Source organism: Aurantimonas sp. C2-5-R2, from assembly GCF_036549495.1.
Taxonomy (GTDB): Bacteria; Pseudomonadota; Alphaproteobacteria; order Rhizobiales; family Rhizobiaceae; genus Aurantimonas; species Aurantimonas coralicida_A.
The window spans coordinates 111,326-158,223 of the sequence record NZ_JAZHLJ010000005.1; the positions used below are offsets into that span (position 1 = coordinate 111,326).

The following is a 46,898-nucleotide window of genomic DNA, read 5'->3' on the forward strand; positions in this document are numbered from 1 at the left end:
GCCGCAGCCGCGGGGGCTCCAAAATGCCGAAGCCCGACGATCGCGATTTCGAAGCTTTCGTCCTCGCCAACACGGCAGTGCTCTGCCCGCCGCATGTGCCGGAAATCCGGCTGCGGCTGGCTGACGAGGCGCATGATCTCTGGCTGAAGACCGAAGATGAGCTGCAGGCGATCGGTCTGCCGCCGCCCTTCTGGGCGTTTGCCTGGGCCGGCGGACAGGCGGTCGCCCGCTTCGTCCTCGATCACCCGGAGCGGGTCGCCGGGCGCCGGGTCGTCGACTTCGCCACCGGTTCCGGCCTCGTCGCCATCGCCGTCGCCAAGGCCGGCGCGGCCAACGTCACGGCGATCGACGTCGATCCGTTCTGCCGGACCGCCGTTCGGCTCAACGCCGCGCTCAACGGTGTCGACATCACATTCGACGACAGCGACCCCATCGGCAACCCGCTCGACGCGGACATCCTGCTCGCAGGAGACGTCTTCTTCGACGCCGCCATGGCCGCCGCCGTGGCGCCCTGGTTCGATCGCCTCGTCCGCGACGGCCGAACCGTCCTCGTCGGCGATCCGGGCCGTCGCTACCTGCCGGCCGATCGCGTCGAAGAGCTCGCCCGTTACGAAGTGCCGGTCACCCGCGCGTTGGAAGACGCGGAGGTCAAGCGCACCACCGTCTGGCGGTGGCGCGCGGACTGACGAAACAGGCGCCGTCCGCCGACGCCGCGCCCTTCCCCTCGTCCTGAGGTGCGAGCGAAGCGAGCCTCGGAGGAAGTCGACAGTCACCGGTCTCGCGCTCACCGCGTGACGACCAATCGCGTCCCCGGCCCCAGCAGTGGCGCGAGCCGCAGCATGTCCTTCGGCGCCACCGCGACGCAGCCTTCGGTCGGCGGGAAGCCTTCCCTGGCGATGTGGAGAAAGATCGCGCTGCCGCGATAGCGGGCGCGGGCGCTGATATTCCAGTCGAGCACCACGACGAAATCGTAGAGCCGATCGGCCCGGGCGAGGCTTTCGGCGCTTGCGGAAAACGGCGAGCGAACATGGCGATTATAGGCGGGATGGATCGGCGCATCGCACCACAGATCGACCCCCGATCGCACACCGCGAATCGGCAATCGCGCCGCCGGCCGCGCCATCCGGCCTTGCCGATGCCAGGCCGACAGCAGCCGCATCGAGGCCACGGGGGTGGCGCCGTCGCCCTCGCGTTTGAAGATCGTCGTGCCGGTCCGGCCCAGCGCGCAGGGAATGCGCAGGGAGCCGGCCGCGAGAAGGCCGCGCGTACCCGATCCGGGGGCTCGGCGCACCATGATCACGCTATTTTTTCCCACCATTTGCCTTTTTTTCCTGACTTTCCTTGCAATCGGCCCATTTGTCGTCACGAATTGTTACAAGCTCGGATGTGCGCCGCTCCTTCTTGCGGCCATCCTTGAGACAAGAACCGAACGGCTGAATCGCATGACCGCACGCAGCATCCTCATCGTCGACGACGACGACGACCTCCGGCAGACCCTCGCCGAGCAGCTTTCGCTGCATGAGGAGTTCGCCGTCCTGCAAGAGCCCACAGCGACGAAAGGAATCAATACGGCCAGAGCCGGATTGATCGATCTCGTGGTCATGGATGTCGGTCTGCCCGACATGGACGGACGCGAGGCCGTCAAGGTTCTGCGCAAGGGCGGCTTCAAGGCGCCGATCATCATCCTGACCGGCCAGGACACCGATTCCGACACGATTCTCGGGCTCGAAGCCGGCGCCAACGATTATGTCATCAAGCCCTTCCGTTTCGCGGTGCTGCTCGCCCGTATCCGCGCGCAATTGCGCCAGCACGAACAGAGCGAGGATGCCACCTTCCAGGTCGGTCCTTACGTTTTCAAGCCTAGCCAGAAACTGCTGCTCGACGAGAAGGGCGGCAAGATCCGCCTGACCGAGAAGGAGACGGCGATCATCCGCTATCTCTATCGCGCCGACCGCCGGGTCATCACGCGGGACGTCCTCCTGGAGGAGGTCTGGGGCTACAATTCGGGCGTCACCACCCATACGCTCGAAACCCATGTCTATCGCCTGCGCCAGAAGATCGAGCCCGATCCGTCAAACGCGCGGATACTGGTCACGGAGTCCGGCGGCTACAAGCTGGTCCCCTGAGCGGATGCAGCGAGCTCGCAATGCCCCTCGTTTCTTCTTGTGCCGGGTCGAGGGGCATCGCCTCGCGCTATAGACTTGCGGTTTCGTTTCGCTTCCTCTCTACCCTTCATTGAAAGGCTCCGTTAACGGTGCCGGAGGAACAGCCGAGTGATCACGGCCAACCCGACCGCCGGGAAAATCCGTGCATCGGACGCCGGATCAAGGCTATCACGGCCGCGACGCAGGTTGGGGAAACGGTACTTCGACGAGATGAGCCTTGAAAGCGACATCGCGATCCTTAGAAACGTGCCGCTGTTCGAAGGCTTGGCGAGCGACCAATTGCGTCTCCTCGCCTTCGGCGCCGAACGCCGGCGCCTCGCCGCAGGGGAAATCGTTTTTCGCCAGGATGCGCAAGCGGATGCCGGTTTCGTCGTCGCCTCCGGCACCGTCGTGCTCGCTCGGCAAGCGGGGAACCAACAGAAAGTCGTCGGGGTGTATGGACCGGGGACGCTGCTCGGCGAACTCGCATTGATCACCGCGACCACCCGGCCTGCCAACGCCAAGGCCGAGACCGATTGCGAACTGCTCAGGATAACCCGGTCGCTGTTTCGCCGCATGCTGGAGGAATACCCCGAATACGCCGTCGGCCTGCATGAACAGCTGAAAATTCAGTTCGCCGAGATGACCCGGCAGATCCTCGCGCTCGAGGACCGCTTCTCCGGATAAAGTCGCTGACCATGCGAGATGATCGCCCGCCGCTGCATGGCGGAGCGATTGTCACAAGGTGAAGGTCGCGGTCACCGGGACATGGTCCGACGGGCGCTCCCAGCCTCTCGCCTCGCTGAGCACATCGATGTCTGACAACGCCGGCGCGAGATCGGCCGACCCCCAGACATGGTCAAGCCGCCGGCCGCGGTTTGACGTCGCCCAGTCCTTGGCGCGATAGCTCCACCAGGTGAACACCGTCTCCTCCATCGGGATGTGGTGGCGCATCAGGTCGACCCATTTGCCGTCGTCCCGCGCCCTGAGCAGCGCCTCGCACTCGACCGGCGTGTGCGACACCACCTTCAAAAGCTGCTTGTGCGACCACACGTCGGTCTCGAACGGCGCGATGTTGAGATCGCCGACAAGCAACGACGAGACGTCCGGCTCCGCCTCGGCGCCGATCAGCCGCATCTCCTCGATGAAATCGAGCTTGTGACGGAATTTCGGATTGATCGCCGGGTCCGGCTCGTCGCCGCCGGCGGGGACGTAGAAATTATGCACCCGGACGCGGCGCTCCCCGACCCTCAGCCGTGTCGACAGGTGCCTCGCGTCGCCGATGGCGCAGAAATCCTGCCGGACGATGTCGTCGAAAGGCTGTCTCGATACGGTCGCGACGCCGTGATAGCCTTTCTGCCCGTGGATCGCGATATGCGGGTAGCCGAGCGCCCGAAACGCCTTTTCGGGAAACTGGTCGTTCGCGCATTTGGTTTCCTGCAGGCACAAGACGTCCGGCGCGGTCTCCTTCAGAAAGCGCTCCACCAGCGGCATGCGCAGCCGCACGGAGTTGATGTTCCAGGTGGCGATCTTGAAGGACATGGGCGCTGGTTTCCGGCTTGAAGGACGGAACGGGCATATGGGGCCGGTCGCCGGCTCGCAAGCCTTGCCAGCCGCGATTTGCCGCACTTGATGCGCGAAGCCGTTTCGCAAGCGGCCCGATCCATGACCGCAGCTCTCCCCGTGGGCCGCAGCGAGCCTGGGGCCGCAGGTGTTTCCAGACCAGACAAGCCGCGGTGGAATTTGACGGTCGAGACGACCCGGTCATACGGTTGCCACAGAACTGCAGACAATAATCTGGCCTTACTGAAAGCGGACCGCGTTATGCCCATGTTCACCCGTAGCTTCGGCCGGCGCTGTTCGAACCGCCGCTTCGGCTGGACTGCGTCTGGAAGAATAGGTTTGCTAATTCTCTTCCTGTCCCTGAGAGTCCGTTTCGAAACTCACTGCGGCGGGTTCAAAGGCCCCTCGGATGGTCGCTCCGCAATGACATGATACCCGATTTCCGCGGGTTTGGGCGTCCCGGGTGAACCATGGAGGCTGGTCTTGGCAGGGTTTCGAAACGGCCTCTAAATGCGGAGCGGATTGCAGAAGCAGCCCCGTCACCGATTCCGGACCGTCCCACCTCGGCGCTACGCCCGGACATGCATGTGGCGTCGGGAGGTATTTCTTCGAAAACAGCGTCCGACTTTGCGACCCGACAACGCTTTGCCTTGACTCCCGCGAACCCGGATCGGCCGTTCACGTCGAGGACCTGCGTCGAGGCGCTGACGCGCCTGCGAGAGGTGGCCAAGGGAAGCCCGCTGATCGACCCCCAGGAAAACCAGGCCGTGCCGATGAAGGCGATCGACCAAGCGATTGCCGTTTGCTCGAAGGAAGTCCGCCGAAAACGTAGTTAGTATATTGCGCACTGCACGCAACGAAAAATACATTTTAATAGACATTCAAACAAATTGGGAATATTCCTTTAGGGCATCATACCCAACGTGCTTGATGATTGGAGGGACCTCCGATGGCGACTATTATTGGGTTGATCCGCTCACGCGGTGACTGGCGCCTTGACCCCGTCATCACTGTCGGAGACGGCGGCACGGCCGTTCGTCAGATCTATCCCAACGGCCGTCCTCTTTCGAGAGTGACCCTTCACGTTGCGGTGGGCGATTAGAATGAAAACGAAACCGACAATCATAATTTCAATATATTTCATAGCAATACTTGTGAGGACGAGTTCGGGCCAATCTTACAGCCAAAGTACGGATATTATAACCATGGCCAAATCGCCTCCCATGAGTTCTGACAGCGCAAGCCCAACGACACAGGCTGCACCCGCCCGGGACGGCAACATCGCCATCCGTGAAGAATTTGACATGGCGGTCGAGCAAGGCACAGCGGAAGCCTATGATCTGTTTATAAAGCGCCATCCAGATCATCCTCTAACAGTGGAAGCGCGAAGGCGGCTGAATATTATGAATAATGGCAATGCGAACCGTTCGATTTTGGGAATAATATTACGTGGCAAAGAAATCAAAGGATCAGATAGAGAGAAGCAATGAGTGGGACGGGGCATACAACCAAATCTGTCACATCAACAACCGACCAGACTATTAATGGTGTGTTGAGCGGCGTTGCGTGGGGTGACGCCACAATTTATTATTCGTTCCCGACAACCAGCGGCGAATACGCATATACCGGTGAGCCTGATACCATCGGCGGAATTTCGTCGATGCAATGGACGGCAGCAAACAGAGCGTTGAATACAAATGGTTACGCCGGGGAAAATGCGGCGCAGGACGGCTTCTCCGTGGAGGGGTTCACCAATCTGAACGTCGCTTATACCACAGACACCGGCGCGCATATCCGGCTTGCGGAATCAGATGATCCATCGACCGCTTGGGCTTATTATCCTGGTACCTACGAGCAGGCCGGCGATGTCTGGTTTGGAAGGTCCTATAATTATCGCTCGCCAGAAGCCGGAAACTATTCCTGGCATACGATGTATCACGAGATCGGCCATGCGCTGGGGCTGAAGCACGGTCAAGAGACCAACGTTTACGGCCCGCTGCCAGCGGCCGAGGACTCGATGGAATATTCCATCATGACCTATCGGTCCTATGTCGGCGACCCCTTGGTTGGAGGCTATTCCAACGAGACTTGGGGATTTGCGCAAAGCTACATGATCGCCGATATCGCGGCGCTGCAGCAAATGTATGGGGCCGATTTCACCACCAATAGCAGCGACACGGTCTATAAATGGAACCCGACTTCGGGGGATACGCTGGTCAATGGTGCGGTTGGCATTGACGCGGGCAGCAACCGGATTTTCGCCACCGTCTGGGACGGCGGCGGCATCGACACCTACGATCTCAGCAGCTACTCGGACAATCTTACGCTCGATCTGACGCCGGGCGGGCACTCCTATTTCAGCAACGTACAAATCGCCTACTTGGGTGATGGCAACTATTCGCGCGGCAACATCTTCAATGCATTGCAGTATCAGGGCGATGTTCGTTCGCTGATCGAAAACGCCATCGGCGGTTCCGGAAACGACACTATTACAGGCAATCAAGCCAACAACACGCTGCAAGACGGCGGCGGCAACGACACGCTCAACGGCGGCGGCGGCGGCGGCGTCGACAATATCTATGGCGGCGGCGGCACCGACCAGCTATTCGGCGGCGACGACAACGACAATCTGGACGGCGGGGCCGGCGCCGATCATATGGAAGGCGGTCTCGGCTTCGACTTCGCCTATTACAGCCAGGCCACCGCAGGCGTGCGCGCCGATCTCTCGAATGCGGTCTCAGGCCTCGGCGAGGCGGCCGGCGACACGTTCAATTTCGTCGACGGCATCATCGGCAGCCAATTCGCCGACACGCTGTTCGGGCGATCAGTGGAGCAATATCCTCTACGGCTTGGCGGGCGCTGACAATCTCTACGGCCGCGACGGCTTCCTGGATTATCTCTACGGCGGCGATGGAAATGATAATCTCGAGGGCGGCAACGGCGCCGATTATCTCGATGGCGGCGCCGGGTTTAATTCGGTCTACTACACGTCCAGCACGGCGGTGCGGGTCGACATCTCCAATGTCACTGCGAGCACCGGCGGCGAGGCCCAGGGCGATACGTTCAACCTGATCAACAACATCGTCGCCAGCCAGTTCTCCGACATTCTCTATGGCGACATGTGGAGCAACGTCATTTACGGGCTCGGTGGCAACGATGTCATCGATGGCGGCGGCCTCAACGACGTCATCTATGGCGGCGACGGCGCCGACTGGTTCATCTTCACGCCCGGCGCCGGCTCCGACACGCTGGCCGATTTCGCCGACAATTCTGACCGGATCGACCTGCGCAGCTTCGGCTTTTCCAGCGCCAACGCCGCGCTTGCCTTCGCCACCGATACCGGGACCGGCGTGCGCTTCGACTTCACCGACGGCTCGCAGCTCAATGTCTATAATGTCGCCAATGTCTCTGACCTGCAGAACGACATCATCTTCGCCTGAGCGGAAGGGGGCGTAGGATACAGAACGGGCCGCCCCCAAAGGCGGCCCCGGTGACGGAAGACGAATGAAACGGCGCCTTAGTTGCCGGTCTGACCCTGGGCGATCGCCGTATAGGGAATTTTAAAGGCGGAATCCTTGATATCGCCGCCCTTCTTGACGTTGTAGATCATCACCGTGGTGTCCTTGCCCTGCTGGTCGCGGATCGTCCACTGCTTGAGCTCATTGGATTTCGGGTCGAACATCATGGTGATGCGCGAATTGCCGAACACCGATTTGTCGCCCATGACAATGGTGGTGAGATCGGGCTCTTCCTTGACGTTCTGGATATTTGCCGCCGAAAGGTCGATTCGCCGGTTGAGCAACAGCTTCAGCGGGGTCTTCGACAGGGGATAGACATCCCACGTATTCAGCTTCTTGTTGTTGACCGCGACGTTGGAGCCGTCGGAAATTACCCGGAGCGGCGTTCCCGAATAATCGAAGCGGACCTTGCCGGGCCGTTCGATGTAGAATTTGCCCTCGGTCTGCCGGCCGTTCGGATCAAACTGCATGAAGGTGCCATGCATTGAGGGAATGCCGGAGAAATGGTCGGCGATTTTCTGAGCCGCGGCGCTCGACTGGGCCGCCGCTGGGCCTGCCGAGAGCGGCGCAAGGGCCGCTGCCGCGATGAATGCCGAGGCCACGCCGCGAACGAGTGCCGCGCGGAAGGATCGGTGGTGTGTGTCGTTTTTCGCCATGGTGGTGGAGGCTTCCCTTATTCCGAAGTCTGCCCTTCGTGTCGCCGAACCAGATAGGGCGCGACGCGGATTTCGTCTCGCCCCTTCATGTCGGGTCGTATCATTCGACCCGCAATAGGGCGCCCCAATGGCGAAAACCTAACCATTTCGTCATCGATCACATGCGGTCGTCTTCCGTCGGCACGAGGATCTCGCGCTTGCCGGCGTGGTTTGCCGCGCCGACGATCCCTTCCCGCTCCATCCGCTCGATGATCGAGGCGGCGCGGTTGTAGCCGATCGACAGGCGTCTCTGGACATAGGAGGTCGAGGCCTTGCCGTCGCGTAACACGATCGCCACCGCCTGATCGTAGAGGTCGGCGCCTTCATCGACCTCCCCGCCGCCACCGGACGACCCGGAGTCGCCGTCCTCATCCTCGTCCTCCAGGATCGAGTCGAGATAATCCGGCACGCCCTGGCTTTTCAGATGCGCGACGATCTGCTCGACCTCGCTGTCATCGACGAACGGGCCGTGGACGCGCTGGATGCGGCCGCCACCGGCCATGAACAGCATGTCACCCATGCCCAACAGCTGCTCGGCGCCCTGCTCCTGCAGGATGGTGCGGCTATCGATCTTCGAGGTCACCTGGAAGGAGATGCGGGTCGGGAAGTTCGCCTTGATCGTGCCGGTGATGACATCGACCGAGGGCCGCTGCGTCGCCATCACCACATGGATGCCGGCGGCGCGGGCCATTTGCGCCAAACGCTGCACGGTGCCTTCGATGTCCTTGCCGGCGACCATCATCAGGTCGGCCATCTCGTCGATGATGACGACGATGTAGGGCAGCGGCTCGAGATCGAATTCCTCGGTCTCGAAGATCGGCTCGCCGGTCTCGCGGTCGAAGCCGGTCTGGACGGTGCGCGAGATCGTCTCGTCCTTCTCCAGCGCGCTTTTCACGCGGGCGTTGAAGCCGTCGATGTTCCTGACGCCCACCTTCGACATCTTGCGGTAGCGGTCCTCCATTTCGCGGACCGTCCATTTCAGCGCGACGACCGCCTTTTTAGGATCGGTCACCACCGGGGCGAGCAGGTGCGGAATGCCGTCATAGACCGACAGCTCCAGCATCTTCGGATCGATCATGATCATCCGGCATTCCTGCGGCGTCAGCCGGTAGAGCAGCGACAGGATCATCGTGTTGATCGACACCGACTTGCCGGAGCCGGTGGTGCCGGCGACGAGAAGATGCGGCATCTTGGCGAGATCGGCGATCACCGGCTCCCCGCCGATGGTCTTGCCGAGGGCGAGCGCCAGCTTGCTCTTGTTCTGGGTGAACGTCTCCGAGCCGATCATCTCGCGGAAATAGACGGTCTCGCGGCGCTGGTTCGGCAGTTCGATGCCGATGGCGTTCTTGCCGGGAATGACGGCGACGCGCGCGGCGATGGCGCTCATCGAGCGGGCGATGTCGTCGGCGAGGCCGATCACCCGTGACGACTTGATGCCCGGTGCCGGTTCGAGTTCGTAGAGCGTCACCACGGGACCGGGGCGCACCTCGATGATCTCGCCCTTGACGCCGAAATCCTCCAGCACGCCTTCGAGCAGACGGGCGTTCTCCTGCAGCGCTTCCGGCGACAGGGTAGAATCGCGGCTACGCGGCTTCGGCGGCGTCAGGAAATCGATGGAGGGCAGTTCGAAGCGGACGGGATCGGCGACCGTCGTCGCCGGCTTCAGGGCGACGGCCCGGCCCGAGCCGCCGCGCAGCCGCTGTTGCTCGGCGGTGACGGTTGCCTGCGGTACGACGCGCACGCCCGGATCGACCGATTGGTGCGGCGCCGCCTGACTGGATCGCGCTTGGCGTCCCGGCGCCGGACGACCGGATGCCCCAGCCGGGCCGTTCGGAAGCTCCTCCTTCGCGGTCTTGCGGCCGGGAAAGGCGACGATGTTGCCGGACAAGAGCCCACGCCAGCCGCCGCCCTCTTCGGGGATCGGCGCCGCGTTGGGCGACACCCGGTCACCGGGACGGACGATCATGGCGTCGTCATCGCTAAAGTCGCCATCCGCGAAATTGCGCTCTTCGCTATTATCCGTTTCGTCCCAAGGCATTGCGGAGCCAGCGTCGAGTTCCGCGCGCCCATCATCGGCATCCGCCTCGTAATAGTTTTCCATGTGCTCGGGCTGGGACACGCGGATCGAGCGGCGGTCGCCGTGCCCTTGCGCCGGGTAGGGGGAGAAATCCTCGTCCTCGGCCCGCCAGTCGGCGAAGCCGTCGCCGAATTCCTTCGACGCGCGGGCTTCGCGGCGGGCGGCGAGACGCCGGCCGATGGCGGATTTCGCCGAATAGGCGGTATGAGCCAATGCTCCGAAAAACAGCGCCAGGCGGCCTTCCCCCTCGCCGTCATCCTCGTCGTCCGCTTCGACCACCGAGGCCTTGCGACGGCGGCTTGTGACCGGTGCCGGACGGCGTCGATCGATCACCCCGGCGCCGTTGAGGAAGAGCCAGGTCGCCGGCGCGGCGATCATCAACGCAAGCACGATCGCGAGGAAGCCTTGCGGATATGCCCCGGTGGCCAGCGCCGGAAATTTCAACACGAGGTCGCCGGCGACGCCGCCAAGGCCGATCGGCAGGGGCCAGCCCGCTGGCGCCGGCAGACAGCCGAGAGCGGCCGCGGCCAATACGGTCCCGGCAACGGCATACCAGGCGCGGCGCCAGATGTGGTCGATCGTGTGGCCGGACATCAAAATCAGTCCCCAGATTGCTGGGAGAACCACAAGGAGCGCTGCGGCAAGGCCGAAAATCTGCATGGCGAGGTCGGCGACGATAGCGCCGGAGGGGCCTGCCCAGTTCTCCACCATGTTCTGATTGGACTGGCTGAGCGAGGGGTCGCTCACACTCCAGGTCGCGAAGGCGACGCCGAGATAGCCCGCCAACGCGATGAGCACGGCGCCGGCGCCGATTTCGCCCTGCCGCCGAAGGAATGTCGTTTCGCTGCCGCCTGGCGCCGTGGTTGCCATCTGACCCTGCCTGTCTTGTCCAACGCGGATCGTGCCTTCGAGCCGGCCCGCTGCTTGCGGCCAGATTAGGGAGCCGAGGTTAAGACCCGTTTAAGCTTAAGACCGGCTTACGATCGGCGCGCGAATCCGGAAGTCGAAACGCCGCCCGATCTTGCCATCGCGAAATCGTCCGCCACTCTTATCAATGATCGAATAAGGAGACGGGACGAATGGACATTCGGCACGAGGCAGACGGCAGCAAGGGCCGATTTACGACCGGCGAAGGCGACAGCGAAATGACCTATGTCAGGGTCGGCGAGACCCTCGTCATCTTCGATCACACTTTCGTTCCAGACCGATATCGTGGCCAGGGATTGGCGGGGAAACTGCTCGCCGCCGGGGTCGATTGGGCCCGCGCGTCGAATTTGAAGGTGATTCCGCAATGCCCCTTCGCCCGGACCGAATTCGATCGCAAGCCGGAATATCGCGACGTTCTGAAGGAGTGAACCCTCCGCCACCGCCTTGTCGCAAACCCGGTGATCGAACCCTTCTCTTGAAAACGAAAGAGGCAGGCGCTGACCGCCTGCCTCTCATCATGTGGTGGGACGAAGTTGTCCGTTCAGGAGTGGTAGGCCGCCTCGCCATGATAGACGAGATCGAGGCCTTCGCGCTCCTGCTCCAGCGTCGGGCGCAGGTCGACGACGAGATCGACGATCTTGAAGAGGATCGCCGAGACCACGCCACCCCAGACCAGCGTGACCAGCACACCAACGATCTGGGCCCAGACCTGGGCCCCCATCGACACGCCATCGGCCAAACCGACGCCGCCCAGCGACGAGGCGGTGAAGATGCCCGTGCCAACCGCGCCGATGATGCCGCCGATGCCATGGATGCCAAAGACGTCGAGGCTGTCGTCATACTGGAACTTGTTCTTCACCACCGAGACGAAGAAGTAGCAGCCGGCGCTGGCAAGCCCGCCGAGGACGATCGCGCCGACCGGCCCGATCGTGCCACAGGCCGGCGTGACCGCGACCAACCCGGCAACTATGCCGGAGGCCCCGCCCAGCATGGAGGCCTTACCGCGCATCATGGTTTCGATAACGCACCAGGTGAGCAGCGCACCGGCCGTGGCGGTGAACGTGTTGATCATGGCCAGCACCGCGCCCGCGGTCGATTCCAGATTAGAACCGGCGTTGAAGCCGAACCAGCCGACCCACAGGATCGAGGCGCCGACCATGGTCAGCGTCATAGAGTGCGGGGCCATCATGTCCTTGCCGAGGCCGGTTCGCTTGCCGGCAAAGAGGCACCCCATCAACGCGGCGATGCCGGCGTTGATGTGCACAACGGTGCCGCCCGCAAAGTCGAGCGCGCCTACGCCGCCGGACAGGACGCCGTTGAAGATCAGGCCAGAACCGTCCCAGACCATATGCGCGATCGGGAAGTAGGCGAAGGTCAGCCACAGCACGGTGAACAGCACCACCGCGGAGAACTTGATGCGTTCGGCGAAGGCGCCGACGATCAGCGCCGGGGTGATCATCGCGAAGGTCATCTGGAAGGCGATGAACAGATATTCGGGCAAGGCCACGCCATCGGTGAAGGTCGCCGCCGTCGAATCGACCGTCACGCCGGCGAGGAACAGCTTGCCGAGACCGCCCCAATAGGGGCTGGTGCCGCCGCCGAAGGCGAAGGAATAGCCCCACACGACCCAGACGATGATGGCGACGCCGGAGATCACGGTGCACTGCATCAGCACCGACAGCATGTTCTTGGCTCGCACCAGGCCGCCATAGAACAGGGCGAGGCCGGGCATGAGCATGAACAGGACGATCAGTGTGGCCGTCATCATCCAGGCGACATCGCCCTTGTCGACCGTGGGAGCTACGGCCTCGGTCGCCGCGGCGGCCGCATCGGCGGCCGGCGCGGCGGCATCCTGGGCGAAGGCCGCCGTGGCGGCGAGCCCGGCCAGCAGGGAGCCGGCAAATAGGAGTTTCTTGATATTCATGGGTGGTCGGTCCCCTTAGAGTGCGTTCGCGTCGACTTCGCCCGTCCGAATGCGGACGGCCTGGTCGATGCCGAAGACGAAGATTTTGCCGTCGCCGATCTGGCCGGTCTTGGCGGCGGCCTGAATCGCCTCGACCGCCGGCTCGACCATGTCGAGCGCAACGGCGATCTCGATCTTCAGCTTGGGCAGGAAGCTCACCGCGTATTCGGTGCCGCGATAGATTTCGGTATGGCCTTTCTGACGGCCATATCCCTTCACCTCGGTGACGGTGAGGCCCTGGATGCCGATGCCGGTCAGCGCCTCGCGCACTTCGTCCAGCTTGAATGGCTTGATGATCGCCATCACGATTTTCATGTTCACCTCGAACCTTGGACGGCCGCGGGAGCGCCGCCGTGTTGAGCATCACTCGCCGGAGCAGCATGCCCGCGACGATGACTGACCTTCAGGAATCAAGGTTTGTGCCAAACGGAAGCCGCGCCACCGTTCGGTCTTATTTTGCAGTGCGAAACGGCGGCTTCCACCGGCGTTGCCCGCCGGTTGGACGGGCTCAGCGCCGCTTAAAAGCGTGGCAAAAACCGCAAATCTGGCTGAAAATTAGGCAGACGGGGCGCGCCGGGGGCGGATCAGCCCTTCCTGTGCCACCGATGCGACCAGCGTTCCGTCGCGGGCGAACAGCGAGCCACGGGTGAGACCCCGCGCGCCTGACGAGGACGGGCTGTCCTGCGCATAGAGCATCCAGTCGGAGACCTTGACCGGACGGTGGAACCACATGGCATGATCGAGGCTGGCCGCCTGGATGCGTTCGTCGAACACCGACAACCCATGCGCGAACAGCGAGGTGTCGAGGAGGGTCATATCGGAGAGGTAGGCAAGAACCGCCGCGTTCAGGTTGCGATCGTCGCCGATCGGGCTAGCGCAGCGGACCCAGACCTGTTGCACCGGCTCCAGCTTGTCGCGGGTCAGATAATGGTCGAAGGAGACCGGCCGGAACTCGATCGGCCGGGGCCGCAGCCAATAGCGGCGCACCGGCTCAGGCGCCCGTTTCAGGATCGTTTCCTTGAGATCGTCGCCATGCGGGAGATCGTCGGGACCGGGAACGTCCGGCATCGTCACCTGGTGGTCGTGCCCGTCCTCGTCCCTCTGGAAGGAGGCCGACAGCGAGAAGATCGCGTGGCCATGCTGGATCGCGACGACGCGCCGGGTGGTGAAGGAGCCGCCATCGCGAATCCGGTCGACATCGTAGATGATCGGCGCTGCGGGGTCGCCCGGACGCATGAAATAGGAATGCAGCGAATGACAATGGCGGTCGGCGGGGACGGTACGTTGGGTGGCGACCAGCGCCTGGGCGATCACCTGGCCGCCGAAAACCCGCTGCCAGCTCTGATCCGGACTGATGCCACGAAACAGATTTTCTTCGATGCGTTCGAGATCGAGGATATGGAGGAGCTTTTCAACGGCCTCGGTCATCCTAATCTACTCCCCAGTCGCGGGGAGCCACGCACCCCTTCGCCTTTCGCGGCGTTGCACCAATATACCGGGCGTGGTCAACCGGTTTTAGCGATCCGCACCGACCGCGCCGCACGAGGGGCGCGAGCAAGGAGACTTCGATGTCCGACACCAGAGCCGCGACGACAGCCGCCGAGCAGGCCGACATCGTCATCGCCGGAGCCGGCTATGTCGGCCTGACGACGGCGGTGGCGATCGCCGACGCCGCGCCGCATCTCAAGATCGTCCTGGTCGACGCCACGCCTGAAGGGGTCTGGAAGAAGGATGGCCGCGCCTCCGCCGTGGCAGCCGCCGCCGTGCGGATGCTGGAGCGGCTTGGCATCTGGGAAAAGGTCAAGGACGAGACGCAGCCGATCACCGAGATGATCGTCACCGATTCACGCACCTCCGACCCCGTCCGTCCGGTGTTTCTCACCTTCGGGGGCGAGGCCAAGCCGGGCGAGCCGTTTGCGCACATGCTGCCGAACACCGCCCTCAACGGCGCCCTGCGCGAGCGCGCGAAAGCGCTCGGCATCGACATCCGGCAAGGCATGGCCGTGTCGGGCATCGACCGGCAGATGGCGGCGATCCGCGTCGCCCTCACCGGCGGCGGAACGGTCGACGCGCGGTTGCTGATTGCCTGTGACGGTGTCCGCTCGACGATCCGCGACATGGCCGGCATCCACACCGTCCACTGGGATTATGGCCAATCCGGCATCGTCGCCACCGTCGCCCACGAGCGCCCGCACGAAGGCCGGGCGGAGGAGCATTTCCTGCCCTCCGGGCCGTTCGCCATCCTGCCGCTCAAAGGCAACCGGTCTTCACTCGTCTGGACCGAGCCGACCCGCGAGGCCGAGCGTCTGGTCAACGCCGACGAGATGCTGTTCGATCACGAACTCGAACAGCGCTTCGGCCACAAGCTCGGCGCGCTGACCGTCGAGGGCGGCCGCCGTGCGTTTCCGTTGGGACTCACGCTGGCGCGCGATTTCGTGAAGCCGCGGATCGCGCTCGCGGGCGATGCCGCCCACGGCATCCACCCGATTGCCGGCCAGGGCCTCAATCTCGGCTTCAAGGACGCTGCGGCGCTGGCCGAGACGATCGTCGAGGCAGACCGTCTTGGCCTCGATATCGGAGCGCTCGACGTTTTGGAGACCTATCAGCGCTGGCGGCGCTTCGACACCGTCCAGATGGGCATCACCACCGATGTCTTGAACCGCCTGTTTTCCAACGACAACCCGTTGCTGCGGGCGGCCCGCAGCTTCGGACTGTCGCTGGTCGACCGCGCCCCGCCGCTGAAGGACTTCTTCATCGGCCAGGCCGCCGGCCTGTCGCGCGGGCCATCGCCGCGTCTTCTCAAGGGCGAGGCGATCTGAGGCCGCCCGGCCGCGCGTCCCAGACCAATCTGGAACGATCCTGTCGCTAAGTACGTCCGGGGCAGGAAATTCTTTCTCCTTGCACTGCGACAAGGCAATCGACGCCGCCGCTGACCGGCGCGATTCGGCTTATCTATCATCGACCGAACACTGGCCCGGCCCATTGGCCCGCATGGACCAGCGACAAGGGAGATGACAATGGCGAAGGACCACCGCGCCGGATCGAAGGTCCGGGGTGACAAGCTCCCGGCGATCCTGATGGCGAACGACCTCCTCGACGGCGACGTGGTGTTCCTCGCCGATAAAGGCTGGACGCTCGACCCGTCCAAGGCCCGCGTCGCCTTCGACGCCGAAACCGCCGAGGCGATGGACGCCGAAGGCAAGACGGCCTTCGCCGCAAATGTCGTGGTTGACCCCTATCTCGTGCCGGTCGATCTCAAAGGCACCGGCCTTCCGGTCGCCCGGCATTTCCGCGACGCGATGCGCCAGAAGGGTCCGTCCATTCACCCGGAGATGGGCAAGCAAGCCGACTACCCGACGCCCGCCTGAACGCTGGACGAGAGGCGACAGGCCAAAGCGCCCGGCGCCGTCAACAGCACCATCAAAGGATACGATCATGTATCGCTACGACGAATTCGACGAGCGCTTCGTGCGCGAGCGGGTCGCCCAGTTCCGCAGCCAGGTGGAGCGGCGTCTCAACGGCTCGCTCTCCGAGGACGAGTTCAAGCCGCTGCGGCTCAAGAACGGGCTCTATCTGCAGCTTCACGCCTACATGCTGCGCATCGCGGTGCCCTACGGCACGCTGAACGCGCGCCAGTTGCGCCAACTCGCGCACATCGCCGACACCTACGACAAGGGCTATGGCCACTTCACCACGCGCCAGAACCTGCAATTCCATTGGCCGAAGCTGAAGGACGTTCCGGACATCCTGGATCTGCTCGCCGACGTCGAGATGCACTGCATCCAGACCTCCGGTAACTGCATTCGTAATGTGACCGCCGACCAGTTCGCCGGCGTCGCCGCCGACGAGGTCGAGGACCCGCGGCCAACCGGTGAACTCATTCGCCAGTGGTCGAGCCTGCATCCGGAGTTCGGCTGGCTGCCGCGCAAGTTCAAGATCGCCGTGACCGGCGCCGAGCACGACCGCGCGGCGATCAAGACGCATGACATCGGCCTGAAGATCAAGCGGCACCCCGAGACCGGGGAGATCGGCTACGAAATCGTGGTCGGTGGCGGCCTCGGTCGCACGCCGATGATCGGCAAGCTGATCCGGGAGTTCCTGCCGAAGGACGAGCTGCTCGCCTATCTGGAAGCCGTCATGCGCGTCTACAACTCGGAAGGTCGGCGCGACAACAAGTTCAAGGCGCGGGTGAAGATCCTCGTCCACGAGACCGGCGAGGAGGAATTCCGCCGCCGCGTCGAGGCGGAATTCGCCAAGCTCGACGGGCCGTCGATCAACGCGCCGGACGAAGAAGTCGCACGGATTGCGGCTTATTTCGCAGCCCCCGCCTATGAGGATCTGCCACAGGACTCCACGACTCTCGCGGCGGCGCGGGCAAGCGACCCCGGCCTCGCCCGGTTCGTCGAGCAGAACGGCTTTGCCCATCGCCAGCCTGGCTACATCGCCCTGACGGTGTCGCTCAAGGCCATCGGCGAGGTGCCCGGCGACATAAGCGCCGACCAGATGCGCGCCTTTGCCGATATCGCCGAGCGCTATTCCTTCGGCGAGTTGCGCGTGACCCATGGCCAGAACCTGGTGCTGCCGCATGTGAAACAGGACGATTTGCCGGCGGTTTACGCCGCGCTGAAGGCGGAAAGGCTGCATACCGCCAACGCCGGGCTGGTCACCGACATCATCGCCTGCCCCGGCCTCGACTATTGCGCGCTCGCCACGGCGAAATCGATCCCGATCGCGCAGGGTATTGCCAAGACCTTTGCGGACGAGGCGCACCAGCTGGAAATCGGCCCGCTGCCAATCAAGATTTCCGGCTGCATCAATGCCTGCGGCCACCACCATGTCGGCGCGATCGGCATTCTCGGGCTCGAAAAGGCCGGCAAGGAAAACTACCAGATCACTGTCGGGGGCGACGCCACCGAAAACGCCGCTCTGGGCGAACGGCTTGGCCCCGGCATCGACGCCGAGGACGTGCCGGGCGCGATCGAATCGATCGTCGAAACCTATCTCGGCCAGCGGCAGGACGGCGAGGAATTCATCGAAACCGTGCGCCGCGCGGGTATCGAGCCGTTCAAGGCCGGCTTTACCGCCTATGTCGCCGGCCGGGAAAGCCTTCGAAAGGACGCCGCATGACGCTGATCGCCGCCACCGGCGCGAAGCCGGACGCCTACACCCGCGTCGACACCGCCGAGGTCGCCACGAAAAGCGAGGGCCCGGTGATCATGCCGCTGGCCCTGGCCGACGCGGTGCTCGCTGTCTTGCCGGAGTTGCGCTTCGGCCTGTCGGTGCCCAACAGCGCGACGATCGAGGAGATCGCCCCGCATCTCGACGCGGCCGACCTCATCGCCGTGGAGTTTCCGGCGTTTTCCGACGGCCGCGGCCTGTCGCTGGCCAAGCGGCTGCGCCGGGCTGGCTTCGACGGCACGCTGCGCGCGTCCGGGCCGCTGATCGCCGACCAGTTCGCCGAGGCGCTGGCCTGCGGCTTCGATGAGATCGAACTGCCCGAAACGATGGCGAACCGGCAGCCGGTTCAACAGTGGATGGCGGCCAAGGACATCGTCACACGGCACTACCAGACCGGCTATGGCGAAGAGCGCAGCATCCTCCAGAAGCGGCTCGCCGCCCGGAGGGCCTGACGCCATGTGCGCGGAGCGTAGACATCTCGCGGGGGAGCTGAATATCAGCTTCGCGGCGCTGACCCCGCTCGAGCGCCTGCAGGCGCTGGTGGATCGCGCCGGCGGACCGGTGGTGTTCACGACGAGCCTTGGCATCGAGGACCAGATGATCACCCATCTGATCTTTTCGAGTGACCTGCCGATACTGGTGAAAACGCTCGACACCGGCCGGCTGTTTCCCGAGACCTACGCGCTCTGGCGCGAGACCGAGGAGAAATACGGCCGCCGCATCAAGGCGCTGTACCCGCAAGCCGACGCGCTCGAGGCGCTGGTGAACGACCAGGGCATTGATGGATTCTACTACGCGCCGGAATTCCGCAAGAACTGCTGCGGCGTGCGCAAGGTCGAGCCGCTGGCGCGCGCGCTTGCCGGCGCCGCCGGCTGGGTCACGGGCCTTCGCCGCGACCAGTCGGCCAACCGCTCGGATATGGACTTCGTCTCCTTCGACGGCGCCCGCGGTCTGATCAAGGCCAACCCGATCTTCGACTGGACCCGCGACGCGATCGTGGCGTTCACGGCCGAACAGGGCGTTCCGGTCAACGCGCTGCACGCGAAGAACTTCCTGTCGATCGGCTGCGCCCCCTGCACCCGCGCGATCCGCCCAGGCGAGCCGGAACGGGCCGGCCGCTGGTGGTGGGAGGAAGAGACCAAGCGCGAATGCGGCCTGCATGTCGATGACGCTGGCCGCCCCGTCCGCAACGACGCCCATCGTCCCGCCAGCGCGGACGCAGCCTTCGAGAGACTGCCGCAATGAAACAGCTGACCCATCTGCAGCGGCTCGAAGCCGAGTCGATCTTCATCCTGCGCGAGGTCGCCGCGACGGCCGAAAATCCGGTGATGCTGTATTCGGTCGGCAAGGATTCGGCGGTGATGCTCCATCTCGCCATGAAGGCCTTCGCGCCCGGCAAGCCGCCCTTCCCGCTCCTGCATGTCGATACGACCTGGAAGTTCCGCGAGATGATCGAATTCCGCGACCGCCGCGCCAAGGATCTCGGACTCGACCTCATCGTCCATATCAACCAGGAGGGCGTGCGCGCCGGCATCAACCCGTTCGATTCAGGCAGCCGCGTCCATACCGACGTGATGAAGACGGAAGGCTTGAAGCAGGCGCTCGACAAATACCGCTTCGACGCGGCCTTTGGCGGCGCGCGCCGCGACGAGGAGAAGAGCCGTGCCAAGGAGCGGATCTTCTCGCTGCGCTCGGCCGAGCATCGCTGGGACGCCAAGAACCAGCGACCGGAGCCCTGGCGGCTGTTCAACACCCGCAAGAAGAAGGGCGAGAGCTTCCGCGTCTTCCCACTGTCGAATTGGACCGAGCAGGATGTGTGGGACTACATCGCGCTGGAAAACATCCCCGTCGTACCGCTGTATTTCGCCGCCCCCCGACCCATCGTGAGACGGGACGGCGCGCTGATCATGCGCGACGACGAGCGGATGGCGCTGAAGCCCGGCGAGACGATCGAGACCATGATGGTCCGCTTCCGCACGCTCGGCTGCTACCCGCTGACCGGAGCGGTGGCGTCGGAGGCAGCGACGCTTGCCGACATCATCGCCGAAATGCGCGGATCGCGCACCTCGGAGCGCCAGGGCCGGGTCATCGACCAGGATTCCGGCGCCTCGATGGAAGAAAAGAAGCAGGAAGGCTATTTCTGACATGACCAGCATCCTGCAACAGCGCCCCGCCGCCGAGGATACCGATGCGGTTCCTCGTCCTGCGAAGCTCGCTCTCGTCGATCCACAGGCCGGCGCGCGGCCGTTGGCGGTACCGGCCGCCTCGCTCTTACGCTTCATCACCTGCGGCTCGGTCGACGACGGCAAGTCGACGCTGATCGGCCGGCTGCTCTACGAGACCAACGCCGTCTTCGACGACCAGCTCGAGGCGTTGCAACGCGATTCGAAGAAATTCGGCACGACCGGCGAGGATCTCGATTTCGCGCTGCTCGTCGACGGGCTGTCCGCCGAGCGCGAACAGGGCATCACCATCGACGTCGCCTACCGGTATTTTTCCACCGGCCACCGCGCCTTCATCATCGCGGACACGCCCGGCCACGAGCAATACACCCGCAACATGGCGACCGGCGCCAGCCAGGCCGAACTCGCGGTGATCCTCGTCGACGCGCGCAAGGGCATCCTGCCGCAGACGCGGCGCCATTCCTTCATCACTTCGCTGGTCGGCATCAAGAGCGTCGTCATCGCCATCAACAAGATGGATCTCGTCGACTTCGCCGAGGACCGGTACCAGGCGATCAAGCGCGACTATGAGGCGATCCTGCCGGCGCTCGGCTTCACCGACGTCTCCTTCGTGCCCGTGTCGGCGAAGAATGGCGACAACATCGCGGGGCGCTCGCCCAACATGCCGTGGTACCGGGGCGAGACGCTGCTTGAGCGGCTGGAATCCGTCACGCCGGAGACCTTCGACACCGGATCGGCGCCGTTCCGGATGCCGGTGCAGTGGGTCAACCGGCCCGATCTCGATTTCCGGGGCTTCGCCGGCACCATCGCCAGCGGCAGCATCGCGGCCGGCGACCCGGTCGTCGTCCTGCCGGGCCGGCGCGAAACCCGTGTGAAAGCCGTCTGGGATCCCGACGGCGAGGTGCTGTCGGCCGCGGCCGGCGAGGCCGTCACCTTGACCCTCACCGACGAAGTCGACGTTTCGCGCGGCGATGTCCTGGCAAGGCCGGACGATTCGCTGGCGGCGGTGAAATCCGTCACCGCCGAGATTCTCTGGATGGTCGACCGGCCACTGCTGCCCGGCGGACGGCTTGTCGCCAAACTCGGCACCGCTTCGACGCCGGCGAGCGTGCGGGCCCTCGAGGCCGCGATCGACATCCATTCGTTCGAGCCGAAGTCGGCGAACGTCCTGTTGATGAACGAGATCGGCCGCGTGACGATCGCCTTCGACCGTCCCTTGGTCGCGACGACTTACGCGGCCAGCCGCGAACTTGGCTCCTTCATCCTGATCGACCCGTTGACCAACGAGACGATGGCGCTCGGCGTCGTGCGGACGGTCAAGGACGACAAACAGCCGTCGCAATCCTCGGCGAAGCCGGGCTCGACGCTGGACACTCTCAAGGCACTTTGGCTCGGCGAGACGACAAGCCCAGCCCATCGCTGGTCGGTGGTGCGGTTCCGGGCAGCGGCAGCGATCCTCGTCGGCTTTCTCGGGTTTTTGTTCGAGCTTGCCCCGGTACTGGCGGCTGTCCTGGCACTGCTCGACTTCGCCCTGCGGCCATTGCTGCGGGTTGCCTTCGGCGCCCATCAACGCCATCCGGCTGCCGAGAAAGGCGTCGCGACGGTGGGCGACGGCGCGGGCATTTGACCGACAAGCAGCCAAAGCCATGGGCGCCGCGGCTCCGGGCACCGTGGCGCGGGCGCTTGCCGCTGACCGAGCTTGTTCTCCTGGCGTTATCCCTCGTCGCGTGCCTGACCCTGACGGTCGGCATCTTGGGTTGACCGCCGGCGGCCGGCCGCAATCGTCAGGACAACGTGGCGATGGCTTGGCCGGCTTGTCCGAAATCACCTTCCAATGATCATCGCGCGAACGTGAACAGACCACGAAGCAGCGAGAGCCTCTCTCCATCGACGGAGCGCCAAAAACGGTGTCCCGCCGCCCCTCGGAAAGATGGAGAGTTCCGATGAAAGCACTGCTACTGACAGCCGCGACCCTGATGCTCGGCGTTCATATCGCCGCGGCTCAGACAGAAACCCCGGCAGAGGGCGAGATGCCGATGGCGTCAAGCTGCGCCGAGACGCTGCCTCAGATCCGGGCGTTGGTCGACCAGGCCGAACAATCGGGGATCGATACCGAAACGGCGAAGGGGTACGTCGCCGCCGCCGAGAATGCGCAAGCGGCGAACGACGACGATGGCTGCATCCGCGCCCTTCAGCTGGCGCAGAGCGAGGTTCTTTCGAATGCCGATGCCCAGCCCGACGCGGCGGCGCAATAGATCACGATGAAATCGGAGGGCCGGGCGCGATGCCCGGCCTTCTTTCTTTGACACCGGGCTGTCCATCTCAGTCGAGCTCTCTCGCCTCGGAGGGGAGCATGATCGGGATGCCTTCGCGAACCGGATAGGCGAGCTTCGCCGCCTTCGACACGAGTTCGTTGTTCTCGCGATCGTAGACGAGGGACGTCTTGGTCAGGGGACACACCAGAAGCTCGAGCAGCTTCGGATCGGGCCGTCCCATTTCGCGCCGTTGGTTCATCTGTTCCGTCTTTCACTTCGCGGTCGTCGGCTCCGGCAAACGCGCGGTGACCGTACCGCCCTATTGCAGCGTGTGCGAGGAGCCGTCGTCGCCGCCATCGCGCGCCAAGGCGATCTCGGTGATGGCGACCAGAGTCTCGGCCCGCGTCTTCAGGTCGGGGGCCTCGAGCAGCGCCTGTTTCTCGGCCGCGCCGTAGGGCGACATCATGCAGAGCGCGTTGACCAAGGTCTCGTTGGAGGCGCGGGTGACGCTTTCCCAATCCGCCTCGAGCTGATTGGCCTCCAGATATTGCTTGAAGGTGCCCAGCAACGAGTCGCGATCGACCTCGCCGGCTCCCTGCCCCAGATCGAGATCACCGAGAAAGGCCGCCGCCCGGCACGAGCGATACGGCGCCCGATCGGATAACTCCTCCAGCACCCGGAATCGCACGACACCGTGCAGACTGATGATGTAGCGCCCGTCGCCGGACTCATTGAGCGATGTGATCCGGCCGAGGCAGCCGACCTTGCAAAACTCCGGCTCGCCATCGCTTCGGCGCCGCCCGTCGAGCGCCGGCTGGATCATGCCAATGATCCGCCCCCCGGCCATGGCGTCGTCGACCATCTGCAGGTAGCGCGGCTCGAAAACGTTGAGCGGCAGCTGCCCGCCCGGCAGGAGCAGCGCGCCCGCCAGAGGAAAGAGCGGGACGACGCTCGGGAGGTCCGATGCGTTCCGATAGTTGAAATTTCCGGCGTGAACCAAACCATGTCTCCGTTGCCGAGACCGAATTTGGAACGCGAACACGCGATCTCAAGGGATGCGGCAACAAGCAGCGGCCGAACCGGCTAGAAGGCGGCCGCGGCGCGGGCTTATCGCCCCTTCCGCGCCCGCCTGGACGATCAGGTGAAGAGCAGCGAGGACAGCTTGCGCCGGGCCTCCTTCGTCGCCGGATCGGTCGGCCCCCAGGCCTCGAAGAATTCGAGAAGCTTTTTGCGCGCGGCGTCATCCTCGAAGGTACGATCGCGGCCGATGATCTCCAGGAGATGTCCGGCGGCCGTCGCCCGCTCGCCCTTTGCCTGGGCAATCAGCGCCAGATCGTAGCGGGCCTGGTGATCGTCCGGGTCGCACTCGATCCGGGCCTGCAGCGCCACCGGATCGCCCAGTTCCGAAATCTCCTCGGCAAGCTTCAGCTTGGTGCGGATGGCAGCGAGCGCTGGATCCTCAGGCTTGCCGGCATCCTCGGCCGCATATCCATCGACCAAGGCCTTTGCCCGCGCCGTGTCGCCGGCCGCCAGATAGCATTCGCCCAATCCCGCGGTCGCGGCGGCGTGATTGGGCTCGTGCTGGAGAACCGCGCCGAAGAGCTGCGCGGCTCCGCCCGCGTCACCGTCGGCGAGCAGTTGCCTGGCCTGTTCGAGCGCCTGGGCGACCGGATCGTCCGCGCCGCCGCCCTTGCCCTTCGGCAGGCGGTCGATGAAAGCCTTGACCTCGCTCTCCGGCAGCGCGCCCATGAAGCCGTCGACCGGCTGGCCGTCGACGAAGGCAAACACCGCCGGGATCGACTGGACCCCCAGCTGGCCGGCGATGGCGGGATGGTCGTCGATGTTCATCTTGACCAGCTTGACCTTACCGCCGGCCGCCTTCACCGCCCGCTCGATGATCGGGGTCAATTGCTTGCAGGGGCCGCACCAAGGGGCCCAGAAATCGACGATCACGGGTTGGCGCCGCGACTCCTGGATCACGTCGGCCGAGAAGTTCGCGGTCGTTGTGTCCTTGACCAGATCGGCTTGCGCGGCGCCACCGCCCAAATCCGCAAAACCTTCCAGACCCGGCGAGGCCGGCGCAGCAGGCGCCTGCGGCTGGGCATTGCCCACCGTCTGGCCTGCCGGCCCGCTCGTCTGCGCGCCGTAACCGCTGAAGGAATTACCGTAGGGATTGTCGCTCATGCCGCCTGCCCGTCGTCGTCTGCCGGTGCTTCGAGGCCGATGACGAGCGGCTCGTGCCCGGTGGATTGGAAAAACGCCATCAGCGCCGATGTGGCGATGGTCGTCGTCGCCGCATTCGTCATCGGATGGCAGTTCACCATATCGTGCGCCAGGAGCCCTTCATCAAGCACAACACGGACCTGGCCCCCGGTATCGTTGATGACGCCGAACGCGGTGACCGAGCCCGGCTCGACGCCGAGCAGCGCGCGCATCTGGTCGCCGCTGGCAAAGGACAGCCGCCCGGATGCGCCGATCCGCTTGTGCAGCCCCTTCAGATCGACGGCGCGGGTCTCCTCCGCCACGACCAGAAAGATCCGCCCCTTCTTGTCCTTGAGAAACAGGTTCTTGGTGTGACCGCCGGGGATCGTGCCGCGTAGCGCCTGGCTCTCTTCCACGGAATGAAGCGGCGGATGCTCGACCGTCTTTGTCTGAATTCCGAGTCCGGCAAGGTGGTGGATGAGGTCGTCGCGTGTCTTCATGGGAGTGAGAGCTCTCCGTCCTGCTGATCTTTCCCGCCTCCAGAGCGAGGCTTCGGCGGTTCGGCTCCTGATAGTATCGATGCGCAGCGAATGCGACCATTCGCTGGAAACGTCATTGATCGACATCAAGACGGCCCGCCCGCCCAGCCGGTACAAAGACATGAACAGACATCGCCGATGAAAAGGAGGTCGCCATGTTCAAGAAAATCATGGTCCCGGTCGATTTGGGTCATACGGACCGACTGGAAAAGGCGTTGATGATCGCCGCCGATCTTGCGCAACTCTATGGCAGCGCGGTCCACTATGTGGGCGTGACGACGTCTGGGCCGGGCTCGGTCGCGCATACGCCCGAGGAATACACCAGAAAGCTCGAAGCCTTCGGCAAAGCGCAAGCCGAGAAGTACAGCCTGCCGCAGGAGACGACGGCGACCTATGTCAGCCATGACCCGACCGTTGATCTGGATCGAACGCTGTTGAGAGCCGTGGAGGCAAGCGGCGCCGATCTGGTGGTCGTCGCCTCGCATGTGCCGGGGCTCCCCGAGCACATCTTCGCATCCAACGCCGGCTATATCGCCGCCCATGCCAAGACGTCGGTCATGGTTGTACGCTGATACCCGGCTGACGACCGCGAACCGCTATTCCGCCGGAACCGCTTCGGCTTCTTCAGGCGCAAAATCGCGGGCCTCGCGCGGGCGATCGACGAACTGGTCGGCGAGCGCCGCGCCGCCGACCATCGAAAGCAGTGCCAGAAGCGCCGATACCGCCAGGACAGCGCCGCCGGTAAAGCCCGCGCCAATGGTGCAGCCGACCGCGAGGATGCCGCCGAAACCCATCAGTACGGAGCCGACGGTGTAGCGCAAAATCGAGGGCGTGCCCGGCTCGGAGAATGTCTGGATGCGAAACTGCCGAAACAACAGCGCCGCGATCAAGGCGCCGAACAGCGCGCCGGCGAGAACGCCCTGATCCAGACCGGCGAACGCGTCCGCGTCGGTAGCCAGCGCCGCGGTAGTGGCCAGCGGCCGGATGAACGAGAGGCTTTCGGCCTGGATCGGCTCGAACACCTGCTGCGAGAGCATGTAGGTGAAATACCAGCCGGCGACGATCGTCGCGCCGACGCCGACGCCGCCCGCCAGGCGCCAGATGGACGCCCGCGACGCCAGAGCGAGGCCGACCGCGGCAGCCGCCAAGGTTACGCCGATGATCACCCCGGCTGCCTGCCCCAGGCCCAGATGGGCAAGGACATCGTTGCCGCCGATCGCCGCCGTGCTCCACAGCCCGCCGGCGCTGTCGCGCAGCGGCACCAGAACGCCGCTGTAGGTGGCGAGACCGACAATGGCGATGACGACCGACGAATAGAGCGCCCGCAGATTGCCCGTGGCCGACAAGACCAGCAATCGCGACACGCAGCCGCGCGCCAGGATCATGCCGATGCCGAACAAGACGCCGCCGATGATGGCGCCGGACAGGCTTTGGGCGGTGGCGAAGAAGCGGGTCTCGACGACGTTCACGACATCGAGCGTCAAAAGGATCTGGACGCCGAGCACCGCAGCCGCGAAGCCAGCCGTCCAGGTTGCCAGCGCGGCGAGGTCGCGTCTGCGGGTTAGATCGAGAACCGCCGAGCGCGTGCAGAACGCGCTGCGCTGCATGAAGAAGCCGAACAAGGCGCCGATCACGGCGCCGCCGGCGAGGGCGGTCTGATTCTCGCCGATCAGATCGATCAAGGGGACGAAGTCCATCGCAGTGTATCCCGAATTGCGTGCTCCCAGAACATATGCGGGAGACGCGATCTATTCAGGCTACGGGAATGCGTTCGGGCCAGCGTGCGGGGATGGTTTTCCCACGCAGGCCGGTTTTATTGGATTCTCGTTCCGCCACGCGCGGCGGGGCGCCGGCGTCACTCCCGGTTGGAGACGGCCGCCTCACCGAAGGTCGCCATGCCGGAATGACATTCCGCCGCCGCCTTGACGATGCCGGCAGCGATCGCCGCGCCGGTGCCTTCGCCGAGCCGCATGCCGAGGGCCAGGAGCGGCACCTTGCCCATCGCTTCCACCGCGCGAATATGGCCCGGCTCGGCCGATACATGGCCAAACAGGCAATGGTCGAGGGCCTTGGGGTCCATGGCGTAAAGGATCGCCGCGGCGGCGGTCGAGACGAAGCCGTCGACGATGACTGGCACCTTTTGCATGCGCGCGGCCAGAATCGCGCCGGCCATCGCGGCGATCTCGCGCCCGCCGAGACGCCGCAGCACCTCCAGCGGGTCGGCGAGATGCCCCTTGTGATGCTCCAGCGCCGCGGCGACGACCCGCGCCTTTTTATCGACACCGGTCGCGTCATGGCCGGCGCCGGGGCCGGTCCAGTCGCTCGGGTCCCCGCCGAACAGCGCCGCGAAGATCGCCGCGGCGATAGTGGTGTTGCCGATGCCCATCTCGCCGATGCACAGAAGATCGGGCTCGCCGGCCAGCACCTCCATTCCGAAGGCCATGGTGGCCGCACACGTCCGCTCGTCCATCGCCGCGGCTTCCGTGATGTCCTCGGTCGGCAGTTCGAGGGCGAGATCGAAGACCTTGAGGCCGAGGTCGTAGGCGGCGCAAATCTGGTTGATGGCCGCTCCGCCGGCGGCGAAATTCGCGACCATCTGCGCCGTCACCTCGGCCGGAAAGGGCGAGACCCCTTGCCTGGTCACGCCGTGGTTGCCGGCAAAGACCGCGACCAGCGGCCGGCGCACCGCCGGCTGACGGCCTTGCCAGGCGGCGAGCCATTCCGAGATATCCTCGAGCCTGCCGAGCGCGCCCGCCGGCTTGGTCAATTGCCCTTCGCGCTCGCGTTTCACCCGGACCGCTGCCTCGTCGGGACCGGGCATCCGGCGGACGAGATCACGAATATCGTCGAAAGGCAGCCCGGTTGTGGACATCGCTCGCTCCTCGGGGTTTGCTCCGGCGAGCGACGACGGAATGTCGGCGGCGCCGTTACGAATTGGCTGTAGCGGGCATGGCGCAGCGACGCGCAAGGAGCAAGTCCGCAATGAGGGAATTCACCGCTTCTACGATGCGATCGCTGGCCTTTCTGACCCGGCTTCCGCCGGCACGCCGCGCCTTTACCGGCACGCATCCACTCGGCGAGGACGTCCATGCATTTCCGCTGGCCGGGCTGATCGCGGCGCTCCCGGCGGCGCTGATTCTGTTTCTCGGGCCGGCGGTCGGCCTGTCGGCGCTCGTGGTCGCGTCGCTGGCGGTCGCGGCGATGGTCTTCGTCACCGGCGCGCTGCACGAGGACGGGCTCGGCGATGCCGCCGACGGACTCGGCGGCCACCATGAGCGGGAGCGCGCGCTGGCGATCATGAAGGACAGCCGGGTCGGCAGCTATGGCGCTCTCGCCCTCGTCCTGTCGGTCGCGCTGCGGATCGCGCTTCTGGCCGAACTGGTCGAAGCCGGTCCCGCCGGAGCGGCGCTCGCCCTGCTCGGTGTCGCGGCGGCAAGCCGCGGCGCAATGGCTTGGCTGTGGGCGTCGCTGCCCTCGGCCTCGGTCGGCGGCACCGCGGATCGGATGGGCCGGCCGGACCGGAGAAACGGCCGCGCTGCCCTGTTGATCGGCGATGGCCTCTTTCTCGTCGCCGGCATCCTCGCCGTCGGCTTTGGCCCGACGTTCGCCGGTTTTCTCCTCGGTGGGCTGGTGCTGTTATGGTTTCGCGGCTTCATCGAGCGCCGGCTCGGTGGCCAGACCGGCGACTGCCTTGGCGCTTCGCAGCAGCTCGTGGAAATCGCCGCGCTGCTTGGCCTTGCGCTGGGCAGCGGGTGAGCGCCGCCGGTCTATAGCGCCACCGCGAGGAACAGCAGCGCGGCGAACGCCAAAAGCAGATTCGCGGCGGTCCGGAACACTCCGATCGCAGCGGCGATGTCGGCCGGCCCCGCCCAGCGCCGGCCCGCCGGATTGAGCATCGGCGCCTCGACTTCGAGATTGCCGTAGCGGCGCGGGCCGCCGAGCGACAGGCCGAGGGCGGCGGCTATTGCCGCCTCCGGCCAACCGGCATTGGGCGAGCGATGCAAAGGCGCATCGCGTCGCGCGGTGGCCAGGGCGGCGCGGACTTCCGCCATGCGTCGGTGGTGGATTCCCGCAGCCAGCGCGATCAGCAGCGCCGTCAGCCGGGCCGCCGGCCAGTTCATCCCATCGTCGAGCTTCGCGGACGCCCAACCGAAGGCGCGATAACGGTCGTTCAGATGGCCGATCATCGAATCTGCGGTGTTGATGGCCTTGTAGGCAAGCAGGCCCGGAAGCCCCAGAACCAAATACCAGAGAAACGGTGCGACGACGCCGTCGGAGGCATTTTCCGCCAGGCTCTCGATCGCCGCACGGCAGATCCCGGCCTCATCCAGCGCTTCAGGATCGCGGCCGACGATCATCGCGACGGCGCGGCGCCCTGATTCCAAACCCTTTTCGCCGAGCGCGCGTTCGACTGCGCGGACATGATCGACGAGGCTTTTTTGAGCCAGGAAAACGGCGAGCACGAGTGCCTCGAACAGCCCGCCCAAAAGACCCAAGCTGGCGAAGACCGTCGACAAGAGAAGGCCCGCGAGCAAAGCACCGCCGACGAGCAAGCCGGCGGCGATGACGCCGTTGCGCCACCGCGCCGATTCCTCGAGCCTTGGCCGGTTGAGGATCTGGTCGAGCCGGTCGATCACCCACCCGAACAGCACCACCGGATGCGGCACCCGACGCCAGAGCCAATCCGGGTCGCCGACAAGGCGGTCGACGGCCGTCCCCAGAAACAGGATCGCAAAGCGCGACATCATCCTTCGCCGCCGATCTCGTCGAGCGCTTCCGTCAGAGCCGCCCGCAGCCGCGCGGCATCGTCGGGGCCGGCCGGATTGCCGATCCGCAGCCAGTCGGGCCGCTCGGCGAAGGGCCGCGTCAGGATGCGCCGACGGCAGAGCGCTTCGAACAGCGCGCCGGCCCGTTCGTGGCGGATCGTCGCGAACAGGGCGGTTCGCCCGACCAGCGGCGTCCGACGGTTCAGCACCGCCTCGAAAAGCATTTCGGCTTGCCGGCGAATACGCTGGCGAGTGGCCCGGATCGCATGACCGTCGCCGAGCAGCGCCTCGGCGCAAACCAGAGCGGGCCCGGACACCGCCCACGACCCGAGCCGCTCTGACAATCGCCCGGCAAGGTCCGGCGTGGTCAGCGCGAAGCCGAGGCGAAGCCCGGCGAGGCCGAAGAACTTGCCGAAGGAGCGATGGATCAAAAGGCCAGGCCGGCCGGCTTCCGAGGCCAGACTCATGTCGGGCGTCGCGTCCATGAAGGCTTCGTCGACCACGAGGAGACCGCCGCGCGCCGCCATTCGCTCGTGAAGCTCGAACAACTCCGCTCGCGAGAAAACCCGCCCGTCCGGGTTGTTCGGATTGACGACGACGGCGACAGTCACGGTGTCGGCTATGATGTCGTCCGACCGGTCGATCCCCGCCACCTCATGCCCCGCCGCGGCGAAAGCGCCCCGATGCTCGGCATAAGTCGGCTCGACGATCGCGACCTCGGTCGGCGGCAGGAGGAACGGCAGCAGCGAGATCAGCGCTTGCGAGCCCGGCGCGGCGACGATTCCGGCATCGGCTGGCGCGCCATAAGCCCGGCGCGCCGCGTCGAGCGCCGCCCGCTCCAGGCTGGATTCCGGCAAGCGTGAGAATGCTTCGGGCGGAAAATCCGGCAGCTCCGCCGCGACCGGATTGATGCCGGTGGACAAATCCAGCCAGTCCTCGCGACGGCCGCCATGACGGGCGATCGCGGCATCGAGGGCGCCGCCATGGCGAAGGGTGGTGGCGTCCGGCCGCATCAGGATTCCCTGTCGATGACGTGGAGAAAGGAGCCGCTGACACGGCCCCGGCGAAGGCCGTGACGGCCGAGATCGAGGCCGCGCGCGTCCGTCGCCCGAAACAGCGCCTCACCCGGCCCTTCGGCTACGATCGACGCATAGTGGAACTCATGCGCCCGCAACGGACCAGCCCAAGGCGCGCCATCGACCGGCTCAAGCCTGCGATAGCCGAGATGCAGCTTGCGCCGGGCGAAGCTCGTTTCTAACGGCAGCAGGCCGAGCATCGGATGAGGCGTGCCGTCGGCGTCGGTGAGGGTCTCGCCGAGCACCATATAGCCGCCGCACTCGCCGTAGATCGCCACACCGCGCTCCGCCGCCGCTCGTGTCCCTGCCAGGAAAACGGAGGCCGCCGCAAGACGCCCGGCATGGAGCTCCGGATAGCCGCCCGGCAGATAGATCGCGTCGGCCGCCGGGTCTGGGGCCTCGTCGGCGAGCGGCGAGAAGAACGATAGCGCGGCGCCGGCCTCGCGCCAGCCGGCAAGAAGATGCGGATAGGCAAAGGCGAAGGCCTCGTCCCGCGCCACGGCGATCGTCTGGCCGAGCGGGGCGAGTGGCGCGGCGAGGGCCCGGGGAGCGGCCACCGCCGCTTCCGGGCCTGTGCCGGCGAGCGCCGCCAGCGCAAACAGGTCGCAGCCTTGCGTGATCCAGTCCGCCGCGCGCTCGACAAAGGCGTCGAGGTCGCCGTGCTCGCCGGCCTGGACGAGCCCCAGATGGCGCTCCGGCAGCGCGAGATCGGGCTGGCGTGGAAGCACGCCGAGAACCGGAATGGCCAACGGCACCAGCGCCTCGCGCAACAGGCTTTCATGCCGGTCGGACCCGACGCGGTTGAGGACGAGGCCGGCGATCGCGAGGTCGGCGCGATGGGTCGCAAAACCCCGGACGAGCGCGGCGACCGAATGGGACTGTTTGGCGCAGTCGACGACGAGGACGATCTTGAGATCCAGCATCGCCGCCAGATCTGCGGCCGAGCCGCTGCCGTCCGCCGCGCCATCGAACAGCCCCATCATCGCCTCGACGACGAAGGCCTCGCCTTGCTGACGTGCCTCGTCGGCAAGGCTGGCGATCAATGCCGGGCGCATTGCCCAGGGATCGAGATTGACGCAAGGGCCGCCGCTCGCCGCAGCGTGGAACGCCGGGTCGATATAGTCGGGACCGGCCTTCGCCGAGCCGACAGTGACGCCCGAGCGCCGCAGCGCGCGCAGCAGCCCCAGCGTCACCGTCGTCTTGCCGGCGCCCGAATGCGGCGCCGCGATCATGAGCCCCATCATCGTCGGGCCTCCGGCTTCCCGTCACGACGGGCGACGCCTATAAGCCGGGCATGGGTTTCAATCTCGGCGACGACAGGGCGGAAGGACGCGGCGACGGCAAGCCGGCCGGCGAATTGCGCCGCGGCTGGACGACGGGCGCCTGCGCCACCGCCGCGACCAAGGCGGCGCTTTCCGCGCTCTTGACCGGGGAGTTTCCCGATCCGGTGGAGATCGTCCTGCCGAAGGGCGAGATGCCGGCCTTCGCGCTCAATCGGACGGGGCTTGAAGCCGGCCGGGCGATGGCGGCGATCGTCAAGGACGCGGGCGACGATCCGGACGTGACGCATCTCGCCGAGATCGTCGCGACTGTCCATTTCGGCGCGCAGGGTTCCGGCATCGTCTTTTCGGCCGGCCCCGGCGTCGGCACGGTGACCCGCGCCGGGCTGCCGATTCCACCCGGCGAGCCGGCGATCAACCCGGTGCCGCGCCGCATGATCGAGGCCGTGGTCGAAGACCTCTGCACCCATCACGGCCGCGCGGCCGACGTCGCCGTCGAAATTTCCGTCACCGATGGCGAGGCGCTGGCGCGGCAGACCTGGAACCCCCGCCTCGGCATCCTTGGCGGGCTGTCGATCCTCGGCACTACCGGCATCGTCCACCCGTTCTCCTGCTCGGCCTGGATCCATTCGATCCATAGCGGTGTCGACGTGGCGCGCGCGGCCGGACTCACCCATGTGGTCGGCGCCACCGGGTCGGCCAGCGAGGATGCCGCGCGGGTGCTTTATCCGGAGCTGTCCGACATGGCCTGGCTGGACATGGGCGACTTCGCCGGCGGCCTGCTCAAATATCTGCGCGCCCATCCGGTCGATCGGGTGACCATCGCCGGCGGCTTCGCCAAGCTGACCAAACTGGCGCAGGGCGCGATGGACCTTCACTCCGGCCGCAGCCAGGTGGATTTTGCCTTTCTCGCCGACATCGCGGGGGATCTTTCGCCGGATAAGGCCGAGACGCTGCGTCCAAGGATCCTTGCCGCCAACACCGCCAAGGCGGCGCTTGAGCTTTGCGCCGACGAGGGGATCGACTTGTCCGCCGCCATCGCCGAGCGCGCGCGGCAAAGCGCCACCGGTATCCTGCGCGACGCGCCGGTTACGCCGCATATCATCGTGGTCGATCGGGAGGGCACGGTCCTTGCCCGCACCGACTGAGACCATCCTCATCCTCGGCGGCACCGCCGAGGCCAACCAGCTGGTTAGCCGGATTCGCATCATGCGACCGGCTGCAAGGATCGTGCTGTCGCTCGCCGGCCGAACCGCGACGCCGATGCTCCCCGACGGCTGCGCGGTTCGCGTTGGAGGCTTTGGCGGTGCGGATGGTCTCGCGGCGTTTCTCGCCCAGGAAGGTATCACCCATCTCGTCGACGCGACGCATCCCTTCGCCGCCGGCATCTCGCGCAACGCGGCGCGGGCGGCCGAAGTCGCGGACGTTCCGCGTGTCGCGCTGGTCCGTCCCGCCTGGGAGCCGCAAGCCGGCGACCGCTGGACCCGCGTCGCCTGCCTCGGCGACGCCTGCGATGCTTTGCCGGCAAAGGCGCGGCCGCTTCTGGCGCTGGGCCGGCAGCATCTGACGCCCTTCGCGCGCCGGTCCGATCTCGACCTCGTGGTGCGGATGATCGATCCGCCGGAGCCGCCGCTGCCATTTCCGGCCGAGATCGTGCTGGGCCGGCCTTCGCCGGACGCCGACGAGGAGGCGGAATTGCTCCAGCGGCTCGGCGTCACCCATCTCGTCTGCCGCAATTCCGGCGGCGCGGCCTCATACGCCAAGGTCGAAGCCGCGCGACGGCTCGGCCTGCCGGTGATCATGATCGCGCGGCCGCCCAGCGCTCCGCCGCCGGTCGCCGGTTCCATCAACGAAGTGCTGACCCTCCTCGGCATACCCCTCTCCGCCTAGATCACGAGGCGAGCGTCTTGCGCTTCGGCCGCAGCACATGGACGTGGCCGGCGTCGTAAAGCTTGGAATCGATGAAATCCTCGGCGCCCAGCGCCCGGCCGACGAAGATCAGCGCAGTGCGCGTCAGCTTCGCCGCGCGCGCCTTTTTGTGAATGTCGCCGAGCGTGCCATGGATGAAGGCCTCATCCGGCCAGCCGACCCGGTAGGCGATGACCGCCGGACAGTCCGCGCCATAGGCCGGCAGCGGCACGAGCTCGCGCTGGATATGCGGAATGTTGCGCACCGACAGATGGATCGCCAGCGTCGCGCCGCTCTGGCCGAGGGTCGACAGTTCCTCGCCTTCCGGCATCTTCGACGATTTCATCGCGGTGCGGGTGAGGATCACCGTCTGGCAGATCTCCGGGACCGTCAGTTCTTTCTGCAGCGCTGCCGCGGCGGCGGCGAAGGCCGGCACGCCCGGCGTCACGTCGTAAGGGATGGCGAGCGCATCCAGCCGGCGCATCTGCTCGGCGATCGCGCCGTAGAGCGACGGATCGCCGGAATGCACCCGCGCGACGTCCTTGCCGGCGTCGTGGGCCGCCCGCATCTCCGCAATGATCTCGTCGAGCGTCATCGGGGCGGTATCGAGCACCCGCGCGCCCTCGGGCGCCGCCTTGACGACCTCCTCCGGCACCAGCGAGCCGGCATAGAGGCAGACCGGGCAAGCCTCGATCAGCCGCAGGCCGCGAACGGTGATTAGGTCCGGCGCGCCGGGTCCTGCGCCGATAAAGTGGACGGTCATGCAGCCTCTTCGATGGATAGTTCGGCCGTAATTTTCGACCAGGGAACGCGGATCAGGCCCTTGTCGTCCCGATCGATCAAGCCAAGCTCGAGAAGCGCCGGGACGTCGGAATGGACCCCGCGATAGTCACGCCCGAGCAGTCGGGACAGAGCACGGATCGACGTCGGTCCGCCTTTTCGAAGGGTGCGGAGCAGAGTCCACCGGTTGGGCGTCAAAGCCTTTAGCAGCGTTTCGGCATCCTCGAATCCGAGGTGAGCGGCAGGCGACGGCGTGAAATCGCCAGCGTCAATGCGGCGAGCGGCGGACCTTGCCTCGTCGAAGAACTCATCGAGAGACGAAACCTTGATGATGACTTCATCCATGTTTCAGCTCCTTCTCGATGTCTCGCTGGAAATCCAAAAGCAGTGTCGCGATATCGATGAAAACGTAAGGTTCTTCACGACCTCGATAGTGTCGGTGATCACCCTTACCGCGTTCATTGTCGTAACCGATGATCCGTTCGTTCGGCCGTCCGTAGAAGAGCGAATATTTAAGTCCATGCGGCCGCTCGGATGTGGGCGCCGGCAGGCGCCAGATGGTGATTTCAACGATGGCGCCGCTCCGCAAGGTCTCCTTGCGGCGATCGAGTAGCCGCGCCTTCATGATGCTATTTCTGACATATGCTTGAATTCACATCAAGCCGCATCGATCTGCATCCCCGTTCCGGCCTTTCCCGCATAGCCGCGCGGCGTATAGGCCCATTCGCGCCCGTTACCGGTGGTCACCAGCCGCGTCTCAGACGAGCCGACGATGACCACGGTCAGCATGTCGACATCGTCGATGTCGAGCTCGGCGAGCGGCACGAAGCGAACCCGTTCGCCCTCACGCCCGAGATTGGTCGCCAGGATCACGGGCGTTGCGGCGGCGCGATGCTTCAACAGTTCGTCGCGGGCGAAGGCAAGCTGCGTGCGGCGCTTTTTTGACACCGGATTGTAGAAGGCAATGACGAAATCGGCTTCCGCGGCCGCGCGCACCCGCCGCTGGATGTCGTCCCAGGGCGTCAAAAGGTCCGACAGCGAGATGGTGCAGAAATCATGGCCGAGCGGCGCGCCGGCGCGGGCGGCGGCCCCTTGCAGGGCGGAGATGCCGGGCGAGCACTGGATGGCGATCCGTCGCGCCGCATCCGACACGCCGCCCTTGTCGATGAGCTCGAAGACCAGCGTCGCCATGGCGTAGATGCCGGCGTCGCCGGAACAGACGAGCGCGACGGTGCGGCCCTCGCCGGCCAGCTCCATCGCGTGACGCACCCGCGCCTCTTCCTTACCGAGGTCGAAATCGTGCCGCGTCTTACCATTCGTCAGCGGTCCGAGCAGGTCGAGATAGAGCGAATAGCCGACGAGATCGCTCGCCGTCTCGACCATGCGGCTGACTTCCGGCGAGCGCCATTCCTCGCCGCCAGGGCCGATGCCGACGACGAACAGCGTGCCGCGCGCGCGGCCGATCCGCGCCGGATCGAGGGGCCGTGGCGCCCGGCCGAGCGCCGCCGTCACCCGCCGGCTCTTGCGCTTGGCGACGACGAGCCGGCCGTCGGCGCCAGCGGTGGCGAGCGCCGCGCCCTCGGCGACGCCATGGCAGCCGGTCTCGGCGAAGACGATGTCGGACGGATTTTCCAGGCGCCCGGCTTCGGCTTCAAGCTCCAGAGCGGTGAAGAAGCGCGCGGGAACGCCGTAATGCTCGGCGACGGCGTGGATGGCCGCTTCGTCGGCCTTGAGATCGATCGAGGCAACGGCGGCGAGCGATAGCGGGCTGATACCGGCCTCGGCGAAAACGCTATCCGCCAGATCGATGGCCTCCTCGGTCGGCGCGCCGCGTTCGCTGCCAATGCCGAGGATGTGCGTTTGCGGACGATAGAGCAGTTCGCCGGCGGCGGGCGCGCGCGCTTCTTCCATGACCGTCAGGCGGACGGTGCCGTCGGGCGCGAACGGAAGGCGCGAGCCGGACAACCACTCCGCCTCGCCGTCGAGCCGCGCGGTGGCGCCGGCGACGAGATCGGCCATCGCCGGTTTGGCGCCTTCGGGATTCTCCATCCGCCAGCCAGGCGGCGGCGCGTCGAGCGCGACACCGAAGCGCAGGTCGCCGGCGGTGGTGATCGCGGCAACGCCGCCAAGATCGCCGGCGATCTTGCGGGCCAGGTCGTTGGCGCCATGATGGCCGCCGAGCAGCGGCACGGCGACCGAGCCGTCCTCGGCGAGGGCGACGACGGGTGGCTCCGCCTGCTTGTCGGCGATAAGCGGCGCAAGGATGCGGATCAGCGCCCCTGTCGCCATTACTGCAATGATGGGCCGACCCTCGCGGAACAGGGCGCGCAGATGTGGCCCCGCCTCATCAAAGACGATTGCGGCGTCCGGGCAGCGCCTGGCCGGGCCATGCACCGCGCCGCCGATCAAGTCCGCTACCCGCTCGGCCAGCGCGCGGGGTGCTTCGGAAAGAATGACGATTGCGGCGGTCTTGTCGGTCATCGGAGGGGCTCCCGGCAAAGGTCCGCGTCGCGGATCGCCGGCTCACTGCCGCGATACCCCAGGATCATCGAAAAATACGGAGCTTCGCCCGAGACGTCGCGAAGCGGCAGCAGCCGCTCTTCGGGCAGCGACACCCGTTCGGCATAGGCGCAGCGGTCGAGCAGCCCCAGCGTCTCGATCAGCGCCTTCACACGGGAAAAATGCCGCCCGAGCTTCATGATGGCGAAGGCCTCCGCCGCTTCGATCCGGGCACTGAGCGCGCCATCGTCGAGCGGTCCGGGAATCACGGTCAGGACATCGTTGCGGGCCGCGAGCGGCCGTTTCAGCGCCGCCGAGGCGGCCATCACCGAGGACACGCCGGGGACCACCTCTGTGGGGAAACGGCCAGCAAGGCGCTCGAAGAGATACATGAAGGAGCCGTAGAAGAACGGGTCGCCCTCGCACAGGACGGCGACGTCGAGGCCTTCCGCAAGCCGTGCGCCGATCCGCTCCGCCGCCGCGTCGTAGATCGCGGCGGCGGGAAACCGCTCGACGCGCATCGGCACGATGATCGGGACTTCTTCCTGTTCGGCCGAAAGATACGCCGCGACGATGGCGCGGGCGAAGCTCGTGCCGTGATCGGGCGCCGGATAGGCGACGACCGGTGCCGCCTTGAGCAGGCGCAGAGCCTTCAGCGTTATCAGTTCCGGGTCGCCCGGCCCGACGCCGAGACCGTAGAGCGTGCCGGTCGCTGCGCTCATGGCGCATCGCCCTTGGTAACGTGCCAGTGGACGACCGGCATCGCCGGCTTGAAGCCCCGATAGGGACCGACCTTTTCGGCCCGCTCGACCCCGATCCGCATCAATTCTCCGCCCAGCTTGGCATGCAGCGCGATCAGGATCGCTTCCGATTCCAGCGTCACCGCATGGGCGACCATCCGGCCGCCCGGCTTCAGCGCGTCCCAGGCCGCGTCGAACACGCCATCGGTGAGGCCGCCGCCGATGAACACCGCGTCGGGCGGCGCCAGCTCCGCGAAGGCGGCCGGCGCCTCGCCCGCGACGATCGCGAGTTCCGGCACGCCCAGCGCGGCGGCGTTCTCGGCGATCATCGCCCGGCGTTCGGCGACCGGCTCGATCGCGACGGCCGACATTCCGGCGCCGGAACGCAACCATTCGATCGAAATCGAGCCAGACCCCGCGCCGACGTCCCAGAGGCGCTGGCCCGGCAGCGGTTCGAGCGCGGCGATGGCGAGCGCCCGCAGCACCCGCTTGGTCATCTTGCCGTCATGCATGAAGGCGTCGTCCGAAAGCCCCGCCATCAGGGATCGCGACGTCGCCGCCCGGCCGGCCACGCACTCGACCGCGACGGTGTTCAAATCGGCGATATCGGCGAGATCGAAGTCGGCCGCAGTGGTCTCGCGGACGCGTTCGCGGTCGCCGCCCAGATGCTCCAACACCATAACCCGGCTCGGCCCGAAGCCGCGCCCGGTCAGGAGCCGCGCGATGGCCTGCGGCGACGAGCCGTCCTCGGCATAGATCAGCAGCCGCGCCGAGGGGGCCAGATAGCGATTGACGGTCTCGACCGGCCGGCCATGCACCGTCAGGCACCGGCAGTCGGCCAACGGCCAGACCAGGCGGGCCGCCGCGAGCTGAAACGCCGATGGTGCCGGGAGGACCTGCATCTCCTCAGGCGAAAAATGCCGCGTCAGGGTCGCGCCGACGCCGAACCACATCGGGTCCCCGGTGGCGAGTACCACGGTCGGTGTGCCGGCGGCGGCTTTCAAGGCCGCAACCGAATCCGCGAAAGGCTTGGCCCAAGAGACGGTCCGGGCAGGCGAATCGCCGAGCATCGCCAGATGTCGCTCGCCGCCGAAGACGGTTTTTGCGGCCTCGAGCGCCGCGCGCGCTTCGTCGGGGAGCGTCGTCAGGCCGTCGTCCCCGATACCGATCACCGTCAGCCACGGCCGGGCCGTCTCCGCCATCGTCAGTTAAGACCGCTTGCCAGCGCGTTCACTGCCGCCGCCGCCATGGCGCTGCCGCCGCGACGCCCCGTCAGCGTGACGAAGGGCACGCCGTGGACGTCGCGCGCAAGCTCGGCCTTCGATTCCGCCGCGCCGACGAAACCGACCGGCAGGCCAATGATCAGGGCCGGTCGGGGCGCCCCTTCCTCCAGCTTTTCCAGCAGGCGATAGAGCGCGGTCGGCGCGTTGCCGATCGCGACCACGGCCCCTTCCATCAGATCGGTCCACAGATCGACCTGCGCGGCGGAGCGGGTGGTGCCCTCGCGCTCGGCGATTCGCCGTGTGCGCGGGTCGCCGAGCCGGCACACGATCTTGTTCTGGCGCGGCAGCTTGGCGGAGATGATGCCGTGCGACACCATTTCGGAATCGCACAAGATCGGCGCGCCGCTTTCGAGCGCCCCGCGCCCTGCCTCGATCGCGCCTTCGGAAAGAACCAGATTGGAGAGAATGTCCGGCATGCCGCAGGCGTGGATCAGGCGGATCGCCAGATCATGACCGGCCTCCGGCACATGCGTCAGGTCCGCTTCCTGGCGGATGAGCCGAAAGCTCTCGGCGTAGATCGCCGCCGGGTTGCGGATGTAGGAAAGGCGCGCGCCGGGGGCGAGATAGGGGTCGGACTCTTCGGCGGCGGTCTCGACCAACCGATGTCCCAGCCCAGCTATCCAACCTTCTTCGGACAACACGGCGGCAGACTCGGCCTCCGACAGATCGGCCGGTGCCGACAAGACTTCGCCGAGGCGTCCTTCCGCGTCGAAGCGCGCGAAGATGTCGGCGAGCGCTTCGACCTGCGCCTCGTCGAGGCAGGACTTGTCGCCCTGCTCGACCGGCACCAGGCCGGGATAGACCTCCGCCAGCACGATCGGCGCGGCGAGATCGTCAGCAAAGCTCGTCTCGAACGGCCAGACGGCCAGACGTTCCGCGAATTCCGGATCGCGCCTGAGATGCTCCAGCCGGGCGAGGCCAGTGATCACCTGGCTGCCGACGCTGCCGGCAAAGGCGAGCTTCCACACCGGCTGGGCCTTGACCGCCCGGCGTTCGGCGAGACGCCGCTCCGCGAGCCCGGTCGGATAGGGCTCGGGCTTGGCGACCGGCAGGCCCGGAATCTCCTGATGCATCGGCCGCCCCCAATACATCGGCGCCGTGGCCAAGGCCTCGCGGTTCAGCCGGCCGGCGACCTCGAAGCGGTTGGAGAAATTATCATCGCGATCCTTGAGCGCGTTGGCGAAAAAGCCCCACAGCGCCCGCCAGTCCGGCGCGCCGGCGATCGCGGCGGTGGCGCCGGCCGGATAGCCGAAAGGGAAGTCGAAGCCGGCGAAGACGCGCTTGTCCTCGCTCAGCGCGTCGCGGAAGAACTGGCGCAGCTTCGCCATCGCGGCACTGCGGGTCGGCGGGTTCACCGTCTCGAGAAGCCGGGTCTCGGCACCGTCGCGCTCGGCAAAGGCGATCCAGATCGAATCCTTCCCGGTGGTCGGCGTGTTGGACGCGGACCAGTCGACGATCGCGTAGCGGTCGAATAGCGGCTTCATGGCTTGCTCACCGCCGCCTTCTGCATCGCCCCGGCTTTCATAGACCGCGGACCGAGCGGATGGTCGGCCTGCGGATAGGGGTGGTGGTGATGGCCGGCGTCACCATGCGAATGGCCGTGGTCATGATCGTGATGATGCGCCTGCCCTCCTTCATGCGTATGGTCATGGTGGACATGCCCGGTGCCGTGGGCGATTTGATGACCGTGGTCATGTTCCCGCGCCGCCGCGCGGCAGGCGCCGGTGCAGACGGTGTCGCAGAGCAGGCAATCGGCCGAGGAGCCGAGGCCCTCGACGTGATGGTGATGGCTTTCCTGGGCGAGCCCGACCTCCGCCTCGAAGCCGAGCACCTGCTCGCGATATTTGCACATCTGGCAGTTCATGTTGTTGGTGCCTTCGAGGATCTCGTTCAGGCGATCGACGAAGGTTTCCACCACGAGGTCATGGGCGGCGAGATAGCCAGCCTTGAGGAAGTGGATCTCGGGATGGCGGGCCGCGACATTGTCGGTCTGGTCGTAGATCCGCCGCACCAGCACGCCGGTGAATAGGAAATAGGGAAAGACGACGATACGCCGGTAGCCGAGCCGGGCGGCATGGTCGAGGCCGGGTTCGACCAGCGGGAAGGTGACGCCCGAATAGGCGGTCTCGCCCCAGCCGAAGCCAAGGCCCTCCCACAGCATCCGCATGACCTTGGAAACGTTGGAGTTGGCGTCTGGATCCGAGGCGCCGCGTCCGACCACGACCAGCATGGTGTCGTGCAGCGGCTCGCCCTCGCGCCAGCCGTCGGCGACGAGGCACGCCTTGATCCGATCGCCGGCGGCCCGGATCATCTTCGGATCGATGCCCAACTCGCGGCCATATTCGATCTGAAGGCCGTTGGCGGCCGCATAGGTGTTGAGGACCGAGGGAATGTCGTTCTTGGCGTGACCGGCGGCGAACAGCATCCCCGGCAGCGCCAGGACGGTGTCCGCGCCGCTTTCCCGCAGGCGGTCGAGACCGTCGCGAATGACCGGCTTGGCGAATTCCAGATAGCCGTGTTCGACACGCCAGTCCGGCAGGCGCGCGCGGAGCTTGTCCGCCAAGCCGCCGAACTCGGTCATCGCGCCCTGGTCGCGGCTACCATGGCCGCACAGCATCAGAGCCTTCATGATCGGCCTCCGTTCATCTCGTTTCGACGCCGGAGGAGCCGGGCCCGGCGAATCCGGAGCACGGTTCGGTCCGACAGTTCCGTCTTGGCCCCCTGCTTGGGTCGGCCGCACCGGAATGTGTTTCAGCCCGTAACCGGGCACCGTCAGTTTCGTCAAAACCGGTAGACCGGGAGGGCCACACGGTCAAACGGAGTCTGCGAAAGCGGGTGTCGCCCGGCAACCGCCAATTCGATCTGGGCACGCGCGGCAAGCCGCTTATCGCGGGCGCGGACCGGAGCGATCCGCCTGCCAGGGATCGATGATCTCGACGCCGAATGGTACGAAATCGCCAATATTGCGGGTGACGACAGGAAGTTTCAGCTCCAGCGCCGTTGCCGCAATGAGCGCGTCGTTCGTGGACGCGCTGTTCGGCGTCGGAAGTGTCGCGCAGCGACGCGCGATCGGCAGCGTCACATCGATGACGCGGTTATCCAGCAGCGGCAGAACCAGCGCTTCGAGCCATTCGCGCAGCAGTCGCGCGAAGTTCGCGTCCCGCCTCTCCTGGCGCAGGATGCCGAACTCGATTTCGAGGATCGTCACGACCGACACGCCGAAATCCTCCGGCGCGATTGCCGCGATGAAGCCCCTGAAATGGTCGTTGGTCCGCTCAGGCCGCCGGCTGTCGGAAATAACGTTGGTGTCGAACAGATAATGCATCAGCCAAGATCGACGTCCCGGGTCGCGATGTCCACGCGCTCGGGGGAGAAATCGAAGTCGGCTTCGGGACGAGGATCGGCCAGGAAGTCGAGAAGCGTCGGCCGCTGGCGTGATAGCCGCCGGTATTCCGCCTCGGACATCAGGACGAAGGCCGGCTCTCCGCGCTCGGTGATGCGAACGGGAGCCTTCCGCGCCGCTTCCTTGACGCGGCCATGTTGCTGATTGAACGCGCGACTGCCGAAGGTCTGCATGGCTGCCCCATCTGTATTACGTTCTCTCAAATGTAATACAGACATCCCGGACGATCAAGCTCGGGCCGGGCACTGGACTTGCGCCGCGCGTCGGGCGAGGAGGGAACATGCGCCAGACCGCCGCCATCATGCTGCAGGGCACCGGCTCCGATGTCGGCAAGACGGTGCTCGTCGCCGGGCTCTGCCGGCTGTTTGCCCGGCGCGGGCTCGCGGTTCGCCCGTTCAAGCCGCAGAACATGTCGAACAACGCGGCCGTCGCCGCTATTCCCGGCACGGCGGATTTCGGCGAGATCGGCCGGGCGCAATGGCTGCAGGCGCTCGCCTGCGGGACGCCGCCGACCGTCGACATGAACCCGGTGCTCCTGAAGCCGCAATCGGAGACCGGCAGCCAGATCGTGGTTCGCGGCCGCGTCGCCGGCGAGGCCAAGGGCCGCGACTACCAGCGCCTGAAACCGGCGCTGCTCAAAAGCGTGCTCGACAGCTTCGCGGCACTCTCGGCCGAGGCCGATCTCGTCATCGTCGAGGGCGCCGGCTCGCCGGCCGAAATCAATCTCCGAGCCGGCGACATCGCCAATATGGGTTTTGCCACCGCCGCGAAGGTGCCGGTGATCCTCGTCGGCGACATCGATCGCGGCGGCGTCATCGCCTCGCTCGTCGGCACCCATGCGATCCTGACCGAAGACGACCGGGCGATGGTGGCGGGCTTCCTGATCAACAAGTTCCGCGGCGACGTTTCGCTATTCGACGACGGGCTGGCCGCCATCACCCGGTTTACCAGTTGGCCGTCCTTCGGCGTCGTGCCGCATCTGAGCGCCGCGGCGAAACTGCCGGCCGAGGATTCCGTCGCGCTGGAACGCCTGTCGCGCAGCGGCCAGTCCGGCAAACTCAAGATCGCCGTTCCCCTGCTTGGCCGGATCGCCAATTTCGACGATCTCGATCCGCTGAAGGCCGAGCCGGATATCGCGGTCGCGTTCATACGACCGGGCGAAAGCCTGCCGGCCGACGCGGCGCTGGTGCTCGTTCCGGGCTCGAAATCGACCATCGCCGATCTTGCCGCCTTCCGGGCCAATGGCTGGGACCGGGACCTTGCCGCCCATCATGCGCGCGGCGGCCATGTCGTCGGCCTGTGCGGCGGCTACCAGATGCTGGGGCGCCTCGTCCGCGATCCGGACGGCATCGAGGGGGCGGTGCGCGAAGCGGAAGGGCTCGGCCTCCTCGACGTCGAAACCGTGATGGAGCCGGAAAAGACCGTGCGCGAGGCCCGCGCGACAACCCCCGACGGCGAGCCACTGGAAGGGTACGAGATCCACCTCGGTCGAACGAGCGGCCCGGACTGCGCCCGGCCGGTGTGCCTCATCGACGGGCAGCCGGACGGCGCGACATCGGCCGATGGCCGCGTCTTCGGCACCTATCTGCACGGGTTGTTCGGGGCCGACGACTGGCGCCGGCGCTATCTGTCGCGCTTCGGGCTGGAGGCCGCCGGACCCGGCTACCGCGCCGGCGTCGAGGCCGCGCTGGATGAGATCGCCGACGCGTTGGAACGGGTGGTGGATGTGGAGGCGCTGCTGGCGACGGCGCGAACCGCGGCCGAATGTCCTAATTCCGCCCCGCCCACGCCTTGAACTTCTCGGCCCAGTCCTGGTGCCAGCGCGACAGCGGCGGGCGGTTCTCGACGAGGTCACCAGCCGCCCAGGCGATGCGCTTTTCGTCCATCTCCCGCGTCACCTCACCATCCGGGCAGAGGATGTAGAAATCCTCGGTCCCGAGCCTTTCCAGCATGAACTCGACGGTCTGCTCAGCCGTCCATGCCGCATCCGGCTTCTCGGCGCGGCCCTTTTGGGTCAAGGGCGTGAACACGAAGCCGGGGATCATCAGGCGCGCCTCGATCCGGCAGCCTTCGCGGTTGCGCAGATCATGCTGCAGCGCCTCGGTAAACGCCTTCACCCCGGCCTTGGCGACATTGTAGGCGGGGTCGCCCGGCGGCGTGGTGATGCCCTGCTTGGAGCCTGTGACGACGATCAGTCCCGGCTCGCCCTCCGCGACCATCCGCTCGCCGAAGATTTGAGCGACATGGATGACCCCGTGCAGATTGGTGCGCAGCACCATGTCCCAATTGGCGACTCGCCCGAAGATGTCGCTGCCGGGCTGGATACCGGCATTGTCGAAGACGAGGTGAATCGTCCCGAAGCGCCCGAACAGGTTCTTCGCCAATGCCTCGACCGCCGCGCGGTCGCCGACGTCGGTGTTCGAGGTCAGCACGCTGCCGGACGGGCTCAGCGCCGAAACCGATTCCTTCGCCTCGGCCAGGCGCTCGGCCGCCCGGTCGACGAGGCAGACCGTCATGCCGGCTTCGGCGAAGCGCTTGGCTGCGGCCAACCCGATACCGGAGGCGCCGCCGGTGACGACGGCGATCCGGCCTTCAGCGATCACGGGATGGGTCATCACGATCTCCTTTCGCGTGAGTTCGCGGCGAACGGCGACGGCGTTCCGTCTTCCGCCCGTCAGTTTCGCCGTATCATCGCAGATGACCTGCCGACGCGCTGGCGCCGCACCTCAGCCGGCTGTGCCGAAGCGGGTCAAGAAGTCGGGGAACATCGCGGTCAATCCGACGAAGATCAGATAGAACGCGACGATGTAGCTGAGCAGCCGTGGCATGATCAGGATCAGGATGCCGGCGACCAGCGCGACGATCGGCTGGAGGGTGATGATTTCCATGGGAGACTCCTTCTTTCGGCGAGAGAGATAGGACGCGCATCGCGTCAGGCCATGTGCCAGCCATGGCTCGGCACGATCGACTGGCCGGTGAGGGCGTTCGAGGGGAAAGCGGCGAGGAACACGGCGACCGCGGCGACATCCGCCATCGTCGTGAATTCCTGGTCGACTGTTTCCCCGAGCATGATCCGGTCGACGACCTCCTGCTCGGAAATGCCAAGATCGCGTGCCTGCTCGGGGATCTGCTTTTCCACGAGCGGCGTTTTCACAAAACCGGGGCAGATCGTGTTGGCGCGCACCCCATGTTTGGCGCCCTCCTTGGCCATCACCCGGGACAGTCCGAGAATGCCGTGCTTGGCCGCGACATAGGCGCTTTTAAGCGCCGAGGCTTCGTGGCTGTGGACCGAGCCCATGTAGATCAGCGCGCCGGATTGTTGCGGATACATGTGTTTCACGCAGGCCTTGGTCAGCAAGAACGAACCGTCGAGATGGATCGCCACCAGCTTGCGAAACTCGGCATAGGGAAAGTCCTCGATCGGGTGGACGATCTGAATGCCGGCGTTGGAGATCATCGTGTCGATGCGGCCGAATCGGGCCGCGACTTCGTCGACGCCAGCGTTCACCGCGCTTTCGTCGGTGACATCCATTGTCACCGCCATCGCTTCGGCGCCGGCCGCTTCCAGTTCCACGACAACCGCGTCGGCCCCGGCCCTATCGATGTCGCAGACCGCGACCTTGGCCCCCTCCCGCGCGAAGGCGAGGGCGATTTCCTTGCCGATGCCCGAGCCGGCACCGGTGATGACGGCGACATTGCCTTCCAATTGCATGACCGCGCTCCCTGCTTGTCCGTCCGCGGACATGGAAGGGCCGGCGAGAACTTAAAGTCCCCGCCGGCCCCGATGACCGAATTTATCGATGACCGGCCGGGTTGCCCGGGCCGGGGTCAGAACTCTTCCCAGCTGTCGGTGTTGGTCTGTTCGGCACGGGCGGCGCCGCCGGTGCCGGTGGTCTTCATCTGCGGCACGCCCCGCGAC

The 46,898-nt window shown here is 66.0% G+C and carries 49 protein-coding genes; 20 read left to right on the forward strand and 29 right to left on the reverse strand.

The annotated features are described in order from the left end of the window. The first annotated feature begins 23 nt into the window (after positions 1–23). Positions 24–686, forward strand: a complete 663-nt coding sequence (locus VQ044_RS04230) for a class I SAM-dependent methyltransferase (protein ID WP_327645441.1) — start codon at positions 24–26, stop codon at positions 684–686. Positions 687–784: 98 nt separating this feature from the next. On the opposite strand, the gene VQ044_RS04235 is transcribed toward VQ044_RS04230, so the two are convergent. Beyond that, a complete protein-coding gene (locus VQ044_RS04235; RefSeq protein WP_327645442.1) occupies positions 785–1,318 on the reverse strand; it encodes a L,D-transpeptidase family protein in 534 nt (177 codons plus the stop codon). Positions 1,319–1,442: 124 nt separating this feature from the next. Here VQ044_RS04235 and VQ044_RS04240 point away from each other — a divergent pair, with 124 nt between their 5' ends. Both VQ044_RS04240 and VQ044_RS04245 read left to right on the forward strand, forming a co-directional pair. Continuing rightward, complete coding sequence (locus VQ044_RS04240) at positions 1,443–2,126, forward strand: response regulator transcription factor (RefSeq protein WP_327622791.1); 684 nt, start codon at positions 1,443–1,445, stop codon at positions 2,124–2,126. Between the two features lie 249 nt (positions 2,127–2,375). Beyond that, positions 2,376–2,831 (forward strand): cyclic nucleotide-binding domain-containing protein, encoded by a 456-nt coding sequence (locus VQ044_RS04245; protein WP_327645443.1) that lies wholly within the window; start codon positions 2,376–2,378, stop codon positions 2,829–2,831. A 51-nt stretch (positions 2,832–2,882) separates the two neighbouring features. Here the strand turns inward: VQ044_RS04245 and VQ044_RS04250 are convergent, their stop codons facing one another. Continuing rightward, a complete protein-coding gene (locus VQ044_RS04250) occupies positions 2,883–3,686 on the reverse strand; it encodes an exodeoxyribonuclease III (protein WP_327645445.1) in 804 nt (267 codons plus the stop codon). Between the two features lie 1,226 nt (positions 3,687–4,912). Between VQ044_RS04250 and VQ044_RS04255 the strand changes: the two genes are divergently transcribed. From VQ044_RS04255 to VQ044_RS04265, 3 genes are read left to right on the forward strand one after another with little or no spacing between them, the layout of a single operon-like run. Further along, positions 4,913–5,197 carry a hypothetical protein gene (locus tag VQ044_RS04255; protein WP_327645447.1) on the forward strand — a complete coding sequence of 95 codons (285 nt, stop codon included), beginning with the start codon at positions 4,913–4,915 and terminating at the stop codon, positions 5,195–5,197. Further along, positions 5,194–6,570, forward strand: a complete 1,377-nt coding sequence (locus VQ044_RS04260; RefSeq protein ID WP_331827633.1) for a M10 family metallopeptidase — start codon at positions 5,194–5,196, stop codon at positions 6,568–6,570. Before VQ044_RS04255 ends, VQ044_RS04260 begins: the two co-directional genes overlap by 4 nt. Next, entirely contained in the window at positions 6,557–7,147 is a 591-nt protein-coding gene (locus VQ044_RS04265) for a calcium-binding protein (RefSeq protein ID WP_327645450.1), read from the forward strand. Before VQ044_RS04260 ends, VQ044_RS04265 begins: the two co-directional genes overlap by 14 nt. A 77-nt stretch (positions 7,148–7,224) precedes the next feature. Here VQ044_RS04265 and VQ044_RS04270 read toward each other — a convergent pair whose 3' ends face one another. Both VQ044_RS04270 and VQ044_RS04275 read right to left on the reverse strand, forming a co-directional pair. Next, complete coding sequence (locus tag VQ044_RS04270; protein WP_327645452.1) at positions 7,225–7,881, reverse strand: outer-membrane lipoprotein carrier protein LolA; 657 nt, start codon at positions 7,879–7,881, stop codon at positions 7,225–7,227. 157 nt (positions 7,882–8,038) lie between these two features. Beyond that, a complete protein-coding gene (locus VQ044_RS04275) occupies positions 8,039–10,867 on the reverse strand; it encodes a DNA translocase FtsK (protein WP_327645453.1) in 2,829 nt (942 codons plus the stop codon). Between the two features lie 209 nt (positions 10,868–11,076). On the opposite strand from VQ044_RS04275, the gene VQ044_RS04280 reads away from it, so the two are divergent. Then, positions 11,077–11,352, forward strand: coding sequence for a GNAT family N-acetyltransferase (locus VQ044_RS04280; protein ID WP_327645454.1), 276 nt, complete (start codon positions 11,077–11,079; stop codon positions 11,350–11,352). A 113-nt stretch (positions 11,353–11,465) separates the two neighbouring features. On the opposite strand, the gene VQ044_RS04285 is transcribed toward VQ044_RS04280, so the two are convergent. The 3 genes from VQ044_RS04285 to tesB all read right to left on the reverse strand — a co-directional run bounded on the left by VQ044_RS04285 (position 11,466) and on the right by tesB (position 14,315). Next, positions 11,466–12,848, reverse strand: a complete 1,383-nt coding sequence (locus VQ044_RS04285) for an ammonium transporter (RefSeq protein ID WP_327645456.1) — start codon at positions 12,846–12,848, stop codon at positions 11,466–11,468. Positions 12,849–12,863: 15 nt separating this feature from the next. Beyond that, on the reverse strand, positions 12,864–13,202 hold the full coding sequence (locus VQ044_RS04290; RefSeq protein ID WP_327622800.1) for a P-II family nitrogen regulator: 339 nt from the start codon (positions 13,200–13,202) through the stop codon (positions 12,864–12,866). A gap of 240 nt (positions 13,203–13,442) precedes the next feature. After that, the gene (gene tesB / locus VQ044_RS04295; RefSeq protein ID WP_327645457.1) at positions 13,443–14,315 is read right to left on the reverse strand and encodes an acyl-CoA thioesterase II; all 873 of its coding nucleotides are present in this window, start codon (positions 14,313–14,315) and stop codon (positions 13,443–13,445) included. Between the two features lie 140 nt (positions 14,316–14,455). Between tesB and VQ044_RS04300 the strand changes: the two genes are divergently transcribed. From VQ044_RS04300 to VQ044_RS04335, 8 genes are all read left to right on the forward strand, one after another. After that, positions 14,456–15,706 carry a ubiquinone biosynthesis hydroxylase gene (locus VQ044_RS04300; RefSeq protein WP_327645459.1) on the forward strand — a complete coding sequence of 417 codons (1,251 nt, stop codon included), beginning with the start codon at positions 14,456–14,458 and terminating at the stop codon, positions 15,704–15,706. Between the two features lie 198 nt (positions 15,707–15,904). After that, complete coding sequence (locus VQ044_RS04305; RefSeq protein ID WP_327645461.1) at positions 15,905–16,255, forward strand: DUF2849 domain-containing protein; 351 nt, start codon at positions 15,905–15,907, stop codon at positions 16,253–16,255. 67 nt (positions 16,256–16,322) lie between these two features. Continuing rightward, positions 16,323–18,014: a nitrite/sulfite reductase gene (locus tag VQ044_RS04310; protein WP_327645463.1), complete on the forward strand. Its 1,692-nt coding sequence runs from the start codon at positions 16,323–16,325 to the stop codon at positions 18,012–18,014. Then, on the forward strand, positions 18,011–18,517 hold the full coding sequence (locus VQ044_RS04315; RefSeq protein ID WP_327645465.1) for a DUF934 domain-containing protein: 507 nt from the start codon (positions 18,011–18,013) through the stop codon (positions 18,515–18,517). The genes VQ044_RS04310 and VQ044_RS04315 overlap by 4 nt, the downstream gene beginning before the upstream one ends. Positions 18,518–18,521: 4 nt before the next feature. Continuing rightward, entirely contained in the window at positions 18,522–19,310 is a 789-nt protein-coding gene (locus tag VQ044_RS04320) for a phosphoadenylyl-sulfate reductase (protein ID WP_327645467.1), read from the forward strand. After that, on the forward strand, positions 19,307–20,209 hold the full coding sequence (gene cysD / locus VQ044_RS04325; protein WP_327645468.1) for a sulfate adenylyltransferase subunit CysD: 903 nt from the start codon (positions 19,307–19,309) through the stop codon (positions 20,207–20,209). The genes VQ044_RS04320 and cysD overlap by 4 nt, the downstream gene beginning before the upstream one ends. 1 nt (position 20,210) lies before the next feature. Next, positions 20,211–21,875, forward strand: a complete 1,665-nt coding sequence (cysN, locus tag VQ044_RS04330; protein WP_327645469.1) for a sulfate adenylyltransferase subunit CysN — start codon at positions 20,211–20,213, stop codon at positions 21,873–21,875. A 316-nt stretch (positions 21,876–22,191) separates the two neighbouring features. Then, on the forward strand, positions 22,192–22,503 hold the full coding sequence (locus VQ044_RS04335) for a hypothetical protein (protein WP_327645470.1): 312 nt from the start codon (positions 22,192–22,194) through the stop codon (positions 22,501–22,503). 67 nt (positions 22,504–22,570) lie between these two features. Here the strand turns inward: VQ044_RS04335 and VQ044_RS04340 are convergent, their stop codons facing one another. The 4 genes from VQ044_RS04340 to VQ044_RS04355 all read right to left on the reverse strand — a co-directional run bounded on the left by VQ044_RS04340 (position 22,571) and on the right by VQ044_RS04355 (position 25,205). Then, positions 22,571–22,762, reverse strand: coding sequence for a Trm112 family protein (locus tag VQ044_RS04340; RefSeq protein ID WP_206454625.1), 192 nt, complete (start codon positions 22,760–22,762; stop codon positions 22,571–22,573). 60 nt (positions 22,763–22,822) lie between these two features. Then, positions 22,823–23,503, reverse strand: coding sequence for an LON peptidase substrate-binding domain-containing protein (locus VQ044_RS04345; protein WP_327645471.1), 681 nt, complete (start codon positions 23,501–23,503; stop codon positions 22,823–22,825). Positions 23,504–23,640: 137 nt separating this feature from the next. Beyond that, a complete protein-coding gene (trxA, locus tag VQ044_RS04350) occupies positions 23,641–24,687 on the reverse strand; it encodes a thioredoxin (RefSeq protein WP_327645472.1) in 1,047 nt (348 codons plus the stop codon). Next, positions 24,684–25,205, reverse strand: coding sequence for a prolyl-tRNA synthetase associated domain-containing protein (locus tag VQ044_RS04355; protein WP_327645473.1), 522 nt, complete (start codon positions 25,203–25,205; stop codon positions 24,684–24,686). The genes trxA and VQ044_RS04355 overlap by 4 nt, the downstream gene beginning before the upstream one ends. 194 nt (positions 25,206–25,399) lie before the next feature. On the opposite strand from VQ044_RS04355, the gene VQ044_RS04360 reads away from it, so the two are divergent. Beyond that, positions 25,400–25,816: a universal stress protein gene (locus VQ044_RS04360; RefSeq protein ID WP_327645474.1), complete on the forward strand. Its 417-nt coding sequence runs from the start codon at positions 25,400–25,402 to the stop codon at positions 25,814–25,816. Positions 25,817–25,840: 24 nt separating this feature from the next. On the opposite strand, the gene VQ044_RS04365 is transcribed toward VQ044_RS04360, so the two are convergent. After that, positions 25,841–26,941 (reverse strand): YeeE/YedE thiosulfate transporter family protein, encoded by a 1,101-nt coding sequence (locus VQ044_RS04365; RefSeq protein WP_327645475.1) that lies wholly within the window; start codon positions 26,939–26,941, stop codon positions 25,841–25,843. 158 nt (positions 26,942–27,099) lie between these two features. Then, entirely contained in the window at positions 27,100–28,116 is a 1,017-nt protein-coding gene (gene cobT / locus VQ044_RS04370; protein ID WP_327645476.1) for a nicotinate-nucleotide--dimethylbenzimidazole phosphoribosyltransferase, read from the reverse strand. Between the two features lie 110 nt (positions 28,117–28,226). On the opposite strand from cobT, the gene VQ044_RS04375 reads away from it, so the two are divergent. Next, positions 28,227–29,000 carry an adenosylcobinamide-GDP ribazoletransferase gene (locus tag VQ044_RS04375; RefSeq protein ID WP_327645477.1) on the forward strand — a complete coding sequence of 258 codons (774 nt, stop codon included), beginning with the start codon at positions 28,227–28,229 and terminating at the stop codon, positions 28,998–29,000. An 11-nt stretch (positions 29,001–29,011) separates the two neighbouring features. On the opposite strand, the gene cbiB is transcribed toward VQ044_RS04375, so the two are convergent. The 3 genes from cbiB to VQ044_RS04390 are packed head-to-tail and all read right to left on the reverse strand — an operon-like array spanning position 29,012 to position 32,330. Continuing rightward, on the reverse strand, positions 29,012–29,992 hold the full coding sequence (gene cbiB / locus VQ044_RS04380) for an adenosylcobinamide-phosphate synthase CbiB (protein ID WP_327645478.1): 981 nt from the start codon (positions 29,990–29,992) through the stop codon (positions 29,012–29,014). Continuing rightward, a complete protein-coding gene (gene cobD / locus VQ044_RS04385) occupies positions 29,989–31,023 on the reverse strand; it encodes a threonine-phosphate decarboxylase CobD (RefSeq protein ID WP_327645480.1) in 1,035 nt (344 codons plus the stop codon). Before cobD ends, cbiB begins: the two co-directional genes overlap by 4 nt. Next, a complete protein-coding gene (locus VQ044_RS04390; RefSeq protein WP_327645481.1) occupies positions 31,023–32,330 on the reverse strand; it encodes a cobyrinate a,c-diamide synthase in 1,308 nt (435 codons plus the stop codon). Before VQ044_RS04390 ends, cobD begins: the two co-directional genes overlap by 1 nt. Before the next feature lie 50 nt (positions 32,331–32,380). On the opposite strand from VQ044_RS04390, the gene VQ044_RS04395 reads away from it, so the two are divergent. Further along, a complete protein-coding gene (locus VQ044_RS04395; RefSeq protein ID WP_327645482.1) occupies positions 32,381–33,514 on the forward strand; it encodes a cobalt-precorrin-5B (C(1))-methyltransferase in 1,134 nt (377 codons plus the stop codon). Beyond that, the gene (locus VQ044_RS04400; RefSeq protein WP_327645484.1) at positions 33,498–34,256 is read left to right on the forward strand and encodes a cobalt-precorrin-6A reductase; all 759 of its coding nucleotides are present in this window, start codon (positions 33,498–33,500) and stop codon (positions 34,254–34,256) included. The genes VQ044_RS04395 and VQ044_RS04400 overlap by 17 nt, the downstream gene beginning before the upstream one ends. A 1-nt stretch (position 34,257) precedes the next feature. Here the strand turns inward: VQ044_RS04400 and cobM are convergent, their stop codons facing one another. The 10 genes from cobM to VQ044_RS04450 all read right to left on the reverse strand — a co-directional run bounded on the left by cobM (position 34,258) and on the right by VQ044_RS04450 (position 43,152). Beyond that, complete coding sequence (cobM, locus tag VQ044_RS04405) at positions 34,258–35,037, reverse strand: precorrin-4 C(11)-methyltransferase (protein WP_327645485.1); 780 nt, start codon at positions 35,035–35,037, stop codon at positions 34,258–34,260. Further along, the gene (locus tag VQ044_RS04410; RefSeq protein ID WP_327645486.1) at positions 35,034–35,399 is read right to left on the reverse strand and encodes an HVO_A0114 family putative DNA-binding protein; all 366 of its coding nucleotides are present in this window, start codon (positions 35,397–35,399) and stop codon (positions 35,034–35,036) included. Before VQ044_RS04410 ends, cobM begins: the two co-directional genes overlap by 4 nt. Then, positions 35,392–35,679, reverse strand: coding sequence for a toxin-antitoxin system TumE family protein (locus tag VQ044_RS04415; RefSeq protein WP_327645488.1), 288 nt, complete (start codon positions 35,677–35,679; stop codon positions 35,392–35,394). Before VQ044_RS04415 ends, VQ044_RS04410 begins: the two co-directional genes overlap by 8 nt. Before the next feature lie 32 nt (positions 35,680–35,711). Continuing rightward, positions 35,712–37,535, reverse strand: coding sequence for a precorrin-3B C(17)-methyltransferase (cobJ, locus tag VQ044_RS04420; RefSeq protein WP_327645490.1), 1,824 nt, complete (start codon positions 37,533–37,535; stop codon positions 35,712–35,714). Continuing rightward, positions 37,532–38,275, reverse strand: coding sequence for a precorrin-2 C(20)-methyltransferase (gene cobI / locus VQ044_RS04425; protein WP_331827634.1), 744 nt, complete (start codon positions 38,273–38,275; stop codon positions 37,532–37,534). The genes cobJ and cobI overlap by 4 nt, the downstream gene beginning before the upstream one ends. Continuing rightward, entirely contained in the window at positions 38,272–39,495 is a 1,224-nt protein-coding gene (cbiE, locus tag VQ044_RS04430; protein WP_327645491.1) for a precorrin-6y C5,15-methyltransferase (decarboxylating) subunit CbiE, read from the reverse strand. Before cbiE ends, cobI begins: the two co-directional genes overlap by 4 nt. 2 nt (positions 39,496–39,497) lie before the next feature. Then, positions 39,498–40,175: a precorrin-8X methylmutase gene (locus VQ044_RS04435; RefSeq protein WP_327645506.1), complete on the reverse strand. Its 678-nt coding sequence runs from the start codon at positions 40,173–40,175 to the stop codon at positions 39,498–39,500. Positions 40,176–41,056: 881 nt separating this feature from the next. Continuing rightward, positions 41,057–42,205, reverse strand: a complete 1,149-nt coding sequence (locus VQ044_RS04440; protein WP_327645492.1) for a sirohydrochlorin chelatase — start codon at positions 42,203–42,205, stop codon at positions 41,057–41,059. Between the two features lie 255 nt (positions 42,206–42,460). Further along, positions 42,461–42,901: a type II toxin-antitoxin system VapC family toxin gene (locus tag VQ044_RS04445; protein ID WP_327645493.1), complete on the reverse strand. Its 441-nt coding sequence runs from the start codon at positions 42,899–42,901 to the stop codon at positions 42,461–42,463. Then, entirely contained in the window at positions 42,901–43,152 is a 252-nt protein-coding gene (locus VQ044_RS04450; protein ID WP_327622830.1) for a type II toxin-antitoxin system Phd/YefM family antitoxin, read from the reverse strand. Before VQ044_RS04450 ends, VQ044_RS04445 begins: the two co-directional genes overlap by 1 nt. Positions 43,153–43,259: 107 nt before the next feature. Here VQ044_RS04450 and VQ044_RS04455 point away from each other — a divergent pair, with 107 nt between their 5' ends. Then, positions 43,260–44,774 carry a cobyric acid synthase gene (locus VQ044_RS04455; RefSeq protein WP_327645494.1) on the forward strand — a complete coding sequence of 505 codons (1,515 nt, stop codon included), beginning with the start codon at positions 43,260–43,262 and terminating at the stop codon, positions 44,772–44,774. On the opposite strand, the gene VQ044_RS04460 is transcribed toward VQ044_RS04455, so the two are convergent. From VQ044_RS04460 to VQ044_RS04470, 3 genes are all read right to left on the reverse strand, one after another. Continuing rightward, the gene (locus VQ044_RS04460) at positions 44,749–45,594 is read right to left on the reverse strand and encodes an SDR family NAD(P)-dependent oxidoreductase (RefSeq protein WP_327645495.1); all 846 of its coding nucleotides are present in this window, start codon (positions 45,592–45,594) and stop codon (positions 44,749–44,751) included. The two genes, VQ044_RS04455 and VQ044_RS04460, sit on opposite strands and share 26 nt — an antisense overlap. A gap of 111 nt (positions 45,595–45,705) precedes the next feature. After that, the gene (locus tag VQ044_RS04465) at positions 45,706–45,867 is read right to left on the reverse strand and encodes a DUF3096 domain-containing protein (protein ID WP_327622836.1); all 162 of its coding nucleotides are present in this window, start codon (positions 45,865–45,867) and stop codon (positions 45,706–45,708) included. Positions 45,868–45,911: 44 nt separating this feature from the next. After that, positions 45,912–46,691 (reverse strand): 3-hydroxybutyrate dehydrogenase, encoded by a 780-nt coding sequence (locus VQ044_RS04470; RefSeq protein ID WP_327645497.1) that lies wholly within the window; start codon positions 46,689–46,691, stop codon positions 45,912–45,914. Positions 46,692–46,898 lie beyond the last annotated feature (207 nt).

Excerpts from the sequence above, each read along its gene's own strand:
- cysD (WP_327645468.1), top strand. The coding sequence starts at position 19,307 with ATGAAACAGCTGACCCATCTGCAGCGGCTCGAAGCCGAGTCGATCTTC.
- VQ044_RS04280 (WP_327645454.1), top strand. The coding sequence starts at position 11,077 with ATGGACATTCGGCACGAGGCAGACGGCAGCAAGGGCCGATTTACGACC.
- VQ044_RS04270 (WP_327645452.1), bottom strand. The coding sequence starts at position 7,881 with ATGGCGAAAAACGACACACACCACCGATCCTTCCGCGCGGCACTCGTT.
- VQ044_RS04240 (WP_327622791.1), top strand. The coding sequence starts at position 1,443 with ATGACCGCACGCAGCATCCTCATCGTCGACGACGACGACGACCTCCGG.
- VQ044_RS04355 (WP_327645473.1), bottom strand. The coding sequence starts at position 25,205 with ATGAAGACACGCGACGACCTCATCCACCACCTTGCCGGACTCGGAATT.
- VQ044_RS04450 (WP_327622830.1), bottom strand. The coding sequence starts at position 43,152 with ATGCAGACCTTCGGCAGTCGCGCGTTCAATCAGCAACATGGCCGCGTC.
- VQ044_RS04445 (WP_327645493.1), bottom strand. The coding sequence starts at position 42,901 with ATGCATTATCTGTTCGACACCAACGTTATTTCCGACAGCCGGCGGCCT.
- VQ044_RS04320 (WP_327645467.1), top strand. The coding sequence starts at position 18,522 with ATGTGCGCGGAGCGTAGACATCTCGCGGGGGAGCTGAATATCAGCTTC.
- cobT (WP_327645476.1), bottom strand. The coding sequence starts at position 28,116 with ATGTCCACAACCGGGCTGCCTTTCGACGATATTCGTGATCTCGTCCGC.
- VQ044_RS04315 (WP_327645465.1), top strand. The coding sequence starts at position 18,011 with ATGACGCTGATCGCCGCCACCGGCGCGAAGCCGGACGCCTACACCCGC.
- trxA (WP_327645472.1), bottom strand. The coding sequence starts at position 24,687 with ATGAGCGACAATCCCTACGGTAATTCCTTCAGCGGTTACGGCGCGCAG.
- VQ044_RS04250 (WP_327645445.1), bottom strand. The coding sequence starts at position 3,686 with ATGTCCTTCAAGATCGCCACCTGGAACATCAACTCCGTGCGGCTGCGC.
- cobI (WP_331827634.1), bottom strand. The coding sequence starts at position 38,275 with ATGAGCGCAGCGACCGGCACGCTCTACGGTCTCGGCGTCGGGCCGGGC.
- cbiB (WP_327645478.1), bottom strand. The coding sequence starts at position 29,992 with ATGATGTCGCGCTTTGCGATCCTGTTTCTGGGGACGGCCGTCGACCGC.
- VQ044_RS04245 (WP_327645443.1), top strand. The coding sequence starts at position 2,376 with ATGAGCCTTGAAAGCGACATCGCGATCCTTAGAAACGTGCCGCTGTTC.
- VQ044_RS04255 (WP_327645447.1), top strand. The coding sequence starts at position 4,913 with ATGGCCAAATCGCCTCCCATGAGTTCTGACAGCGCAAGCCCAACGACA.
- VQ044_RS04365 (WP_327645475.1), bottom strand. The coding sequence starts at position 26,941 with ATGGACTTCGTCCCCTTGATCGATCTGATCGGCGAGAATCAGACCGCC.
- VQ044_RS04260 (WP_331827633.1), top strand. The coding sequence starts at position 5,194 with ATGAGTGGGACGGGGCATACAACCAAATCTGTCACATCAACAACCGAC.
- VQ044_RS04410 (WP_327645486.1), bottom strand. The coding sequence starts at position 35,399 with ATGGATGAAGTCATCATCAAGGTTTCGTCTCTCGATGAGTTCTTCGAC.
- VQ044_RS04285 (WP_327645456.1), bottom strand. The coding sequence starts at position 12,848 with ATGAATATCAAGAAACTCCTATTTGCCGGCTCCCTGCTGGCCGGGCTC.
- cobM (WP_327645485.1), bottom strand. The coding sequence starts at position 35,037 with ATGACCGTCCACTTTATCGGCGCAGGACCCGGCGCGCCGGACCTAATC.
- VQ044_RS04300 (WP_327645459.1), top strand. The coding sequence starts at position 14,456 with ATGTCCGACACCAGAGCCGCGACGACAGCCGCCGAGCAGGCCGACATC.
- VQ044_RS04440 (WP_327645492.1), bottom strand. The coding sequence starts at position 42,205 with ATGAAGGCTCTGATGCTGTGCGGCCATGGTAGCCGCGACCAGGGCGCG.
- VQ044_RS04375 (WP_327645477.1), top strand. The coding sequence starts at position 28,227 with ATGAGGGAATTCACCGCTTCTACGATGCGATCGCTGGCCTTTCTGACC.
- VQ044_RS04310 (WP_327645463.1), top strand. The coding sequence starts at position 16,323 with ATGTATCGCTACGACGAATTCGACGAGCGCTTCGTGCGCGAGCGGGTC.
- VQ044_RS04230 (WP_327645441.1), top strand. The coding sequence starts at position 24 with ATGCCGAAGCCCGACGATCGCGATTTCGAAGCTTTCGTCCTCGCCAAC.
- cysN (WP_327645469.1), top strand. The coding sequence starts at position 20,211 with ATGACCAGCATCCTGCAACAGCGCCCCGCCGCCGAGGATACCGATGCG.
- VQ044_RS04305 (WP_327645461.1), top strand. The coding sequence starts at position 15,905 with ATGGCGAAGGACCACCGCGCCGGATCGAAGGTCCGGGGTGACAAGCTC.
- cbiE (WP_327645491.1), bottom strand. The coding sequence starts at position 39,495 with ATGGCGGAGACGGCCCGGCCGTGGCTGACGGTGATCGGTATCGGGGAC.
- cobJ (WP_327645490.1), bottom strand. The coding sequence starts at position 37,535 with ATGACCGACAAGACCGCCGCAATCGTCATTCTTTCCGAAGCACCCCGC.
- VQ044_RS04335 (WP_327645470.1), top strand. The coding sequence starts at position 22,192 with ATGAAAGCACTGCTACTGACAGCCGCGACCCTGATGCTCGGCGTTCAT.
- tesB (WP_327645457.1), bottom strand. The coding sequence starts at position 14,315 with ATGACCGAGGCCGTTGAAAAGCTCCTCCATATCCTCGATCTCGAACGC.
- VQ044_RS04455 (WP_327645494.1), top strand. The coding sequence starts at position 43,260 with ATGCGCCAGACCGCCGCCATCATGCTGCAGGGCACCGGCTCCGATGTC.
- VQ044_RS04470 (WP_327645497.1), bottom strand. The coding sequence starts at position 46,691 with ATGCAATTGGAAGGCAATGTCGCCGTCATCACCGGTGCCGGCTCGGGC.
- VQ044_RS04340 (WP_206454625.1), bottom strand. The coding sequence starts at position 22,762 with ATGAACCAACGGCGCGAAATGGGACGGCCCGATCCGAAGCTGCTCGAG.
- VQ044_RS04465 (WP_327622836.1), bottom strand. The coding sequence starts at position 45,867 with ATGGAAATCATCACCCTCCAGCCGATCGTCGCGCTGGTCGCCGGCATC.
- VQ044_RS04275 (WP_327645453.1), bottom strand. The coding sequence starts at position 10,867 with ATGGCAACCACGGCGCCAGGCGGCAGCGAAACGACATTCCTTCGGCGG.
- VQ044_RS04395 (WP_327645482.1), top strand. The coding sequence starts at position 32,381 with ATGGGTTTCAATCTCGGCGACGACAGGGCGGAAGGACGCGGCGACGGC.
- VQ044_RS04235 (WP_327645442.1), bottom strand. The coding sequence starts at position 1,318 with ATGGTGGGAAAAAATAGCGTGATCATGGTGCGCCGAGCCCCCGGATCG.
- VQ044_RS04290 (WP_327622800.1), bottom strand. The coding sequence starts at position 13,202 with ATGAAAATCGTGATGGCGATCATCAAGCCATTCAAGCTGGACGAAGTG.
- cobD (WP_327645480.1), bottom strand. The coding sequence starts at position 31,023 with ATGCGGCCGGACGCCACCACCCTTCGCCATGGCGGCGCCCTCGATGCC.
- VQ044_RS04460 (WP_327645495.1), bottom strand. The coding sequence starts at position 45,594 with ATGACCCATCCCGTGATCGCTGAAGGCCGGATCGCCGTCGTCACCGGC.
- VQ044_RS04415 (WP_327645488.1), bottom strand. The coding sequence starts at position 35,679 with ATGAAGGCGCGGCTACTCGATCGCCGCAAGGAGACCTTGCGGAGCGGC.
- VQ044_RS04360 (WP_327645474.1), top strand. The coding sequence starts at position 25,400 with ATGTTCAAGAAAATCATGGTCCCGGTCGATTTGGGTCATACGGACCGA.
- VQ044_RS04390 (WP_327645481.1), bottom strand. The coding sequence starts at position 32,330 with ATGATGGGGCTCATGATCGCGGCGCCGCATTCGGGCGCCGGCAAGACG.